This is a genomic window from Rothia sp. HMSC061E04, assembly GCF_001813685.1.
Lineage (GTDB): Bacteria > Actinomycetota > Actinomycetes > Actinomycetales > Micrococcaceae > Rothia > Rothia mucilaginosa.
On the sequence record NZ_KV813706.1, the window covers coordinates 147190 to 204860 of the forward strand.

Genomic DNA, 57671 nt, shown 5'->3' on the forward strand with positions numbered 1-57671 from the left:
GTGGAGCCCCGGATAGTTTCGACTATCCGGGGCTTTCTCTATGGTTTTAAACCACCCCGATATGGTACCAAAAGTGGTACTATGAAGTATGCCGAGTATTGAAGATTTAGTTGCGAAGATGGCCTCCAGCCCTCAAAACGTTACTTTCACTCAACTTCAAAAGGTATGCACCCATTTCTTTGGAGCGCCGCGTATCCGCGGATCTCACCACTACTACAGCACCCCCTGGCATGGTGACCCTATTGTCAACATTCAACAGGGAAACTCCGGTAAAGCAAAGGAATACCAAGTCAAGCAGGTTCTAACTGCCATTCGAAAACTGGAGAATAACGATGACTAGTACTCTCCCCCGCCAAGAGCTCTACACCTACCGCGTCGAGTGGTCTGAAGACGACCAGGAATTTGTCGGAACCGTCGCAGAATTTCCCAGCCTCTCATACTTGGCACCGACCTCGACCGAAGCATTCGCGGGTATTCGAGAAGTCGTCGCCGACACCCTTGAGATTCTTGAAGAAGATGGCCGCGAGGCACCCGAACCGTTCTCTCTGCGTTCCTTCTCAGGACGATTCAACTTGCGTGTTTCACCGCAATTGCATCGTCGTCTGGTTCAGCAGGCAGCGCTTTCTCACCAGAGCCTGAACCAGTACGTGAGCCAACAACTCGAAGCAGTCGCCTAAGTAAGCCAGTACATCTTCATCATCCAACGAAGATTCCAAAATGTTATGACATAACAAAAGAGTGGAGCCCCGGATAGTTTCGACTATCCGGGGCTCCACTCTTTTGCTACGCCCGCTTACTTTTCAGCAGCGGCAGGATTCTGCGGTTTCTAATTCTTCGGCTGCTGTGCCTGCGGCTGGGCCTCCTCCGCTTCGCTCTCAAAGCCCACGTACAGTGCCGCCAGCGACGGAACCGTCGCCTCCAGCACCTGCTGCGCCTCCTCAGCGGTCGGGGTGAGCTTCGCGCCGGTCAACTGCAGGTACTCGCGCACCGTCATGGGCTGTGCCCAGTCGAAGTGCTCACGCACGGCGGTGATATTCGCGCCGGACTGCAACACGTTAATGCCGTGGGCAAGACCAATATCCGTCACCTTCACGATGGCGTCGGTCTCATCGGGGATGTCGTACGGGTCGCGGTTCTGCAGGTCCACGATGAACGGCAGCACGCCGCGGCTCTCAGCACGCAGGGTGAACTTGGTGTGCACCTGGCTCACCTCGTGCACCTCACCCACGCCCACGGCAGGAACCACCATGAAGCCCGCCTGCAGGTCGTTCACCGCGGCCAGGGTGTGTGCCTCCCCGAAACCGGAGTACAGCTGCACCACCGGCACAAGGTAGCACACCTCCGCCTTGAGCGCCTTGCGAGCCTCAATGTCTATGTACTCCCAGGCGCCGCCGGTACCGTCCGTAATGTCGCCCGAGTGGTGCGCGTAAATGGCGCCCTGGCTGTTCTTCACGGTCTGCGACCAGTAGCTAATCTTGTCCATGTAGTTGCCTTCGGCATCGAACATCATCAGCGACAGGTCAATGTCCACGCCCTCGTCCCAGAAACAGAAGAGGCGGATCACGCCGGTGGGCGGCAGGTGCACCGTTGAGGTGTTGTAGCGGCCCATACCGTCCAGGGAGGGGCGGGCGCTGCGGGTGTTCAGCGGCATGATCGTATCGCCCACCTGCTCGGACAGGTAGATACTGGTCTCGGCAAGACGGCCGGACAGGCCAATCTCGACCAGGCGCTCCAGCAGGTCCAGCACCGCCGGGCTGTACTCGCGCGCCGGAATCATGGTGGCGATACCGGTCTTGGACAGGTTCATGCGCTGCGGGGCGGCAGGCTGAGCCTTCTGAGCGGAGGCCGCGGCACGCTGAGTGCTTCGCGGGCTCTCGGGAACAGAGGTGTGCGGGTTAGACAGGCCGGCGTTACGGTCAAAGAACGAGCCCAGCGGGTTCGGGATACCCGCGTTCTGCATGAGGTTCTGAACTCTCGCGACACCCTCCGGGTTGCGGCGCGCATAGTCAGCCATCTCTCGGTCCTCCTGCACCGCCACCGGGTTGGCGGGGCGCTCCTTCGGCGGGTTCGCGAGCGCGTTACGCTGCAGGGTCACCAGGTTGCGGATCTGCACCAGGATGGGCGCGGAAACGCGCGGCGCCACGGCGGCAAACGCGTCAAAGATGATCTGCTGGCCGGGGCTCGGCGCGGTATCAATGCCGTAGCGGGGCGCTTCGAAAGCATCCAGGGCGCGCACCAGCTGGCGCGCGAACACGCCCGGGCGCGTGGAGAGCAGACGTGCCACGTTCTGCGCATCCCGGGTTGCGTAGGCGCGGTCTACCAGCGACTCGAAGCTGTACACCTCGCCGCGGTACAGGTCGTCAGCCCAGCGGCTCAGCGCAATCAGCGACGGGTAGTCGCCGGGGTGAACCGCCTTGACGAGGCGCTTGTACATTTCGGCGGCGAGTGCGCTGTCGTAGCGGGCACCAACCGGGTCAGCTTCCAGTACCCGGTTGAGCAGGTGCGCGATGCGGGTGCGTTCGTTACGGCGCAGCTTCAGGCGCGGCGCGATGCTCAGGCTCAGGTCCCCCACCGTGCCGTTGGAACGCAGACGCGAGTAGGCTGCGGCGAGGGCGAGCGCCTCCTTCATGGTGCGTAGGTGCTCAGCGTCTTCGGGGTGCAGGCAGGCGGCGATGAACACGCGGTTTTCGCGGCTGGTGTTCTCCGGTCGGGCAGCCGGCAGCGCGTCATGCTGGGCGAGGAAACGGCGCAACGCCACAAGGTCGCGCTGGTCAGTCTGGTTGTACGCCTGCTGCTGACCGAGTAGCTGCTGGTAGAGGGCACCCGCCATGATCAGGGCGTTCTGCACGCCGCTGACCATCTGCAGGGGTCGGCGGTTGCGTTCCATGCTGGTGAAGTTGGAGCGGCTCATCGGCTGCTGCCACTCGTAGGGCACGTAGTTCTCGGGCAGGCCGCCAAGGATTCGCTCGGTGCCATCCGGGTTGTAGTACGGGTTGGAGAGGTAGTGCATGATCTGCTCGGTGTAGCGTTGCTCGTCGGTGAGCGTCAGGGCGCGCAGATCAAAGTCGCGGCGGAACACGCGGCCGGGACGGTACCCGTATTCGTAGGACCAGATGGTTGCGAACAAGGCAAATTCGTTGGCGCTGGCGTTCAGCGCCTGGGCGAGGGACTCAGGGCTGAGGGTCAGACCGCAATTGCTCAGGACGGATACTCGCCCCAGGTCGGTGTCGAATGCGCCGGAGTGGTGCAGGTCGTTAATGCTCGAGTAGTTCGAGCGGTAGTAGGGGCCGTACAGGTCGGTGAAGACGTACACGCCGTAGCGGCGCATCAGGATGAGGCGCACGAGGGGGCTGAGGCCCTCGGGCGCTTCGCCGTGAAGGTAGGCGGATTCGTTGAAGTAGGGTGATTCCTGCAGGTAGGGGGATGCATCGTAGGGAGTGGTCACGGGTCGTCCTTTCCGTTGGTCTCACCCGGCTGTCACCGTCGGTGGTGTGTCTATGTTCTTATCGTAGCGGCGTGGGCGCGGGTTGTCGCGGGATTTGGTCATCGGTGACCTGCGGGGCACGTATTCGCGGGGTAACCGACCGTTACATGTCACGGAGCCTGGGCGGCGCTTATCCGTTGCTTATTGATTGGTCGATTGTTTATCTGCTAGCCGCCCATCTGTTAGCCGCGTGGGAACGGGGTTAAAAGAAAAATGGCGGGAAGCGAAGAATCCGATAAATATAGGAAAAGATATTTCAGAAAGTAGGACTCTTCATAATCCGCCATTACTTATAGAGTACTCCCGCCCCGCGACGGTGGTCAAGCCGTTTCGTCACCGAAGCATGCTCGGGGTTTTCCACCCGCCGGTGAGGCTCTAGCTAAGGGGCAAGTAGCCTCACCGGCAGATAGGTTTTTCGGGTTAGGACTCCCCCAGTAGCGCGAGCGCAGCCTCGCGGGCGGCAAGCGCCTCCTCCGTCTTACGGGCAGGCACGGCGGCTAGGGCGCGCAGTGCTTTCGCCAGCACCGTAGACCCCTTCATCTTCGGTTCCAGCTCGGCAGGGATCTCAACAGCCACACCGTACAGTTCGGCAAGCTCCACCGCCAGGCGCACATAGTCGCCGCCCTTCGTCAGCCCACCAACCATCGGCAGTAGCAGACGCAGAACCTGCAGCACACGCCAACCCGCCAGCGGACTAATAGCCGACACCTCACGCAGGGTCGCCACCAGGCGGTTCGGAAGAACCATCCCGTCCTCCAACGCCCACTTTAGGGTCTCTGCGAAGGTGGATGCATCCAGCAGGCCCGCCTCAAAGAGCGCCGCAATGGCCTCTGCCGCCGCCAGACGGTACTCAGGATTCTTCGCGCTCGCCACATAGCCGAGCAGGGTGCAGGTCGGAGCGCCCACCTGCACGGTAGACTCCCTCAGCGCGCGCAGAAGCGGCAATACGGGGGTCGCATTTTTATAGTCGAGTGCGGTCCTCCCCGCGAACAGGAAGTATGCCGAGAGCAGGTCCGGGTTGTTCTGAAGCAGCCAGGACGCCCATTCGGTGAGTGCCGGGAGGAAATCACCCAGCCAGCTGTCGACCCTGTCGAGATTCAGCAAATATACGAAGGGAATGAACGCGGTGTTAAGAGCTTCGTAGGCGATGGCCTCCTCGGAGCTCATGCCAGCGGTTGCACGGCTCAGCGCCTCGAGTGCCTCATCCACGGTATCCGCGATGTCGCCCTTGGCCTGCCACATGGGCTGGTACTCCACGAACTCCTCGGCGTCAAAGTTTTCGAGACCTGCCTCGCGAAGACGACCTTCCTGGCTGGCTTGCCGGTATTCCTCAATTCGATCAAAAACGAGACCGCGGTTGTAGCCACTCCAGGGGATGTCCAGGCTGGAGACCATGCGGTACGTCCATTCCTCCGGGGTGATAGGGCGGGACGGCAGAGGTTCCGTAAGCAGACGCACCGTGCGTCCTTCCGTACGGTATTCTCCCCCGGCAGCGACGGCACGCATCTGCTCGCGGAAGATCTCGTGGAGGTCACGGTAACCCTTCAACGGCTTGTAGTCAGCATTCCAGAGATGGTGTTTATTCTGAATAGTCAGACGTATCATCTCTTCCTTGCTCAGGAGCGCGTTACCCGGGCGAGCTCGTGCAACCATCTCACTACGATTGGAATACTGCAGGAGCGGCGTCAGCTCGGGTAGCTCCCAGGACTTGTACCCGGCGGCCTCGGCGTTAGCTTTCAATACTGCGCGGAGAACAGGCATGTACGCAACGTTGTTGTAGTAATATTCGCTGGCGATCTTGCACAGGGTACGAAGCTGCCGCTGATCCGCCGGCGCCAGCTTGTCGGTCGCGGCAAAGTGGTAAAGACGTGCCAGGTTCTCTCCCCTAGTGCGGGGAGATTCGTCCCCGGTAATTCGACCGGAGTTTGTGTTCGATTCCTCCGTGATGAGGGTGCAGAACTCATCCAGATTCGCGATGGATGCGACGGGTTCCCGGGCTCAACGCCGGGCAACAGCACCGACGGCACCTCTACGGAGGCGCCCGCCGCCTCCGCCTCTTCCGGCTGGGGTAGGCGGTCTTCGGGTAGGCAAGCTTCAGCGGCACCGCGCAGTTCCAGGGGTAGCACCTCGTAGGCTTCGAGGACGCGGTCAGCAACGTAGTTGGCGAGCGCGGCGCGCAGGGGCGGGTTGACGTCTACGTTGGTGACGCCTACGGCGCTGTGGCTGGCGTCGAGCGCGCTGGAGTCAACGTCGAGGCGCGCGTACACTCCGCAAGCAGGCGCTGAAGGATTCGAAGCGTAGGCCTTCGGCAGTGCTGGTGACGACGGGGTCTGCGGCGCGTAGGGCTCCAGCGAGGGAGCTGGGCGGCACGTAGAAGCGGGTGCGGGCGACCCTGGCGACGACCAGTAGTGCGGTGGCGTAGACGTCTGCTCGTTCGAGAAACCCGGAGAAGAAGTACGGGTGGGATGCGGCGCCTTCGGGGGTGCTGCCGCCGCTGGTAGCGAGGCTGAGCGCGCAGGAGTCGGCGCCGTCGATGAGGGCTGACGGGGCGGTGTACGTGTAGTCGAGGGTGTAGGCGCTCATGGCTTCTTTGCCTTTCGTATGTGGTGTATACGTCCTATCATGCCGTAAAGATTAGCGCCTCGCTACCGCTTTCGTCATTGCCGTTTGGTGCATAAAAAATCCCCGGCATTCTCGGTTGAGAAGTGCCGGGGAGAAGCTCTATTGCCTCACCCTCGGTGGGGTGGGCGTGGGCTCTGGTTAGAGGCTGGCTAGACGACAATCTGGCCGTTGAAGCGCATTGCCAGGCCGTACAGTACCACTGCGATAACCCAGATAACAATCACGGTGACGGTCAGGCGGATCAGGTTCTTGGACGCCATACCGGAGGAGTTCAGGGAGTTGGTCATACCGCCGCCGAACATGTCGGAGAGGCCGCCGCCCTGACCGCGGTTAAGCAGCACAAGCATTACTGCGATCACGCTGGTGATGGCGATGATGACCATGAGTACGTTCATGATGACGTCCATGGGGACCTTCCTTCGTTGTCTTCTGGTGGGGTGCCTGGGCTGCGGGGCGCAGACAGACGGGTTTAACTATACGCTACAGCCGCCATTCGGTCACGTTGAGGCGGCTTTTTACGCGGCGCGGTTGCTGCGGCGCTGGTATTCGCTGGGGGTCAGCTGCAGTGCTGCGGGGCGGTCGGTGAGCACACGCTGGGCGGTGAGTTCGTCGCCTTCGGTGTCGTAGGCGCGCACGTATCCGCCGTCGATGAGGTAGTAGGTGAACTGCTGCGCGGCTGCCCAGTAGGCGCCTCCTTCAGCGTAGAAGCCCTGGTCTACCCAGTCGCGCAGGGTGAGGGTGACGGGGATTTCCGGTGAGGAGGTGCGGCTGTAGAGCTGGTCGAGGAATGCTTCTCGGCGGCTCTCGAAGTACTGGTATTCGGGCGAGGGTTCCTGGTATTCTGCGCCGCCTGCGTAGCCGATGTTGCCGCCGTCATTGCCGGGTAGGCGCGGGGCACTCACTTTGCGGTTGCGCAGGTAGCTGTAGAGGATTATGCCGACGAGGGCTGCGATGACCAGGGAAAAACCAAAGCTGAACATGCCGTTAAGTGTACGGGGCGAACTGCGGGGTCGGCGTATTCTGGGTGGGTTTTGCGGTTAGGGGCGAACGCGCCCGGCTCTTACACCCGACTCTTACGCCTGAGTCATGCACCAGCCTCTTACGCCCATCCATTGTCCCCGCCACTAGCTCGGTGGCGGTTAAAATGGTTCAGCGCCCGGTCGGGTGGGTACCCGCCGGGCGCTGTAACGCTATGAGACGCTATGGTGCGTCGGGGTTTTATGCGTCGAAGCGTGCGATTGCTGCGAATTCGTCAGCCTGCAGGGATGCGCCGCCGACGAGCACGCCGTCCACGTCTTCCTTGCCCATGATGGAGGGTGCGGAGGAAGACTTGACGGAGCCGCCGTAGAGAACGCGGACCTTTTCTGCAACGTCTGCGGAGTAGAGCTTAGCGATTTCTGCGCGGATTGCTGCGGACATTTCCTGTGCGTCGTCTGCGGTTGCGACCTTGCCGGTGCCGATTGCCCAGACGGGCTCGTATGCGATGACGAGGGTTTCTGCCTGCTCTGCGGTCAGACCTGCGATGGAGCCGCGCAGCTGTTCGAGGGTGTACTCGACGTGGGTGCCTGCTTCGCGGATTTCGAGGGGCTCACCGACGCAGAGGACGGGGGTCAGGCCGTGCCTGTATGCTGCCTGGACCTTTGCTGCGCACAGCTCGTCGCTTTCGTGGTGGTAGGTGCGGCGCTCGGAGTGGCCGACGAGCACGAAGGTTGCGCCGAGCTTGGAGAGGAACGCGCCGGAGATTTCGCCGGTGTATGCGCCGGAGTCGTGGACGGAGAGGTCCTGGCCGCCGTAGAGGATGTCCAGCTTGTCGCCTTCGACGAGGGTCTGCACGGAGCGGATGTCGGTGAAGGGCGGGAAGACGGCTACTTCGGTTGCGGAGAAGTTGAAGTTTGCGTCGTCGAGGGTCCATGCGAGCTTCTGGACGAGGGTGACTGCCTCTGCGTGGTTGAGGTTCATCTTCCAGTTGCCTGCGATGAGGGGCTTACGCGACATAGTTCGCTCCTTAGCTTTCCCGCGCGGTATGCCGTACGGGGTTGTTGTTCGGAATTTTCCTTTTCTATTTTAGAGGTTTGAGGGCATATTTTCACGGTTTTTGGCGCTTTTTATGCTCTCTGATGAGCATTCTCACCCTACGTTCATCGGTTTCTTTCAACCCTTGCCATTTTGCGGGTTCTGTTGCCATTTAAATGGCTGCGGGGGAAGCCTCATAGTGGTTTCCCCTGCGGATGCACTTCCTCGGTTTTAGAGAAAGCTACAGCTGCCCAAATCCTTGCGGGTAAATCGGCTCGTAGATGTTGCGGTTGCTGTAACCGTCGCGGTCAACCACAATCACCCACTGCCCGCGCAGATGCTTCACAGCCAGCGAGAAACGCCCCAGATACCTCAAATATTTGCGGATATCCTGCTTCTCACCCGTCTCTTTAACGTAAAACGCAAGGTCCTTAGCCTTAGTCGTGTACAGGGTGCTCACCAGGATTTTCCGGCTCGTATTTTTAGCCTTTTCACCCGCGACAAGATCATCAGCGACATTGGCGCTCAGCACATTCTTGTCAGCCGAAATAATCCACCCGCGCTTCTCCCTGTACAGGCGAAGAATTTCGGGGTGCAGCACCTTTTCGGGGTCCGTAACCTTAGAAAGAGGGTCTGTATCACCCGTGTGGTAGAAGTAATTCATCGACGCAAAGAAGTACGCCAAGAACGCGTACAAGCCGGCGCGGTCGTAGTTATCCATTCCGGGCTGCTGAATAGGGTACGGCACGTTTTGTGCCGCCTGCGCCTCGGTAGCAGGAATGAAGCGCCCCTTACGTTCGAATGCCGTATAAACCAGCGGCCCGGAGGAATGCCCCAAGCTGTGGAGCTCATCGTACTTCTCCGTGGGTTCCAGACGCACAAATTCCTGGTCACGCTTCTTATCGGCCTGGGACTCCAAGCCCGTCTCATTGAGCAGTTGAGTACCCCAGCCAAAAGCTATCGCGACGAGGGCGGCACCGGCAAACACGCCAGCTCGTATAAACTTGGCGCGAGAAATCATAGACCTCATGAGCGCTCGTTGCTCGTTATATCCGGGTCCACCAAAGTTATTCGTCATGTTGTTCTCCCCTCCCCTAGCTCAAACTATTTTCTGGGATGAATTGGACGGGCCTCCACTCATTTGTGAATTGTGTGCGTAGAGTCCCGTGTATTGCACCGTCTCGGATCAGGCCGCGCGTATCAAAATCGGTGATGGGGTACACCTGGTTTCTGTCTTTGCGGTACACCTGAACTTCGGGAAGAATATCGAACCGCACGTTCCATTCCACAATTTTTAGCGTCTCGTCGATGAGGCGCGGCTGCCCTTCCAGCAGGTTCATGGTCAGAATCTGGGGGGTTAGGGGTAATGACCCAGCCTTTACCTTCTTCGTAGAGGCCCTGAATGGTGGGGAAGAACATTTCTTCACTGATATTGTCCATCCTCAGAACTGCCGGTTCGGAGGCGAGAATCATGTAGTTTTGGCAGGCGTAGTAGTAGCCCAGGTAGGGGTGCAGGTTTTACACCTTGTAAGCACTCGACATGTACCTCACCCCCGGGGTGAGTGCCGAGTAGGCGGGGTGGTCCCGGTTTGCGGGCGTGTAGGGCCCGATCACGCCATCGGCAACGTACGGGTATGTCCCGGTGTAGTCTTTTTCGTCAAAGAGCATTTGAGCGTCTACGGTCATTCTTTCCCTCCCTGGATTTGATGTTCACTAGTTGCCGTTTTCACGAGCTGCCGAGGTGGTTCTGGGCTGCTCGGGCGGCTGGGTTCAGCACCTGGGCGTCTTCGCCCGCCTGTATTCGCTTGTCTGTATTTGCTTGCCTGTATTGGTTTGCCTGTGGAGGTGCGTGCGCTCCCACTGCACTGCCCCCCCCCCGCGACCATCTTGAGATTGCCGGTCAGGGCCCCTCTATATTTCCACTCTAGTAAAGCCGCCTCTAAGCCTGTCGGGTACAAGCCGCACATCTAGGGAATCCACAGCATATAGTCAGGAAACAGCATTACAACCCGCCCGCAAAGGGTAAGCCGGGCATGAGCGGGCGTGCAGAAACCCCCGCCGGAACGGTACCGAAATACCGCCCCGACGGGGGTTCCCTACACTAAAACCGTGTACTAAATCTGTGCACCCAGATTAGGCGCCCAGTGCCTCCAGGCCGGGCAGGGTCTTACCCTCAATGTACTCGAGGGAAGCGCCACCACCGGTGGAGATGTGGCCGAACTGCTCATCCTTGAAGCCCAGGTTACGGACTGCAGAAGCGGAGTCGCCACCACCAATGATGGAGAATGCGTCAGAGTCGACGATAGCCTGTGCCACCGCGCGGGTACCCTCAGCGAAGGGAGCAATCTCGAACACGCCAACGGGGCCGTTCCAGAAGATGGTCTTTGCAGCCTTAATCTTCTCAGCGAAGATTTCGCGGGTCTTGGGGCCAATGTCCAGGCCTTCAGCCTCTGCACCGAGCTTACCGCCGGTCAGGTCCTCAACGGGGCGGACCTCGGTATTAGCGTCAGCGGAGAATGCGTCAGCCCAAACAACGTCAACTGCGGTGATGATCTCGGTGCCCTTCTCGGGAGCTTCCTTCATGTAACGCAGAACGTTCTCAACCTGGTCCTTCTCCAGCAGGGAGTTGCCGACCTCGTAGCCCTGTGCGTATGCGAAGGTGTAGCCCATGCCGCCACCAATGAGGATGGTGTCAGCCTTGCCGATCAGGTTGTCAATCACGGCGAGCTTATCGGAAACCTTAGCGCCACCCATAACCACAACGAAGGGACGCTCGGGGTCGTTCAGGGTCTTAGCCAGAACGTCAACTTCCTTCTTCACCAGGTCACCCAGGTATGCGGGCAGGCGCTTAGCAACGTCGTAGACGGAAGCGTGCTTGCGGTGAACTGCACCGAATGCGTCGTTCACGTATGCGCCGTTCTCGCCGGTCAGTGCGACCAGCTCGTCAGCGAATTCGCCGCGCTCTGCGTCATCCTTGGAGGTTTCGCGTGTGTCGTAGCGGACGTTCTCAACGACCAGAACTTCGCCGTCAGCCAGGGCTGCCGCCTTAGCCTTTGCGTCCTCGCCTACCAGGTCGGTTGCAACCTTCACGGGCACGGATGCCAGCTCAGCCAGGCGAGCTGCTGCCGGTGCGATGGAGTACTGGGGGTCAACCTGACCCTTGGGGCGGCCCAGGTGTGCGGTCACGATAACGCGTGCGCCAGCCTTGGCGAGCTTCTCAATGACGGGCAGTGATGCGCGGACGCGGCCATCGTCGGTGACAACGCCGTCCTTCAGGGGTACGTTCAGGTCGGAACGGACGAGAACGTGGCGGCCTGCGACGCCTTCTTCGAGCAGTTCGGACAGTGCCTTAGCCATAGGAATTCCTCCTGGATAGGTGGGTTTATATACCGTTTCCATCATACCGAATACTAGGGTGTTTGACAGCCTAGGGAATAAGTTTTTAGATGGTGTTTCTCTGCAGAATATCGCGGATATTCACGCTCTATACAACCTATTTCCTTACGGTATTTGCGACTCAAAAGAGCAGCGAAAATCAGTATGTTTATACGTTTTTGGGGTTTTTATTAGGACCCTTACAAAGAGTCTTGGTACAGCAAACCCCGGCTCCCCCGCTTGATGCGGTGGTGCCGGGGTTCACTATGCGTTAGTTACGCGGGCTGACGCCTACACTCGGTGAGCGTCGTAAGCCTATTAGGCTTAGAGGGATGCCACAACCTTGTTGGTGAACATCACGAGGCGCGAAACGTAGCCGTACTCGTTGTCGTACCAAGCGATAACCTTCACCTGGTCGCCGATGACCTTGGTCAGCGGTGCGTCGAAGACGGTGGAGATGGACTCACCCTCGATGTCCTTGGAAACGATGGGGTCCTCGTTGTACTTGATGATGCCCTTCATGGGGCCCTCAGCTGCTGCCTTGACTGCTGCGTTGACTTCCTCAACAGTGACCTCACGGGAAGCGGTGAAGGTCAGGTCGGTGATGGAGCCGGTGATGGTGGGAACGCGGACTGCGAAGCCGTCCAGCTTACCCTTCAGCTCGGGCAGAACCAGGCCAACAGCTGCTGCTGCACCGGTGGAGGTGGGGACCATGTTCACAGCTGCTGCGCGTGCACGGCGCAGGTCGCGGTGGGGAGCATCCTGCAGACGCTGGTCAGCGGTGTATGCGTGGATGGTGGTCATCAGACCCTGCTTGATGCCGAATGCGTCGTTCAGGACCTTAGCCATCGGAGCGAGGCAGTTGGTGGTGCAGGATGCGTTGGAGACGATGTGGTGGTTAGCTGCATCGTACTGGTCGTCGTTCACGCCCATGACGAAGGTGCCGTCGATGTTCTTACCGGGAGCGGAGAGGATAACCTTCTTAGCGCCAGCCTCGATGTGTGCCTTTGCCTTGGTACCGTCGGTGAAGAAACCGGTGGACTCGAGGACTACGTCAACGCCCAGGTCCTTCCAGGGGAGGTTCTGGGGGTCACGCTCAGCGAGGATCTTGATTTCCTTGCCGTCAACAACCAGCGCGCCTTCCTTGACCTCGACCTCTGCGTTGAAGCGACCCATGATGGAGTCGTACTTGAGCAGGTGTGCCAGGGTCTCAACATCGGTGAGGTCGTTGATTGCGACGATCTCGAAGCCGACGCCCTCGGTCTGAGCTGCGCGGAAGAAGGTGCGGCCGATGCGGCCGAAGCCGTTGATTGCTACGCGTACAGTCACTGGAGTATCTCCTTGTCAGTGCGTTGGTGGCGGTGTACAAATCCGATGCCTTGTGGGCTCTGGTTTAGTCGGATTCGTCCGTGCTCTATGTTGCCCGGTTCGTTCCGCCGTTGTTGGTAACAATCCTACCCTAGTTTGTGTGTGTTTTGGTGTGTTCTATCAATAAATTTTTGTGAGTTACACCATGAAAACCGGTAAAAACCCGTTGTTTTCTGTTGTTTTGCGTTGTGTTCACCCTTAGAAAATGTTGCGATACGGTCATGGCAACATAAACGCACGCGAAACACACATTTACTAAAAACCGCGTCATATCAAGGCAAAATCTGAGGGTAAAAAATACCCTTTCACCTGCGAATGGGTTTCAATGACACCCGATACGCTCGCACACGGTGCAAATTCTCACCCGAAAGCAGACGCCCTCAAAGTAAGACACACCACAGCCTTATAAAGGGCTAAATACGCTCCCAATGTACAAAATTGAGCATATTTCGTGTCGCATTTCGTGTCGCCCACGCGCATCATACGAAAACACCCCACAAGAACACCGCACGAAGGCACCCCGCAGACACGCAACACGGGGTCAGCGTGGGCACACCGGATAGGCGGCTAGTACACGATCCTAATAAACGACCAGCGCCACAGCACCCAAACCGGAATGAGCCGACAGCACCGGCGGTAGCGCGCTCACCAAAAACTCCGGCGCCGAAGAATCGGCAGCATCATGAACGAGGGAGCTATCCCCCAGCATCTGCTGAACCTGCTCGTACAGCTGTACCGCCTGCGCCGCATTACCCACATGATGCACCGCAACCACCTCACCGCGCGGGGATGCGGCAAGTGAAGAACTAGTGGAGTCGGTAGCAGTAGAGCCCACTGAAGCCGAGCTGAGCGCCGCCGCATGCTGATGCTCACGGCAGGTCTGCACGGTCACCTCCACCAGGCGCTCCAGGGCGCGCGCGGCAGTGCGGGGACGCTCTACATACGCCAGTTTGCCCTCGGTAATCGTGCCAATCGGCTTAATCTGGAACATCTGCCCCACCATCGCCAACGCCGGGGAAACACGACCGCCACGACGCAGAGCATCAAGGGTTGGGATATAAAAGTAGAGCGTGGACTGCTCGCAGACGGACTGAATGTAGTCCACCAGCTGCGCGGGGCTCAATTGTTCCGAGCTCGGGTAGTCAGGGCTCGGAACAAAATCAGAGGAAGCAGAGTTCAGCATCTCCAGGGCACGCACCACCGCATGACCGTAGGCACCGGCAACCGTGCGGCTATCCACCACGCTCACACCCTTAGAACCCAGGCGGCTCAGGCGGGCACCGGTGCCTGCCGCCTCCACCGTGCCCGAGAGCTCGCCGGACAGATGCACCGACACCACATGCGTAAAACCTCGCGACGCCAACTCGTCATACACATCAGCAAACACGCCCGGCGCGGGTCCGGAAGTGCTCACCGTCTGACCCATCACGTGCGCGAGCATAATCGCCTCGTCCACCTCGGCAGCGGTCAAGTCCTGCAGCTGACGATCCGGCTCACCGGGCGTGCGAATAGTCACCGGCATCGGAACCATCACGAAATTGCCGCGAGCGCTCAGGTGCTGCACGAGCTCCGGGTCGAGGGCGGCGGCGCTATCGGTTACCACGGCAATGCGGTTCTCTGCTTTGTTCTCTCGCTCCATATTCCGGCCCTTCTTCCAGTTCGTCAGTGCGTGATTCGATGACGAACCCTCTCCTAGCGTTCCCTGAACATTATGGCACTCATCACTAGCGCAGTACAGCAAAGCCCCGCCGCGCCTCCGGGTTCGTTCCGTTGGACGAACCGAAGCCACAGCGGGGCTTGTACTTTTATCTAAGAAGCTTAGATCACGATGTTCACGAGCTTAGGCGCACGCACAATCACCTTGCGGATCTCGGCGTCACCAATCGAACGCTGAATAGCGGCGTCCGCCAGAGCCAGCTCCTGAAGCTCCTGCTCGGAAATATCCTTCGCAACCTCCAGGCGAGCCTTGACCTTACCCTTAATCTGCACGATAGCGGTGACGGTGTCATCCACCAGCAGAGCCGGGTCAACCTCGGGGAAGCCCGCGGTCAGAACCGGGGTGTCGTGGCCGAGAGCGTGCCACATGTCCTCAGCGGTGTAGGGTGCGTACAGAGACAGCAGAATAGCGACAGTCTCAGCAGCCTTACGGACAGCCGGGTCAGCCGCACCAGCACCGGAGTCAATAGCCTTACGGGTAGCGTTCACAAGCTCCATGGTCTTCGCAACAACCACGTTGAACTTGCCGTTCTCCAGCAGGCCCTGAACCTCGTGCACGGTGCGAGCAATCAGCTTCTGCAACTCCAGGTCACCGGTGGTTGCGTCAACGCCGGGTTCGCTGGTGACGTCCTGAGCCACACGCCATGCGCGAGCCAGGAATTTCTGCGAACCGGACGGGGAAACATCCGCCCAGTCCACGTCATCCTCGGGCGGGGACGCGAAAATCATGGTGGTGCGGATAGCATCCACACCGAACTTGTCGAGCTGCTCACCCAGGTTCACACCGTTACCCAGCGACTTGGACATCGCCTTACCGCCGTTGAGCACCTGACCCTGGTTCATGAGCGCCTTGAACGGCTCATCGTGCTTGATCAGACCCAGGTCGCGAACAACCTTGGTGAAGAAGCGTGCGTACAGCAGGTGCAGAATAGCGTGCTCCACACCACCAACGTACATGTCGACGGCACCCCACTCACTCATAGCCTGCGGGTCGAAGGGGCCCTCATCGAAGTTCGGGGAAACGTAACGCAGGAAGTACCAGGAGGAATCCACGAAGGTGTCCATGGTGTCCGAGTCACGGCGAGCCTGCTTGCCACACTCGGGGCAAGGCACGATTGCCCAGTCATCGGCAGCAGCAAGAGGCGACTGACCCTTAGGAGCCAGCTGCTCACCGCGCAGGTTATCGGGCAGCAGCACCGGCAGCTGATCCTCAGGAACCAGAACCTCGCCACAATCCTCACAGTGAATCACGGGGATGGGGGTACCCCAGAAACGCTGGCGGGACAGCAGCCAGTCACGCAGACGGTAAATGACCTTGCCCTCACCGGTGCCGGCAGCCTCAACCAGCTCAATAGCCTTAGCGAGCGCCTCAGCCTTCGGCAGGCCGGTCAGCTCACCGGAATTGATGAGCACGCCGTCACCAGCTGCGGCAACACCGCTGGTAGCCGGGTCCTCAGCACCCTCAACGTCCAGGACCTTCACGATGGGCAGGTCGAACTTCAGGGCGAACTCAAGGTCACGCTGGTCGTGCGCGGGCACAGCCATAATCGCGCCGGTACCGTAATCGGCGAGCACGTAGTCAGAAGCCCAGACGGGCAGCTTCGCGCCGGTCAGCGGGTTAATCGCGTAGCGGCCGGTGAACACGCCGGTCTTCTCGCGGTCGGAGGACTGGCGGTCAATATCGCTCAGTGCCTTAATGTCTTCGCGGTACTGCTCCAGGGCAGCCTTGTGCTCGGGTGCCACAATCTGCTCGGCGAACGCCGCATCCGCAGCAACCACGATGAAGGTTGCGCCGTACAGGGTGTCCGGGCGGGTGGTGAACACGGTGAAGGACTCTGCAGCCTGGTCCTCGGTCGCCTCAATCTCGAAACGCACCTCAGCGCCCTCGGAACGGCCAATCCAGTTGCGCTGCATGAGCAGAACACGGTCGGGCCACTTGCCCTCCAGCTGCTCCATGTCATCCAGCAGCTGCTGTGCGTAATCAGTGATCTTGAAGTACCACTGGTTCAGGGACTTCTTAGTCACGGTAGTACCGCAACGCTCACACGCACCGTTGACAACCTGCTCGTTCGCGAGCACGGTCTGGTCCTTGGGGCACCAGTTGACCATGGAGTCCTTACGGTACGCCAGGCCCTTCTTGTAGAACTGCTCGAACAGCCACTGAGTCCACTTGTAGTACTCGGGGTCCGAAGTGTGCAGGCGGCGGCTCCAGTCAGCGGCAATAGCGTAACGCTTAAAGGACTCAGCCTGAGTCTCAATATTCTTGTACGTCCACTCCTTGGGGTGAGTGTCGTTCTTAATGGCTGCGTTCTCAGCGGGCAGGCCGAAGGAGTCCCAGCCAATCGGGTGTAGAACATCGTAGCCGCACTGCTTGAAGTAGCGGGCGTTCATGTCACCAATAGCGAATGCCTCCGCGTGACCCATGTGAAGGTCACCGGAGGGGTACGGGAACATATCCAGCACATACTTGCGGCCCTTGGGGGCGTCACCGGTGGGCTGGAAAACCTTCGTTTCGTCCCAGTAGGGGCGCCACTTGGCTTCCATAGCGCGGAAGTCGTACGCATTTTCGTTGCGTTCGGTCTCTACCTGAGCAGACACAGCGATTCCTTAAATAAAGACAGGTTGATAAAAACTTAACCCTCCAAGTGTAACGCGAAACCCGCACCGCGCCAGAGTTGAGGCCACCTCGACTACCAAATGGACGGCACCACCCACCCGACCACCCGGCCAACCACCGATGCGCCAGGCGGGTTTCAGAGCCCTTTAAGGCTTCTCCCCTAGAATTAAGAACGGGACTTTGCCGTCCCAGTACCCAACCCGCGAAAGGTACCCATGACCTCCACCGTTACCCCGGACTCCCCCAACACCTCGATTCTTGAGGGTGTGCCCGGCCCGCTCATTCCCGGTACCCGCCACGACGCCCTCATTGGTGACGGCGCGCAGGCAGTCATTACCCGCTACTGGCAGTACGGCAAAGGCATGAACGACGGAACCTTCCCCGAAGGCTCCTACCCCGTGCTGCTCGTGCACGGCTTCCGCGGCGACCACCACGGCCTGGAAATCATCGCGAACTATCTGCTGAAGCTCATCCCGAACGTCAGCATCATCAGCCCCGACCTGCCCGGCTTTGGCCGCTCCGCAGACCTGCCCGAAAACAGTCAGGGCGGAGACAACATCAACGCGTACGTGGCGTGGCTGAACGACTTCGTGGAACACATTAACCCCACCCGCGAGGATACACAGCCCCTACCGCTGCACCTGGTCGGCCACTCCTTCGGCTCCATCGTCACCAGCGCCTTCGCCGCCGCACACCCGAACTCGCTCGCGCTCCTCTCGCTCATCAACCCGATTAGCGAGCCCGCCCTCGAAGGCAGCCAGCGCGTCGCCTCCCGCCTCGCCTCCCTCTACTACCGCGCCGGCGCGGCACTCCCCGAAAAAATCGGCTACCCGCTGCTGCGCTCGCAACTGATTACCCGCGCCTCCAGCGAAGTCATGATGCGCACCAAAGACAAAGCAATGCGCCGCTTCATCAACGGCCAGCACGCCGCCTACTTCGGCTCCTTCGGCTCCCGCCGCGGAGTGCTCAGCGCCTACGAAGCGTCCATTACGCACACCGCCGCCGAATACGCCGCCGCCATCCGAGTACCGGTGCAAATGCTCGTTGCCGAAGACGACGACCTGGGCACCCCCGAAACAGCTCGCGCCATGTACGCGACGCTGACCTCCCGCAGCCTGCCCGCGTCTTCGTCCGGTGCCCGCGAGCGCCTGGACATGATCCCCGAAGTCGGGCACCTCATCCACTACGAAACCCCTCGCCGCGCCGCGGAACTCATCGCCGATTTCGCCGCCGACCACTCAGGGAACGAGAAGTAAGGAACCAACATGAAACTCATGGTTGACGCCCGATACACCCGTATCGGCTTCCACGACGGCATCAGCCGCTACACTGCGTCCCTGCTGGGCGCGCTCAAAACCCTCATCGACACCGGTGACGAAGCCGCCACCGACCTCGACCTGACCATGATCATTAGCGACGAGCGTCAGCTGGACATGCTGCCGGATTTGCCGCACGTGAAGATCTGCTCGCCCACCGGCCCGCTCGAACCGACCGCCTCGCTGCAGCTGAATAAGTACGCGCCGGACGTGGTGTTCTCCCCCATGCAGACTATCGGCTCCACCGGACGCAAATTCAAGCTGATTCTCACCCTGCACGACCTGATCTATTACTCCCACCCGACCCCGCCCGGGTTCCTGCCCGCACCGGTGCGCGTGGGCTGGCGGCTCTTCCACAAGACCTACACTCCGCAGCGCTTCCTGCTCAATCACGGCGACGCGGTCGTGACTGTTTCTGAGTCGACCGCCTCGCTGATTCGTGAGCACGAGCTGACCACCAAGCCGCTGTTCGTGGTGCCCAACGCCCCGCAGCCCGGCAGCGTCGTCTCCCGCCAGACCGCGCTGGAACGCGCCATCACCCGCGAAGAGCAGCCCGTCAAGCACCTGGTGTACATGGGTTCGTTCATGCCGTACAAGAACGTAGAAACCCTGCTGCTGGCGATGCGTTCGCTGCCGGATTACCGCCTGCACCTGCTGTCGAAGATGCCGCCGCAGCGCCTGGTGCAGCTCACCGACGAACGCCTCATCGGTGAGAACGTGGAGGTGCACAACGGCGTGAGCGACGAGGAGTACCAGCAGCTACTCCGCCAGGCGCACGCTCTGGTGACTGCCTCCCGCGAGGAGGGCTACGGCCTGCCCGTGGTCGAGGCGCAGGCTGCCGGTTGCCCCGCGGTGATTAGTGACATCCCGATTTTCCGTGAGATTGCGCCGCACGCCGTGTTCGCGCCGGTTGACGGCGCCCCGGAGGCGAACGTCGCCGACTGGATCAAGACAATCCGTTCCCTGGAGGACACCGCCGTTCGCGAGCGCGTCATCATTGACGGCCTGTCGGATGTGCGCCGCTACTCCTGGCGCGACTCAGCACTCAAGCTGCTGGAGGTCGTGCGCGGGCTCTAGGGCCTGCGTTGGGCAAAGAAATGCCGCCGCACTCCCCCGAAACTCGGGAGGGTGCGGCGGCATTCTCTATCTACATCGGGGTTTATCTCTTACACGGACAAGCAGGTCATAACCCTCCTACACCCTGTCGAAGCGAAAAATAATGCAGACTTAGGATTCACTTATAGGCATTGCACATCAACATAACCACAGTTATGATGAAGGTTTCGTGCATGATGAGAAATATTGGTTATCCGCTCAGAATAAAACGAACGAGAACGCACCCATTGAGTAAAACATCCTCACTCAAATCTAAAATATATGACACATCTAGTCTAGTCTTACACTAAATAATCAAAGTAGATAACAAATAAAGGAACATAAATCCCGCCATACCCGTAAGTGCACCAAACAGCAACGACCAGAGATATATTCTTAGGGCATCAAGTTTTATGCCAGACTTCTTATCCCAATACAGATATTGACTATAACTAAAGACAGAATCATTAACTGGATAGAGCAGGAAAATATAACTCACCACAAATGGCGTGAATAGCACCAAATACCCCAGCCAACGATCTGCAAACTTTAAATCGATCAGCATCATGATTACATAAACTGCAGTCGCAAAAATGACATACAAAATTCTAAAGGTCTTAAAATCACCCACATATCTATTACCAGACTGATGCATACCAACCATTTCGAGGATGTTACTAGAAACTATCTTACACATCAGAGACCCCTCCTTAAAATACGATTTAATTTTATGAGCAATCTTGTAAACAGGAATTGTATGTGAATCACTTTCAGGATTCAAAGATGATATTGAGTTTCCAACAAGATCAGCAGTGAAAGAATGATTTTGCCAGGTAACTCTATCCTTTATATCTACAGCCTGAGATTCAGCTATTTGTTTCCTGGAGTGCAGATAAGTCACACAGAAAATTAGACCGCATAGTACGCCCCAGAAAACATCTGACATTACAGCAGAAAAGTCTCTATTGATAAGGTGGAGTACGGCATACATAGAATAATATACACTTCCAACCAACGAAAGAAGGCCGACAATATTTCCCAAAATAAATCCCGACGTACGGCAACCATCCTGGCCAATATCTCGCAATAGACTTACTGGAGCAAATCCACTTCCAAAAGTAATTAAATGAAGTTTATCTTTATCGATATCTTGCACCTTCTGAATTGCATCAACAGACAAGTATGCTCCCATCGAATGCGCAACGACTGTAGTGGACGCAAAGCGGTACGCGTTCTACACAGGGGCGGCGAGGCTACACCTTCCGGAAGCGCCCTCAGGGTGCCCGAAGCGAAGCGAGGGCGGGTTCCCTGCGTAGGCGCGGAGGAAGTGTGTAGCGAACCGCCACGGAAGCAAACCGGAGCAGGAAGCCTTAGACCGTAGCAAAGCTACCGGTACGAGCTGCTTCCTTCGCAGCCAGTTCATCCGCATGACCATACGCGTAGAAAATCTTCGCGTCATCCAGCTCAGCAAAACGAGCCAGGTAGCGGCACACCGCGCCACGCTGAGCCTTCGTCATCGAGGACAGCAGCACAGGGTTCGGGTGAGTAATGCCGTTGTCGCGGCTCGGTGCCGAATCGCCAAATTCCGGCTCGTAATCATAGGCAATATTGGCAAAGCTCATCGGTGAGTACCTTTCCTTAGGAGCACCCTAAACTACAGCGCTCTGCTCTGCTTTACTCTCCTGCTTTTTCTCCCCTGCGGGGTTATGTTCCTCTGCATCCTCAGCGTCTTCATCCTCACCGTCAAGACCCAGAAGAGCCGTCGCCATCGGCAAAGGATTGAACTCGCTCAGCTGACCCGTGCGGTCCACCTTGCGCATCATGAACGCACGCTGCAAACGCCGCTGAGTCCACGGCGAAAGCACCATCATTAGCAGCGCCTCCACCACAAAAATGCCGACCAGAATCCACAGCAGCAGATCCGAAGAACCCGCCTGCTCACGTAGCTGCTGAGCATCCGCCACCAGACGGTCGAATCCCTCCGAATGCAGGCGCGACGTATCAAGCCCCGTCAACACGGACAGGCTCACCGGCGACGCCACATTCAGCAGCACCGACAGCATCAGCAGAAGCACCGCATACAGCCCATAATGCATGGTGCGAATCCACTTCTTCACGCGCGCAAAACCGTGGTTCAGTTCCGAACCAATATCGGTGAAAGCCGCCGCCTTCTGCGCCTGCTCGCCCTCCGGCATCATGTGCGGCACAAGGCGGTGCGCAAGCATCAACGGCACCGGCGAACACGCATCAAAATACTGCATGTGACTATTCACCGACGGGCCCGGCAGGGTCACAAAAGTAACGTCCACATCGGCGGGCTGAGTAATATTCGACCTGCCAATACTGTCACCACGAGCAGAAATCTCGCACCGGTCAGCCACATCAAGATCCTGCAGCATCGGCGCGTAGGCGCGCACATACAGGTGGCAGGCGCTACGCCCCGACATCATGAGCACCAGAATCAGCGCGCCCCAAAACGCCACGGAAGCGGGCGTTAGCTCAGGGACCGCACCCTCAACACGTAGCTGAGCCAGCAGCAGCATGAACACCGCGTACAGCATGAAAACGCCATGCACGAAAAGCAGCGGAATCAGTCACTTCACGTAGGCGCGCGTGCCGTACGGGTTAACCAGACGGACATCTTCCGGGGTGTTTACCGAGGTAGTTGCGGAGGCGCTTTCCCGGGCACCCTTTCGGCCAATACGCGCCCTGCCCTTGAAGGCACCCGGCACACTCGCAACCAGCGGCACCACGCTCAACGCCAGGAGCACCAGCATCGTATAGTGCAGCAGCGAACGGTACGGACCAAACAGCAGGGACGCCTCCACCAGCCAGGAGAACGCCGCAACCGCACTCACCCACAGCAGCATGGCGCGGTTACGGTAGCCGCCCGAAGCATCCAGGTGCCCCGGAATGTCGTTGCGGTCACTAGCGATAATGCTAATCGGAACCACACCACTACCCAGGCCGTAGAAGAAACGAATCGGCTTCTTGCCCGCCGCCGCACGACGACGCAGAAGCTCATAGCTCAAATAGCCGCCCTGCGAATGGGCAATAATACCCACCGCATCGCTACGGGAACTCAAATCATCCAGCTGACGATCCAGACGCACATAAATACGCTCCAAATCGCGCGACTCCGGGCTGGTCGCCGTCTGAATCAGCTGCGTCGGAATAGCCTTCACCAGCGCCCACAGCTCACGGGCACGACGAGCCAAAATCCAGCCCACAATACCCAGGCCGAGCGCCGCCGCCAGACCCGTAAATGCACCCTGCGGAGTGCCCAGGGACGCCACAAAAGCATCGCGGAACGTCATGAGCGCCATAGCCGCCAGCACCAGCCACAGCGCCACGTTCACAAACCGCGCCGTAGAACGCAGCAGGTGCCCGGCACGCTCACGCCAGGTCGCGCCGGGGCGCTCATAGTAAAAGCAGAACATCAAAAACAGCGGCAAAACCGACGCCAACCAGGGCAAATGTTCCTTCAATGGGCGGTAATGCCTGGGCCGCCAGAAGCCCTCCTGAAAAAGGAGGCTGCGGCGAGTGACCGTGCGAACCGGGCGCGGCTTCGGCTGAGGCAGGCGCGGAAGCTCAAGATTAGGCAGCTCAATATTCGGGAAGTCGATGCTCGGGAGCTCTACCTTGGGAAGCTCAATTTTCGGCAAATCAATTTTCGGCAAATCAATCTTAGGGAGCTCCACTTTAGGCAGTTCCACCTTGGGCAGCTCTACCTTCGGAAGTTCAACTTTCGGCGGACTGATTCTTGTAGATTCTTTGGGCTCGGAGGCTTCGGCGGGTTCTTCCTGCGCGGAGTTCTCTTCAACCTGCGGGCTTTCCTCAACCGGTTCAGCGGGGCCGGCAGGGTACTCCGTGCGCTCAATCGTCAATGAATACGTCAACTCGCTGTGGTGACTCAGCGGGTTCACCTCAGCGGCAGACGGGAAGGTATCACCGTCAGGAATCACCTCAACACGAACTCGCGCAGAAGCCTCCGCGGCGGGGTTCTCTTCGGAGGCGGCGACAGAATCCGTGTTCAGAGCCAGCAGAGTCTGCACACTATGCGCCACCGGCTTGCCAAAATACGCGAGCGTCTCCCCGTGATTCTGGTAGCCGATACCGTGAACCAGCAGCACCGCCGCATCATGATGCTGGCCCTTGCGGTGCAGGGCACTCTTCGGGTGCGCAGAAGCATACTTCGTCAGCCGCTGCTGCTCACCATCAGGCAGCGCACTACCCTTCAGCAGATGAGGCACCTTCGACACGCCTCTCACCTCCTCGCCTCTGCGCACAGCGCGCCCGCAAACCCGCGTGCCAACGCCCAACCCGGGGCAAAAACGCCCCTCACTAGAACACTACAGCACGACTAGAAAATCACAGCACGTCCAAGCCGTCACAACGAATCTGAACCGGCCGCTCCCCCACGTTCTTCTTCAACGCCGCAATCGTTGCACGCGTAGCACGCAACTCACGGGTCACCTGCTGGGCAATGCCATACGAGAAGAACATCAGGGTACGCCAATCGCCCTGAACCGGCGCCTCCTCAGAATCCTCCTCAAGAGACTCCGACCAGGCAAAATACCCCTGATCCAGAGGAACCGGACCCACAATACGCAACTGCTCACGCACCCGCTCCGGCAGCGCAGAAGAGCCCAAGAACTCCTCCATGAAGGCGCGAACATCCGCCTCCGCACCGGTCACCGCAGCCGTACGAACCGCCGGAGGCAGACCCGTCTGAGCGCGCTCCTCCAGCTCCTGACGAGCAAACCACGCCGGATCCCAACGCACCAGCGCCTGCTCCACCGGCGACGGCGAAGCAGTCGTCACCACCGTACCCTCAAGAGCCGCCGGACGAACCAACGCCGCCGCATTCAACCAGCGACGCAACGCCGCCTCCGGAGCACGCAACGAATCAAAACGAAGCATCCTATCGGCATCCAGAAGAAGCGCCGCCGCATAGCCACCAAAAGCCACCGGCTCAGCACCCGGAGTCGCCACCACCAACGCAGGCTCAGGACCAACCGACGCGCGCACATGGTCACCCGCCGAAGAAATCACCGGAACATTCGGGAACGCACGACCCAGCTCCTCAGCAGTACGAGTCGCACCCGCCGCCGAATAACGCCAATGCGTAAAACCACACTCAGAGCAACGCCATTGCTGCGCCAAATGACCGCACCACGAACACGACGGAACCGACGAACCCGAAGCCACCGACAAAGGCCCACTACACTCGCCACAACGCGCCGGCATGCGGCAACGTTCGCACGAAAACGACGGAATATAACCGCTACGCGCCACCTGCACCAACACAGGACCACGCGCCAACGCCCGACGAGCATGTTCAAACGCCAGGTGCGGAATACGCGCCATCGCCGCCAACGGGTCACGCGCCAACTCAAGCTCCGAACCCGTCGAAAAAATACGCGGCGAATAATCACGCACCAACGCACGCGGCGCACGCACATGAGACGCCCAGCGGGTACGCACCAGACGCGCCGCCTCACTACTCATACTGAACCCGGCAAACAGCGCCGCAGTATTCTCAGCAGAAGCACGCAAAAGCAACACATCACGGGTATGACAATACGGGGCGCGCTGCTCCACCAGCGAAGAATCGCCGTCATCCCAGCACACCACCAGGCCCAGGTTCGCCACCGGCGCGTATGCCGCCGCGCGGGTACCAATCACCACCGGCACCTGCCCCAGGCGAGCCTTCACAAAACCGTGATAGCGAGTATGCGGAGTCGAATCAGAACTCAAACGCACAAACGAATCAGCCGGCAGACGCTCGGCGAGCGCCGCCTCCAGAAGATCCAGGTTCTTAGCGGTCGGAACCACCGCAATTGCGCCGCGGCCACTGGCAGCAGCAGCCGCGAGTGCGGTCGCCAAAACATCCGCCCACGTGTGCTCCAGATGGCCGGGAAGAACCGTCATCACGGCGCGGGTCGCGGCACCGGCGGCAACATCCTCAATGAACTCCGCACCGTTCTCGTAATCAGAGAAGACGGAGGCGGCATCCGGCGCGTCCGGGTTCAGCGCCGGCGGGTCCAGCACGAAGGGGGCGGGCGCGCCGGGGGTGGCAAGCCACGCGTACGGGTCGGTAGCGCTGGCAGTAGCGGTACTGGAGGTGGCGGAGGCGGTAGAAGGCCCAGATTCTGCGCTCTCGGAAGCCACAAGCTCAGATGCCGCAGGCTCGGGGGCATCGGAAGTGCTTACCGGAGCAGAATCACCCAAATACGCCGACTCGTAACCCGGTAGAAGGGGCGCGTACTTCTTATCCAGCGCGGCAATGCGCGGCGGCACCGCCAGGCGCAGCACGTTCGCCACCGTGGAGGCGTAACGGTCAGCAAGCGCCTCGGCAAGCGCAAAAATTTCGGGCGCAACAGAGGGCACACGCGACAGCACCGACTTGAGCGGCAGCAACGAGGTGCGCGTCCAATCAGTCGTGGCGGCGCGTTCCTCAATGTAACCGGTCATCTCGTGGCCGTTGAACAGCACGCGCACGCGGGCGCCGGGCACCGCATCCTCACTCAGCTCGGCGGGCACACGGTAATCAAACGTGCGGTCCACCTGCGGCAGGGTGCTATCCACGCGCACGCGCGCCACAGGGTTCGGCACGCCGCTCGCCTCCAACTCGGCGGCAACGTTCACCGGCTCCGGGGCAGCCGGAATCAGGGCATCACGAAGAGCAGGAAATCCCTGCAACAGGTCAAGCTGTTGCAGGGATTCCTGCTGGGCACCCAACGGTGCCGAAGAGTTCGATTCAGAACTGCTCTGAGTCACCCGAATCTGCGTGCTCCTCTACCCTGACAGATATTAGGAGGAGGACACTGCCGAACGCAGTGCATCCACGCGGTTCAGGCGCTCCCAGGTGAATTCCGGCTCGGTACGACCGAAGTGGCCGTGAGCTGCGGTCTTCTTGTAAATCGGGCGGCGCAGATCCAGTTCGTTAATGATTGCCAGCGGGCGCAGGTCGAAGACCTCACGCACAGCCTTCTCAATCTTGATCGGGTCGACCTTCTCGGTGCCGAAGGTTTCAACGTACAGACCGACCGGCGCTGCCTGGCCGATAGCGTACGCAACCTGAACCTCGGCGCGGTCGGCAAGACCGGCACCCACAATGTTCTTCGCAACCCAACGCATTGCGTACGCTGCGGAACGGTCCACCTTCGACGGGTCCTTACCGGAGAACGCGCCACCACCGTGACGAGCCGAACCGCCGTAGGTGTCCACAATAATCTTGCGGCCGGTCAGGCCCGCGTCACCCACCGGGCCACCCTGAACGAAGCGGCCAGCGGGGTTCACAATGAACTTAGCGTTGGAGGAATCCAGCTCGACGCTGCCCAGAACCGGCGCGATAACGTGCTTCTCAATGTCTGCACGCAGGTCAGCCAGGTCGTAGCTTGCGGTGTGCTGGCTCGAAACAACGACGGTGTCCACGGAGACGGGCACGTTGTTCGAATCGTAGCCGAGGGTTACCTGAGTCTTGCCGTCGGGGCGCAGCTCGGTCAGCAGGCCGTCCTTACGGACCTTGGTCAGACGCTCAGAGAGGCGGTGCGCCAGCCAAATCGGGGCGGGCATCAGCACGTTCGTCTCGTTCGAAGCGTAACCGAACATGATGCCCTGGTCGCCCGCACCCTGGCGGTCGTACTCGTCAGCAGCAATGCCCTGACGAACCTCGAGGGACTCGTACACGCCGGCGTTAATGTCCGGGGACTGCTCACCAATGGAGACAGACACGCCGCAGAACTCGCCGTCGAAGCCGCGGGTAGAGGAATCGTAGCCGATACCCAGAATGGTCTCGCGCACGATGGAGGGGATTTCGACGTAGCTGGAGGTGGTCACCTCACCAGCAACATGCACCTGACCGGTGGTCACCATGGTCTCCACAGCAACGTTCGCTGCGGGATCCTGGGCGATGATGCCGTCAAGGATGGCGTCAGAAATCTGGTCACAAATCTTATCGGGGTGGCCTTCAGTCACCGACTCGCTGGTGAATAGGCGCAGATGGTTATTACTCACGGTTTCCACTCTACTGGTTGAGGGCGCGCGAAGATAGCGCGCTCGTAATGATGACGGTTTCCTTCAATTATGACACGTTTGTTAAGCGCCATTACGAGGCGGGGTGCTGCGTTCACACCCCGGGCGGGCCTTCACCCAGCGCCAGCCAGAGGATTAGGTCAGCGCCAGCAGGCGCTTAGGCAAGCGCCGTCAGAATCTTCTGAGCCAACGCCGGACCAATACCCGGCACCGCCGTCAGCTCCTCGGCGCTCGCCTGCTTAATCTGAGCCACCGACCCGAAATGCTTAATCAGCGCGGAACGCTTCACCTCGCCCAGACCGGGCACCTCATCCAGGGCGGAGGCGACCATCGCCTTACCGCGCTTGGAACGGTGGAAGGTGATAGCGAAACGGTGCGCCTCATCGCGGATGCGCTGCACCAGGTACAGCGCCTGCGAGGTGCGCGGCAGCACGACCGGGTAGTCGTCGTCCGGTAGCCACAGTTCCTCCAGGCGCTTAGCGATGCCGGCAACGTACACGTCCGTAATGCCCAGGTCGCTCAGCGCGGCGGAGGCGGCAGCCACCTGAGGCGGGCCGCCGTCCACGAGCACTAGGTTCGGCGGGTAGGCGAACTTCGCCGGCTCGGGCGTGGAGGCGTCAATCTCGCCGGATTGCACGGGCGCAGCTTCGCGTTCAGCCTGCTGCGCCAGGTGCCTCTTGAAGCGGCGCGTGATGACGTCGTACATGCTGGCGGTATCGTCGCGCGCGGCGTCGCCGGTAATGCTGTAGGTGCGGTAGGCGTTCTTCGCGGGCATGCCGTCCTCAAAGACGACCATGGACGCAACCACGTTCGTGCCCTGCACATGCGAAATGTCGTAGCACTCAATGCGCAGCAGCGGATCGGGCAGTTCCAGCGCCTCCTGCAGCTCCACGAGGGAAGCGCTACGGGTGGTCAAATCACCGGCACGGCGGCTCTTGTGCAGGGTCAGCGACTGGCGCGCATTCTCGGCGACCGTCTTCATGAGCTCTGCCTTGTCGCCGCGCTGCGGGACGCTAATCTCCACGGGGCCGCCGCGCACCTCCGCCAGCCAGGACGCCAGCTGCTCCTTATTCTCGGGCTCCACCGGCACGAGCACGGAGCGCGGAATATCGTAGCTGTTCAGGCTCTTCTCGGCATCCTTCGGGGAGGCGAGGCTCGCCGCAATATCGCTGTATACCTGCGCGATCAGCTGTTCGATGAGCTGCGCGTCGGTGCTGTCGTTGACCTTCTCCACGATCCAGCCGCGCTGGCCACGGATCCTGCCACCGCGCACGAAGAACACCTGAACGGACGCCTCCAGGTCGTCCTCAGCGTAGGCGAACAGGTCGGCATCCACGGTCGCGCCGAGCACCACGGCGTTACGCTCAAACGCCTTAGTCAGCGCGGCAATATCGTCACGAAGAATCGCGGCGCGCTCAAAGTCCATATCAGCTGCGGCGGCTTTCATTTCCGCGGTCAACTGGGCGATATGCTTCTCAGCGCCACCACCCATAAACCGGGTCAGCCCGCGCGCCAACTCGCGGTGCTCCTCGGCGCTAATCTTGCCCACGCACGGTGCTGCGCACTTATCGATATAGCCGAGCAGGCAGGGGCGGCCGCTATTCTTCGCGCGGTTAAACACGCCATTCGTGCAAGTGCGCACCGGGAACACACGCAGCAGCGCATCCAGGGTTTCACGAATCGCCCACGCCTGCGAATACGGACCAAAATAGCGCACGCCCTTACGGCGCTCGCCGCGGGTCACCATGGCGCGCGGGTACACGTCATTGACGGTAATCGCCAGGTACGGGTACGACTTATCGTCGCGGAACGCAATGTTGAATCGCGGCGAAAACTCCTTAATCCAGGTGTATTCGAGCTGCAGCGATTCCATTTCACTCGCCACCACGGTCCACTCCACGCTTGCCGCCGTATGCACCATGGCGTAGGTCTTCGGGCTCAGCGTCTGCGGGGACGCAAAATAGCTGTTGAGTCGGTTGCGCAGGTTCTTCGCCTTGCCCACGTAGATGACGCGGCCGTCGGCATCACGGAAACGGTAAACGCCCGGGTCGGTGGGGATTTCGCCGGGGGCGGGGCGGTAGCTGGAAGGCTCTGCCATGGGTACTTTCTCCTCGCTCTACTGGGCTTTCTGCGGGGTTGCCGCTGCTGGGCTACCGAGGTCATCCCAGGCTCGCACATACGACAAACCGCGCATCTTGCACCCATCTCCCCCATAACGCGGGGGTCGGTGCGTGAATGCGCGGTTTAAGTCTACGCGGTATAGGCGGCGAGTGCCCTAGCCTGCGTCACGTGCGGCTGAGGGCGAAACGTTGTACTCATGCTTTCGCGCCTGACCGGACAGCTGAGCAATCTCATCCATGATCGTGTCGGTGGTGACGCGGCGCTGCTTGCCGGTCATCTTCTCACCGGTCTTCTCAAAGTAAAGCGGCTTGCCCACACGAATCGTGAAGCGGCGCGGGTAAATCATGTTCGAGCCGGGCTTCTGCAGGCGGTCGGTGCCAATCAGACCAACCGGAACCACGGGCGCGCCGGTCATGTGCGCCAGCCACGCCACACCAATCTTGCCGCGGTACAGGTAGCCGTCGCGGGAGCGGGTGCCCTCGGGGTAAATGCCGAAGACCTTACCCTCCTGTAGCTTCTCCAGGGCAATGTCGAGCGCCTTGAGCGATTCGGAACGGTCGGAGCGGTTCACGGGAATAATATCCACGGCTTCGAAGAATGCCTTCATCATCTTGCCGCGCGGGCCGGGGGTGTTCACGTACTCAGCCTTGGCGAGGAACGCCACGCGGCGCGGCATCATGGCAGAAATAATGATGGAGTCCAGGAAGGACAGGTGGTTGGAGGCGACAATCACCGGGCCGGTGGCGGGGAAGTTTTCGAGTCCGGTCACGCGGGCGCGGAAGACGGTGCGCAGGATTCCGGTGACTGCTTTCTGGGTGGATTTGTAGAGAAGCACGTGAACTCTCCTGAGGTGCCGATAGATTGCGGGCTGTGGTGGCGGGCTGCCGTGGGTGCGGGGTGAGTGGCCCCTTCTGAGGGTACACCGTGTGGGTGCACAGAATCTGTACTGAAAAAATTTGTACTGTGTTTAGTAGTACCGAGTTTTATTATTCCACACCCGAGTGTAGGAACGTGAGGGGTGCCGCATTCCCCTTCCACATGCTGGGATGCGCCTCCCACCAATAATTCCGGCAAGATTTCCGGTAGAAGCTCAAGTAGAAGCCCGAGTAGGAACCCGAGTAAGAGTCCTGATTGAGGGAGCCTGCATAGCTTCCGCCCTATGTCCCCCCGTTACAGGCGGAAAAGCGGCACGGAAGCTAAGGATTCAACCTCAACGTAACATTCGAACTTTTTTGCCTTGTAACTGTGGCTTTTATGCCTGAATACGCCTGTCATATTGTGACGATACGTCAGCAAAGTTTCGTAAATACGCATTTAATATGCAAAAATGAGAGCAGGGTGGGCTGTCGCACCTCCCTCAAGGACGATTCACCCTGAACATAGTGAGCCGCCCCTCCAGCGGATGTGCGTCGGAACCACTCCACCTACACAATCCACGCACACTGGAGACATACACTATGGCTACAAAACCCGTCTCGCGTGCGCAGGCAGCAAAGATTGCCCGCCGCTCAGACACGGTCGGTGCCTATGCCGGAAAAGGCTGGGTACAGGCTGTTGCGTTTGTGATGCTCCTGGGCTTCACCATCATGGCAGTCCTTGCAATGCGCACCTACGCACTCTCCATGCCGCTCCCCGACAAAATCGTCGGCAACGACGGCAAAACTATCGCAACCCAAGAACAGATCCTGCACGGTCAGGAACTGTTCCAGGGACGCGGCCTGCAGCAGTACGGATCCGTTCTGGGTCACGGTGCCTACCTCGGCCCCGACTACACTGCAGAATACCTGCGCCTGACCACCGACGCCGCAGTCAAGGAATACCGTGAACAGGGCAAGCAGGACCCCCGCGAGCTCGTCAAGAACGAGTGGCGCAAGGAGAACAAGTACGACGAGCAGACTAAGACCATCACCTGGTCCGCTGGTGAGACCAAGGGCTACCAGCTCATGCTCAAGCACTACCGTGAAACCCTCATGAAGGGTGACACCTCGCAGGGCCTGTTCCCCAACGCCATTAAGAACGACGAAGAACTGCACGACATCGTCGCATTCTTCGGCTGGACCGCATGGGCATCGGCGGCAGACCGCCCCGACCAGCCCTACTCCTACACCAACAACTGGCCCTCCGAACCCAACGTGGACAACAAGCCCACCGCGGATCTGATGGTCTGGTCGGCACTCTCCCTGATTGCCCTCATCGGTGGTACCGGTCTGATGTTCGCCATCTACGGCCGCTGGTCCCGCGCTATCGGCTGGCATGCGGAAGAGGCCCCCGTCCTCGACTTCCGTCAGCCCGACGAAGTTCGCCTGACCCCCTCGCAGAAGGCAGCCTGCCTGCTCTTCGCAACGATCCTGGTGCTGTTCCTGCTGCAGGCTCTGGTGGGTGCGCTCACCGAGCACTACCGTGAAGAACTCACCGGATTCTTCGGTATCGACATGGGCCAGTTGCTGCCCTACACGGTATCCCGAACCTGGCACCTTCAGCTCTCCCTCTTCTGGACCGCAGGCGCGTTCCTGGCGGGCGGTATCTTCATCGCCCCGCTGATTACCCGCCGCGAACCCAAGAAGCAGGGCCTGCTCACCTACGTTCTCATCGGCGCTGTGGTCTTCGTGGTCCTCGGCTCGCTGCTGAACGAATGGTTCTCTCAGAAGGGCCTCATCCCCAAGGAATTCACCGGCTTCTTCTCGCAGCAGTGGGAGTTCCTGGACCTGCCGCGATTCTTCCAGATCCTGCTCACCGCGGGTATGTTCATCTGGATCGTCATCGTCTGGCGTACCCTCTCCGCTCGCCTGAAGGGCTCGAAGAAAACCTCCCTGCCGTGGCTGTTCCTCTTCTCCGGCCTCGCCATCCCCATGTTCTACGCGGTCGGCCTGCTCGCAGGTCAGCGTACTCACGTGACCGTCGCCGAATTCTGGCGATTCTGGGTGGTTCACCTCTGGGTGGAGGACTTCCTCGAACTGTTCACCACCGTCATGGTGGCGTACATCTTCGTGCTGCTCGGCGTGGTCCGCGAGCGCATCGCGATCTCCATCATCATGATGGACGCTGTGCTCTACTCCGTCGGTGGTGTGATCGGTACTCTGCACCACACCTACTTCGTCGGTACCCCCTCCGAGCAGATGGCATTCGGTGCGTTCTTCTCGGCTGCTGAGGTTATCCCGCTGACCTTCCTGACCGTTGAGGCGTGGGGCTTCATGCAGCTGGGTGCTCGCCAGTACTCCAACCGCACCAAGCCTTTCCCGCACCGTTGGGCTGTTATGTTCCTGATTGCTGTGGGCTTCTGGAACTTCCTCGGCGCTGGTGTGTTCGGCTTCCTGATTAATCTGCCAATCGTGTCCTACTTCGAGATTGGTACGGCACTGACTGCAAACCACGCACACGCATCCATGATGGGTGTGTACGGTATGCTCGCGATCGCGTTCGCGGTGTTTGGTCTGCGCTACCTGATCCCTGAGGACAAGTGGCCTGAGAAGGGTCTGAAGTTCTCCTTCTGGACCCTGAACATTGGTCTGCTGTGGATGTCCTTCATCTCGCTGCTGCCGCTGGGTATTGCTCAGCTGTACAAGTCCGTGGGTGAAGGCTACTACGAGGCTCGTTCCTTCGCGTTCATTCACGACGGTGCTTCCGCCGTGATGGGTTGGATGCGTATGCCCGGTGACGTGATCTTCCTGGTCGGCATTATCCCGCTGATTAAGCTGGCTCTGCTGGGTATCAAGGAGATCTTCTCCAAGAACGCTAAGGAAACCGTCCTGGAGCTGCCCGAACCGCCGCTGTACGAGGTGGTTGAGGACGCTCGCATCGCAGAGTTCGCCGGCGCTAAGGCTGCCGAGAAGCTGCCCGAGCAGACCAGCCCCTACCGTAGCGATCGTCGAGGCTAACCATGCCTGAGCAGATTGCTGGAGTTTCTTTCCTCGTGTGGCTGGCCTGCGTGTACGCGCTCGGCCTGGTCGCCGTGGGTTGGGGCTTCGATATTCTCGCCAAGCGCACCAGCCAGCGCATGGTGGCGGCGCGAACCTTCGGGTTCACCTACCACGAAGAGAGCGACGCGTGGCTCTGCCCCGAAGACCAGTGGCTGTGGGCGACCGCATTCGACTCGGATAACCGAGTGATGCGTTACCGCGCCAAGCCCAGCGTGTGCAACACCTGCCCGATTAAGGACAGCTGCACTGTCTCGGCGAACGGCCGCGAGCTCACCCGCGAAGTGGACGAATGGCCCTACTCCGAGTCGGGTCGTTTCCACCGCGGGCTGGCGGTTGCTGTCTCGCTGCTGGGCGTGGTCATCCTGATTGGTGCCGCTATCGTCTGGCACTCCCCGCTGGAGCTTCTGGTGGAGGGTGCCGCCGCGGTGGTCTGCCTGTCGCTGACCTACCCGCTGGCTGTGAAGCTCATGCGTTCCCCCGCGAACTTCGAGAACGATCCGAAGCATATTCACGCATCCACCGCTGACGAATCGGTGAACGTGAAGATGGATCGTTTCGCGGCGAAGTGGGGTGGCGTTTCGAATGAGCGTAAGCGCCGTACCGAGCAGACCCGCAAGCAGATGATTGCGGAGGCAACCCTACCGGTTCGTACCTCTGCCCTCGACCCGGACCGCCCCGCATGGAGCGGTACCGGCACCTCGGTTAAGCGACTGCACAAGACCACAAATGAGGTCCTGCAGGAGCAGAACCTGGCTGAGGTTGAGGCTGCTGAAAAGCTGGCAGAGCAGATGGCGAAGAAGTAGCGCTGCACAAGTTTTTCCGTTCCGGCGGCTGACCGGTCGATTGGTCCCGTCTGTTAGCTTCGGCGCCACCCTGCGTGGAATTCTCTTTTATTCCTCTTTTGAGTTTTCCATGCGGGGTGCCGCTAAAGCACCGACCACCGCATGCCGCCGGGACGGAAAATTCCCCTCTCTAAACTCCCCCAAACACAGCCCGGTTACCGGGCATCCCCTACTACCTGCACCGTACGAGGCGCGGGCAGGTGGGCACACATACCGTCCTCCCCCAATACTTGTGAAGGAAAACCATGGATCCCGTCACTCTGGCAACTATCCTCATCCCAGTTGCCGTCATTGTTCTTTTTATTCTGATTCGTATGTTCCGCGTCATCCCCGAATACGAGCGCGGCATCTCTTTCCGCTTCGGTCACCTGCGTTCGGAACTGGAGCCCGGCTTGAACGTCGTCTTCCCCCTCGTTGACTCCCTGCAGCGCGTTGATATGCGTGTTATCACCCTGACCATTCCCCCGCAGGAAGTCATCACCAAGGACAACGTTCCCGCCCGCGTGAACGCCGTGGTCCTCTTCCGCGTGACCAACGCCAAGAACGCGGTGCTTGAGGTTGAGAACTACCCGATTGCCACCAGCCAGATCGCGCAGACCACCCTGCGTTCCCTGCTCGGCCGCGTTGACCTGGACACCCTGCTCGCACACCGCGAGGACCTGAACGAGGACCTGCGCTCCATCATCGGTTCGCGCACCGAGCCGTGGGGTATTCAGGTGGAGCTCGTCGAAATTAAGGACGTTGAGATTCCCGAGGCTATGCAGCGCGCCATGGCTCGCGAGGCTGAGGCTGAGCGTGAGCGCCGCGCAAAGATCATTTCGGCACGCGGTGAGCTGGAGGCCTCCAGCGAGCTGAAGGAAGCATCCGACATTCTGAGCCAGTCCCCCGCATCCCTGCAGCTGCGTTACCTGCAGACCCTGCTGGAGCTGGGTGCCGACCAGAACTCGACCGTGGTCTTCCCGCTACCCATGGACGTGATCGGTCCGCTCATGGGTGCGCTCAAGGGCGAGATCAAGTAGGCGATCCTCCCCTTCCCTGACACACTAGCCTGATGTACTAGCAGCGGCGGCTGATTCGCAACGGTGAGACATATAGAAATATCCCGTGCAGATGAGAGTATCTGCACGGGATATTTCTATGCCGAATATTCTTCGCGAAAGCTAGAAGGAAGGCGTTTGGCCCGCCGCGGGGGTTGGATGAGGTGGTTGCGGCGGACCAAACTGGTCGGTTACACGCCGTAGAGGTGCGGGCGCGGCAGGTACATCAGCCAGTTGGGTGAGGGCCGGAATCCTGCCGCAAACGGTTTTCACCGACGCCTTAAGCATAACCGGAACAACCCCCGAACCGGCGGTAGCTTGAGTGAAGCATCAATCACCCATCTCACGCCATGCCGAGGCGGTATTCAGCCCAACAACCGGCACCTATCAGCTAGCGCAGCGCCCGGCAAACTAACGCAATGCTCGGTGCGCCTGATCAAAGAACTCACGCTCGTACACGCACGCCGACAGGTACGCCCGCGCCGCACGCACACGCTGAGCCGGTGAAGCCGCCTCAAACGCACGCTCCACCTCCGCGAGGCTACGCGCCACCTCCGCGGCGAACTCTTCGCCACCGTACATGCTCAGCCACTCCGCGTACGGGTGGTCCGCGTGATTCTGCGAGGAGAGTACGGCACCGACTTCTTCGTACAGCCAGTAGCAGGGCAGAATCGCCGCGGCACCGACCACGTAGTCATCACCAGCGGCGGAGGCACGCAGGAAATTCGTGTACCCCATCGTAATCGGCGAGGGCCCACCCAGACGCGCACGGTTCGCCAGCCAGCCCTCGTGCAGCTGCGATTCGGCGGCAATCGCCTCGTGCGCACCGGCGGCCCAGTGCACCTGCGCCTCAGCGGTATCAGCACGCGCCGAGAGAGTCGCGAGCGCACGCGAATAATCACGCAGGTAGAGGGCATCCTGGTCCAGGTAGAAGGCGAACAGATCCTCGTCGAGGGTTCCGTCACCGAGGGCACGCACGAAGGGCAGGTCCAGGATCTGGTGCCAGGTTTCGCCACCGGCTGCCCAGAGGGCGGCGGTCCAGGGACCGGCGGGCTTTACGACGGCTTCACCGGCGGGCACGGGGCTGACCGGCAGCAGACGCTCCGGGCTGGTGCCGTCCAGAGTATTGCCCTCAGAGTCGGTGGTGGCGAGCAGGTGATGCCACGGGTACGCGGAGGCGGCAGCCTCCAGACGGCGGGCACGGGCGGCGTGGTCCACCGGGCCGTGGCCCTCACCGGAGCCGACCTGCAGACCGGCACCTGCGGCAATGGCTTCGTGGAGCCAGCGGGTGCTCCACTGCAGGGCGCGGTGGGTGTCTTCGCTAGTCAGAACGCTCTGCTCTGCGGTGTGCCCTGCGGCTTCGGTGTGCTGCAGCAGTTCCACGCCCAGGCGGGTTGCCAGCGAAGAGGACAGGGAGCATCCGGTGCCGTGCGTATTACGGCTGTCCAGGCGCGGGGTGCGCACGTGCGCGCAGGTGCCGTCCGGGAAGACCGCGGTGTTACCGGCGTCCTGACCGCATAGGTGGCCGCCCTTCACAATCACGGTAGTTCCGGTCGCCGCAGCAAGGTTCGCCGCCTGCTCGTGCGCCTCATCGAAAGTCTGAGCGGGCTCCTTCTGGCAGAGCACGGCGAGCTCCGGAATGTTCGGGGTAATCACATTCACGAGCGGCACGAGATCGCGCAGCGCCTGCTCCGCTTCCGCCTGCAGCAGGCGGTCACCGCTGGAAGCAATCATGACCGGGTCGAGCACGACCACGGGCGCGGGATGCTCACTCAGCCAGGTACGAACCGTGCGGATCGTGTCTGCGTCGCCGAGCATGCCGATTTTCACGGCGTCAACCGTGACGTCATCAAAAACGGCGGCAAGCTGCGCGGTCAAAAATTCCAGGGGCGGGGTGAATACTTCACGAACCCCGCACGTGTTTTGGGCGACCAGTGAGGTGGTCACGCACATGCCGTAACCGCCGGATGCGGTAATAGATTTGAGGTCCGCTTGGATGCCCGCACCGCCGGAGGGGTCGGTTCCCGCAATGGAGAGAACCCTCGGCACTCGAGCTGTCTGGGGTGCCCCGGATGCTCCGGAGGCGCTCGCGCCGGGTACAGGGCTGGTGGTGGGTGCGCACGCGGGCGCGATAGGCTGCTCTGCCATCATCGATAATCCCTTCGCTAGTTCGAACTAGAGCAGGTTCAATGGGTGATTCTCTCAGCCTTGAGTGTTCTTACGCCGTTTCGTGCGTCCACTGTGCCGTAGCTCTTCGCTGTGCCGTAGCCCTTCGTTGGGCGGCCAGTTGGGCGGGTTAGCGGGTCGCGGGCGTCTCAAGGCACCCCATATCGCTCTGCCAGGTTATCACAATGATTCTCCGTAGCTAAAAGTTCTGCGGGTAACAAGTGAATCTCTCCGAAATTTTCGTTTGAGTCTTGCGTTACTGCAGGGGCTCCTCACCGCCGATTTCAGCGCACCCTTGTACGGAAACCACCCGTTAAACACGTAGTGCCCGGCACCGCTTCACACGGTACCGGGCACTATCAGCCTGGCTTATCCTCCAGGCTTAGGTCAGGGCGAAAATCTCTGCCGGTGAACCCTCCGCAATGATCCTACCCTCGTGTAGCAGGACCGCACGGTCAGCCAGCGAGGCGATACGCGCATCGTGCGAAATAATCAGCACCGCACGGTTCGCCAGCACGGCGCTCAGGGACTCGGTTGCGTCCGCGAGCTCCAGCTGGGTGGTGGACTCGTCCAGAATCACGGCGTGCGGGTCGGCAAGCACAATACGTGCCAGTGCCAGCTGCTGAATCTGGTCGCGGGTCAGCGGCGAATCCGCGCCGCTGACGACAGTATCTATGCCCTGCGGCAGGTCGCGCCACCAGCGGGCACCGATAGCGTCCAGCGCCTCGCCCATCTGCTCGACGGTTGCATCCGGCACGACCACCGTAAAGTTATCGGCGAGGGTGCCGAAGAAGACGTGCGCTTCCTGGGTGCAGACCAGCAGGCGCGGCCGGCCATCAGCGGCGGCATCGGTCGGGAAGTCGCCGTGACCGACCGGGCGACCCATCACGGTGATGGTGCCTTCCAGGGCGGTCAGCGAACCACCAATCAGACGAGCCAGGGTGGTCTTACCCGAGCCGGAACGACCCACCAGGGCGAGCGCCTCACCGCGGCGAATCTTCAGGTTGATACCTTCAAGCACCAGGGCGTCCGGCGAGTAGCCGTAGGAGACGTCGGTGCAGTCAATGGCGTACTCCGGGTTCTTCACGGCTTCATCAGACACGGCGGCGAACGCTTCGGCACGGTGCTGTGCACGCGCCTCACGTTGCTTCTTCGCCAGGGAGACCACACCGAACACGCGGCCCATGTTCACGAGCATGATGCGCAGGCTGCTGACGTGGTGGTTCAGCATGTCGGCGAGGGTTCGCAGGCTGAAGACCATGACCGAGGCGGTCGCTACGGCACCCCAGGAAGCCCAACCGAGAGCCACGCAGGCGGCGCCCCAGAGCATACACAGAATCGTGGGGATCCAAGCGTTAATAGCGTCCACGGTGAAGTACAGCTGGCGGATGCGCACCATGCCCAGCTGCGCGGCGAACTGGCGCTTGTTCTCACCGGCGAAGGCGTCTTCGCGGGCGGTGTGAACGCCCAGCTCACGGATCGTGGAGGTGCCGCGAATGTTCTCGGTCAGCACACTGTTGAGGTCACTCACGCGCTCCTGGGCGGTCTGGTTGCGTGCCGCCATGAGCGGCAGCATCTTCGACATGATGAGGGCAAGACCGGCAATCATGGGTAGCATGATCAGGCCCATTGCCGGGCTCACAACCGCTAGCGAAATGGTGGAGATAATGAAGTACAGCACCACGTAGATTGCGCCGAGCAGGTCCTCGCTGACGGACTTGGCTGCCGAGGACAGGTCGTCGGTCACGCGGGTGAGCAGGTCACCGCTACCGGCTTCTTCCACGGTGCGTGCGTCCAGGTCGAGGGTGCCGTCGAGGGTGTCCTGGTTGGCGTCACGGGTGACGAGCGCACCCAGTCGCGCCGCACTGTACGAGGAGACCATGAGGGTTATCGCCTGCACGATGAACGCCGCCAGGATAATCAGAATCGGCTGCCACGGGTAGCTGGAGAACTTGCCCGCCACCACGTCGTCCACGGTGGCACCAATCTGCAGGGGCACCACCGCACCCATGAGGGTGCTGACCATGTAGATGACGAAGGTGTAGAGGGCTCGCCCCTTGTGCGCCGCGAGGTAGTTCCACATGCGGCGTGCTACGTAGGCGGGGCTTTCGATGGGGAGCTGCTTTGCCATGCTAGTTCACCTCCTGATTCTGAGTGGTTTCGGTCTGAACAGTTTCAGACTGAGCGGTTTCCGGGTAGCCGTCGCGTTCCATGCGGCGGGTCGTCTCCGCGGTCGTGGAGACAACGTAGACCTGCTCCAAATCCTGTAGCAGGCCGGGGTAGCCGACGGGCAGGCGGTCGCTACCGACCTGGGTTTCCATCGCATCGTAGATGTAACGCTGGCTGGGTTCATCCACGGAGTTCAGCGGCTCGGTCAGGATGAGCACCTGCGCGTCCTGTGCGAGTGCGCGGGCGAGTGCCAGACGCTGACGCTGACCGCCGGAGAGGTTCGCGCCTTCGCTGGTGATGCGGGCGGCGAAGTAGTCTTCGGGGTTGCGTCCGCCCAGTCGGTAGGCGATTTCGCGGGAGTCGGTAATCTTCAGCAGTTCCTCATCCTTTGCCTGTGCCAGCTCCTCATCGGGGTTCGGAACGGTGCCCAGGCGCAGGTGCTCCTGCAGGGTTCCGGCGAAAATCATGGGGTTGGGTTCGCTCAGCAGCACGCGGCGGCCGGTTGCGTCCTTGAGGTCCTCTCCCCCGCGTCGCAGGGTGCGGGCAAGCGCCTCGGCGTAGTCTTGCGCGGTGAGGTTGTAGTCGCGCGGGTTGACGTACACGATGCGCGGGTTGCTTGCACCGGCGGGGGCGACGGGTACGGGCACTTCGAGGGTGCTCGCCTCGACTGCCTGTTCGGCGCGTGCCAGCTGCGCCATTTCTTCGTCGGTGCGCGGGCTCTTCAGCACGCCCTGGCGTACGCCCGCGTGACCTTCGAGGCGGGCGACCTTGGCAAGCGCAATTTTGGCGTATCGCCATGCGGTGAGGAAGTTCTGGGTAATCCAGATGGGGCCGCCCATCATCGCGATAATGGAGGCGACGGTCACCAGGGACGCGGCGGGCGTGTCGGATACCCAGCGGCCGTTTTCGACGTGGCCGGTGAGGGCGAAGCCGATGCCGAGCAGGGTCACGGCGCCGCCGAGCAGCGCGCGGATGAGGTACATCCAGCGGTGCGTCTTTTCGTAGCGCATGTAGCTGTCGAAGACTTCGTCAGTGCCGCGGTGGTAGCGCTCACGCATCTGTTCTTCGGCACCGAGGCCGGCGATGGTGCGCAGACCGGTGGCGATATCGGAGGCGCGTGAGGAGGCTTCGCCGTCCTTTTCGCGGTATTCGCCAATCTTGGATTCGAGGAAGGACGAGTACCAGGCAATCACGCCGACCACGATGAGCGTACCGATGAGGGTGACAATCGCGGTGACGGGGTTGATGAGCCAGAGCTGCACGGCACCGAGGGTCGCGATGATCATGGCGTTGACGAATAGCGGCAACGAGAAGTAGACGTCCGTAATGCGGCGTACGTCTTTATTCATAACGGTGACCGCTTCGCCGGAGTCTACGCCAGCGCGGGTGCGTCCCATGAGTCGGTTGATATAGATGCGCCAGTCGCGGCCGAGTTCTGCGCTGAGGGTCATGGAGGTACCCCAGCCGAAGAACTCGTTGATCACGATGAAGGTGATGGCTGCGACGACCACCCAGAACATGGGCCAGGCGTCGGGGGCTTTGCCAGCGATGTGCTGGTTGATGAATTGACCCACCATGACGGGGATCAGGATTGCGCCGATGCCTGCGGTGGTTTCACCCACGATGGGGATTGCCCAGCGGTGCCAGGGGTATTTATGTCCGGGCGCGGTGACTCGCAGGGCGAGGCGCTTTTTGAGGGCTTCCTCTTCAGCTTTGCGCAGTTCGCTGCCGGTTATTCCCTGTGCAGATTTTTTCTGAGCGGCTTTTTCCTGCGTGGTTTTGTTATGCATGGATTCTTCATGCGTGGCTTCTTCACGCGCAGCGTTTTCTTGTGCCTTGTCAGCGTTGTATTCAGTCATTCAACGTCTCTCCTTTCTCTTACCCTATTCCTTTATCAATGTGGCACGCAACACTATTTATGCAATAGATGGGCGTGTCGTTATTTATGCAACGTATTTTGGGGCGTGCATCAGCCGCTCAATATGCACCGACATCAATCGGCGGATTCTGCATCTACGCGGTAATCCATGCGGCATGGAGGCCTACGTTTTCGACCTTCTGAGCACCAGGTTTTTGCACCACTGCACTTTTAGTGCTTTGTTCTACACTACACGAATTTGGGGAATTCCCGCGTTAGCGCGGCACCGCGCCTCCCGAACACCCTATAAACGCCCCGCGAAGGAACCGCGAACTCCCTGCAAAGATGCAGCGAACACCCCGCAAACACTCCGCGAGTACCCGTTTGTTCCCTCGTAACGATAACGCCCCCGCGCCCGCGCTATTCCCGATAGACTGGAATCCTCATGAGTATTTTGAATTTTCTTTCTCCCGGGCTGGGCGAGAACCCCGGCGACTACAATCGACGCGATTTTAAGAGCAACCCCCTCACCGCCGAAGAAATCTATGAGGCGTTCACCGAGTGGATTTCGACCCGCGGCATGACCCTGTACCCCGCCCAGGACGAAGCCGTTCTGAGCATTGCCGCCGGACATAACGTGGTGCTGGCAACCCCGACCGGTTCCGGTAAGTCCACTGTGGCTGTTGCCGCGCATTTTACGGGCCTGGCGACCGGTCAGCGCTCCTACTACACCGCCCCCATTAAGGCGCTGGTGTCTGAGAAATTCTTTGACCTGATCAATATTTTTGGTGCCGAGAACGTGGGCATGATTACCGGCGACTCCGCCATTAATACGGAGGCGCCCATTATCTGCTGCACCGCGGAAATTCTCGCCAATATTGCCCTGCGCGAGGGTAAGGATGCGGACCTCTGCCAGGTCATCATGGACGAGTTCCACTTCTACTCTGACCCGCAGCGCGGTTGGGCGTGGCAGCTTCCCCTGCTGGAGCTTCCGCAGGCGCAGTTCCTGCTGATGAGCGCGACCCTGGGCGATACGACTCGCTTCCAGGAGGAAATGACGGCGCTGACCGGTCGTGAGAGTGACCTGGTGGCGCATTCTGAGCGTCCCATTCCGCTGCATTTCTACTACTCCACCACCCCGGTTCAGGAGACAGTGCAGGAGCTCGTGCAGACCAAGCAGACTCCGGTCTACATTGTGCACTTCTCGCAGAAGGCGGCGCTGGAGCAGGCGAACGCGCTGCTGTCGGTGGCTATTGCCTCCAAGGAAGATAAGGAACGCATCTCCGAGCTCATCGCGAAATTCCGCTTCGGTCCGGGCTTCGGTAAGGCACTGAATAAGCTGGTGCGTGCCGGTATCGGTATTCACCACGCGGGCATGCTGCCCAAGTACCGCCGCCTCGTGGAGCAGCTGGCTCAGGAAGGTCTGCTCAAGGTCATCTGCGGTACCGACACCCTGGGTGTGGGTATTAACGTGCCGATTCGTACCGTACTGATTACGGCGCTGTCGAAGTTTGATGGTGCCCGTAGCCGCCGTCTGCGTGCCCGCGAGTTCCACCAGATCGCTGGACGCGCCGGCCGCGCCGGTTTTGATACCGCCGGCACCGTGGTGGTTCAGGCACCCGAGCACGATATTGAGAATGCTCGCCTGCTGGCTAAGGCTCAGGCGAAGTTCGGTGACGACACCAAGCGCATTAACCAGTCGCTGTCCTCCAAGCGTAAGAAGGCGCCGGAAGGCTTCGTTGGCTGGTCCGAGAAGACCTTCGAGCAGCTGGTAGAGGCCGCCCCGGAGCCGCTGACCTCCTCCTTCGACATCACCCATTCGATGCTGCTGAACCTGATGCACCGCCCGGAGAACCCGGTCATTGCCGCGTACCGCATCATTCAGGAAAACCATGAGAGCCCGGCGCGCCGCCGCGAGCTGCTGCGCAAGGCAATCGGCATCTACAAGGAGCTGCTGACCGGTGGCGTGATTGAGCGAACCAACACCCCGGACGAGCACGGCTCCTACCTGCGCCTGACCGAGGACCTGCAGGATAACTTTGCCCTCAACCAGCCGCTGTCTGCCTTCGCGGTCGCCGCGCTGGAGCTGCTGGACCCCGAATCCCCCAGCTACGCCCTGGATGCGCTCTCCCTCATCGAGGCGACCCTGGATTCGCCGAACCAGGTGCTGTACGCGCAGGAGCGCAAGGCGAAGAACGAGCTCTCGGCGCAGTTGAAGGCGGACGGTGTGGACTACACCGAACGCATGAACGAGCTGGACAAGGTCACCTACCCGCAGCCCCTGGCTGAGCTCATTGATCAGGCGTACACGACCTACAAGCAGTCTGCCCCGTGGGTTGCACGTTTTGAGCCGCGCCCCAAGTCGATTGTGCGTGACATGTACGAACGCGCGATGGGCTTCAACGACTTCGTGCAGTACTACACGCTGGAACGCGCCGAAGGCGTGCTCCTGCGCTACCTCTCTGACGCATACAAGGCGCTGCGCCACACCATCCCCGATTCTACCGTGACCGACGAGCTCGACGACATCATCGAGTGGCTCGGCGAGCTGGTACGCCAGACCGATTCCTCCCTGGTGGACGAGTGGGAGAAGCTGGCAGCCGGCGAAGACACCGCCACCGTTGCCGCCGAGCACGCCTCCATCGAGGAGGAAGAGCCTCCCGCCGTGACGAAGAACCTGCGCGCCTTCCGCGTGATGGTGCGCAACGCCCTCTTCCGCCGCGTGGAGCTCTTCGCTGACGAGCGTGACCGCGCCCTGGGCGCCCTGGACGAATGGTGCGGCTGGGATGCCGACCGCTGGGCGGACGCCATGGACGACTACTTCGACACCTACGACGACATCTACACGGACGCCGACGCGCGCTCGCCTCGCCTGGTCAGCATGGATGAGGACACCGCCGCGCATCCTGGCGTGTGGAAGGTTCAGCAGAGCTTCGCTGACCCCGAAGATAATTTTGACTTCGGTATTCGTGCCGAGGTTGATTTGGCGGCATCCGATGAGGCGGGGTACCCAGTGCTGAAGATTCTGAGCGTGGGCGAGTTCTAAGACTCCGATTAAGGCTCCGAATGAGACTCCGCCCGAGGCTCTGCCCAGATGTTGCCCGTAGTGGGCTAGAATACAGAGTATCTATCTATTTGAATGAAAGAAGGTTCACCGTTGACCGTTTCTTCGCTTCCCAAGGTTGAGTACCGCAAGGGTTCGGTCGTCAAGCACGACGGCTACGAGATTACCGACCACTGGTTCCAGGTTCCCCTGACCCACGGTCTGATTTTCTCCAAGGGCAAGGATGCCGCTCTCTCCTCCCGTTTCGCAGACCAGACCATCACCGTGTTCGCCCGTGAGGTTGTGAACACCAACGAGACTCTGACCGTTTCGGCTGATAAGCGCCCTTACATTGTGTACCTGCAGGGCGGCCCCGGTTTCGGTTCGCCGAAGACCGGCTCCATTGGCGGCTGGATTGCTGAGCTGGCGAAGACTCACCGCGTGATTCTTCTGGATCAGCGCGGTACCGGCATGTCTTCCCCGCTGTCTGCTCGCAACATCACCGCTGTGGGTGATGCGCAGGTTCAGGCTGAGTACACTGAGCTGTTCCGTGCGGACTCCATCATCGCTGACGCGGAGGCTGTCCGCGAGGTGCTGCTGGCTGACCGTGCCGACAAGCGCTGGTCCACCATTGGTCAGTCCTTCGGTGGCTTCCTGACCCTGTCCTACCTGTCGTTCGCACCGCAGTCGCTGCGTGACTGCCGCATCACCGCGGGCCTGGCGCCGATTCGTACCTCGGTGGACAACGTCTACCAGCACACCTTCGACCGCATGAAGGAACGTGTTGAGGAGTACTACAGCTGGTTCCCTGAGGACGCTGAGCTCGCTACCCGCATTGCTGAGCACCTGCGCACCCACAAGGAGTACCTGCCCACCGGTGAGCGTCTGACCGATCACCGCTTCCAGATGGCCGGCCATTTCCTGGGTGGCCGCTGGCGCGAGCGCGGTCTGCACTACTTCCTGGAGACCGCCTTCGCTGAGGGTAACGACCATCTGTCCGATCAGTTCCTGACCTCTATGGGTGCCGAGGTGACCTTCCAGGCGAACCCGCTGTACGCCCTGATGCACGAGACCATTTACGCTGACGGCCCCGCTGACGGCGTTCTGCCCGGCATCCCCGGCTACGAGCTGTCCCCCTCCCCCGCGCCGACCAACTGGTCTGCTGCTCGCGTGGCGGCTTCCCGCCCCGAGTTCGCACCGGATGCGGACCGTCTGCTCTTCACCGGCGAGCACATCTTCCCCTGGTACTACGAGGAGGATCCCTCGCTGCGTCCGCTGGCTGAGGTTGCAAACCTGCTGGCTGAGAAGAAGGACTGGGGTCGCCTGTACGACCACGCACAGCTGCACAAGAACGAGGTCCCCGTGGTGGCTGCGGCATACAACCCGGACGTGTACGTGGACTTTGAGCACTCCATGGAGACCGCTCGCTGGGTCGGTAACACTCAGGTGTGGACCTCGAAGACCCACCACCACGACGGTTTCGGTTCTGACCCGCTGACCATTCTGGGTCACCTGAAGAACATGCTGGCTGAGGTTCACAACCAGTAATTCTTCTGAAATATCTCTGATATAGCTAAAGCCCCTCACCCCGGTTGATCCGGTGTGAGGGGCTTTAGTGTTAGCGCCAGCCTGGTGAGGCCGCACGCTCAGTAGCTCAAACTACTTCGAGGAGGAAGCGTGCGCATCCTGTGCGGTGCGGGCACGCATCACGAGGGCGTGGTATTCGTCTTCCTTCTCGATCAGCTCTTCACGCAGCTTCTGCGGAATAGTCTTGAGCTTCTCGGTTTCCTGCTGCCAGCGGGCGGTGATGTCCGCACGCTCGGCGGCGGGTGCATCCTCGGGCAGTGCCAGGTACTTCTCGGAGAGCGCCTGAACACGCTGAATGGTCTGCAGTGCGCGGCCCTTGGGGCTGAGCAGCGAGGCAAGCACGGTAATGATCAGGACGCCCACGATGACCATCAGCGACATTTCGGTGCTGATTTCGATGACGTGCACAGGCTCGCCGTGGTTGATGAACGGCAGGTTGTTCTCGTGCATTGCGTGCAGGAGGAGCTTCACACCAATGAACGCGAGGATGGTCGCCAGGCCGTAGGAGAGGTAGACGAGGCGGTCCAGCAGGCCGTCAATGAGGAAGTACAGCTGGCGCAGACCCATAAGAGAGAACGCGGTCGCCGTGAACACAATGTAGACGGACTGGGTGAGGCCGAAGATCGCGGGGATCGAGTCGAGCGCGAAGAGCAGGTCGGAACCGGCGATAGCGACCATGACGAGCATCATGGGGGTCATGACGCGCTTGCCGTTTTCGATGGTGAAGAGCTTGTCACCGTCGAAGTGGTCGCTGGTCTTCAGGTACTTCTTCGCGAGGCGGACCATGATGTTGTCGGCTTCGTCGTCGCCGTCGCCTTCGGTGAGTTCGTCCTTGAGCAGGTTACCTGCGGTCATGAGCAGGACCAGGCCGAAGATGTAAAACACCCAGGCGAAGGAGTTGATGATTGCCGCGCCGGCGAAGATGAAGGTACCGCGCGCCAGGATCGCGAAGACGATACCGAAGAGAAGGACCTTCTGCTGATTCTCACGGGCGACACGGAAGGTGCCCATAATGATCATGAAGACGAAGAGGTTATCGACCGAGAGAGCTTCTTCGGTGATGTAGCCTGCATAGAATTCGGTGGCGGCGGAGGGGCCGTTCGTCACGAAAATATACAGACCAAACAGCATCGCGATGCCGATGTAAATACTCGACCAGATGGCCGCTTCCTTGACGGAGGGTTCGTGCGCCTTACGAACGTGGAACACGAAGTCGAAGGCCAACAGACCCGCGATGATGAGAATAGTAACCAACCATTGCAACCCGGTAACTTCCATGGGGAGCCTTTCTTGTGGTGTGCGTACAGGACCACAAGTCTCTCCCGCCGGCCTGAATGGAGGTCGGCTCGATTCACCGGTTAGGCGCCTTCGGCTAACGTGCTGACGATGAGTCGATTGGTGGGATACTCCCTTGCTCGGTGAACGATTATACAGCAGGTTGAGGTTTTCGCACAGGAGCCCCTCCGGAGGGTTTTCGCGAGCTAGGCACACCAAAACGCCGCATCCGGCAGAGCTGACCTGTCGGATGCGGCGTTCCGCGTGATGAATACGCGCTTGCCAGTTGGTGCTGTCTAGTTGGCGCCGCTATGAGTTGGCTCTGTCTAGTTGGTGCTGTTACTAGTTGGCAACGGTGAAGCGGCGGCCCGCGTGCTTGGGCTCTTCCGCCTCATCAATCAGGGCGACAGCGAAATCCTCGGCGCTAACGAACCCGCCTGCGGGGGTGTCCAGTGCGGTGTTGTACTTGCCGGTGCGCTCACCCGGTGCGATTTCGAACGCCGGGGAGAGCATGGTCCAGTTCAGACCCTCGGATGCGCGGTAGTCGTCGAGAATCTGGGCGAATGCCTTCGCCTCGGGCTTGTAATCTTCCGGGAAGCCTTCGCCATCAACGAAGCGGTTGCCGTTGCCGTCCTCGAGGGAGCCAGCGCCACCAACGACCAGCAGACGACCGGTGGGTGCCGCCGCGATCAGTGCGCGGTGTGCGTCAATGATCGGCTGCGCGGATGTGCCGCGACCACCCGGGACGGCAACAATGGTGATGTCGTGGTTATTGACGATGTTGACCAGTGCCGCGGTGTCTGCAAGGTCGATGCTGTGGGCGGTAGCGCCTTCGGGTGCCTTGCCGGAGCGGGTGTAGGCGTCGACCCGATGGCCGCGGGAGATTGCTTCTGCTGAGGTGCGGGCGCCGACCATACCGGTTGCGCCGATGATTGCGATGTTCATGAGGGCTTCCTTTCGGGTACGTTTTCTGTAGTTTTTCTTGCGGTATTCCGCGTGATGGTCTTATAGTATCTATTAGAAACCGGATACCTCAAGGTAAGTAATGGGGTTGCGTGGAAAATATTTAAAAATATTTTTCGCGCCCCTCACCCCCCATAAAACAGCCCCTCAGCAGATTGAAAAGACAGCAGCTATGACCACCACGCTCACCTCCCCCACCCGCGAAACCGTAGCAACCACCCGCACCCCGCAGGACGACCAGCCCGCCAACATCCTCGCCCACGCCTGCCCCTCCCGCACCGTGATGCGCCACCTCACCGACCGGTGGACCCCGCTCATTGTTGCGGCGCTCTCCGAGCAGCCCGTCGCCCGCTTCGGTGAGCTCAAGGCGATGATTCAGGGTGTCTCCCCCAAGGTCCTCACCCAGACCCTGCGCTCCATGGAACGCGACGGCCTGATAGAACGCCGGGTCACCGCATCCATTCCGCCGCGCGTGGACTACGAACTGACCGCGCTCGGTACGACCCTCATTGAGCCGATGACCGCCCTACGCCACTGGGCGCAGGACAATATGCAGGCGGTACTCGAATCCCGCGAGCGCTATGACGCCGCCGCGCTAGAGAACGGCGATGTGTAGAACGTGGTGTATTGCAGACCAGCACGCGCAGCAAGCCCACATCAAAGTAGCCCTCCCCGTGAACTATTACGGGGAGGGCTACTGCTATATTTCATTCAGTTAAGAGACCGTGTTGAACTTAGGAAACCATGTTGAAGGTCGGCGGGGTGAAAGCAATCGAGTTCACCTGATTGTTCGTATCAAGCGTGCCGTTCTCACGAATCGTCGGGACGGTAATAACCACCTCGAACTGGTACATGCCTTCCATGAGCGTATTGCCACGCAACGCAAAACGCGCGGAGATGCCGGTCGCCTTATCGTTCACACTCGACGCAAACGGAATGACCTGACCCTGAACGGTCTGAGTCTTGCCGTTACGGGTCATGACGGTTGCCACGCCAGTCGGGTCAGTCGTGAAGACCTGACGGTCAATGATTTCACCCTCGGGCGAGAAGAAGTAAATGTCCATGGACGGGTGCAGGTGCGTGGTGCCAGTCGTCGCCTCCAGTGCGGAGACGTTGTAGGTCATCACGAACTCACCGCAGTTCAGGTTGAGGTCGCCCTCGGGGCCGTGAGTCGCCTCGTACACGGACATGAGACGGATCGTCGCGGGGTTCGGTGAGGTTGCACTCTCCATGGACCACCACGCCTGACCGGTCTCCGGCGCAGTCACAGGCTTGTTCTTGGTGCGCGACTGCAGGGCGCCACTGGCGGGGTTGGTAATCATCCAGCCGCCAACCTGAGTAAAGTCCGGGCCGTGTACCGTCTTGCAATCATCAGCCGAAGCAGCGAATGCGGGCACCGTCGTGGAGGCGGCAATAGCGGGCACAACCCAAAGCGCGCCGCGGGTGAGGTTGCGGCGGGTAACGGAACGAGCTCCCGTGGTGTGTGCATCTGAAGAGCTATGAGAAATAGTCACAGATTTTTCTTTATCGTTCGGAAGCATCAAGGTGTTATTTGACATGTAAAAGACTTTGCCAGTGTACGGCCTGTATCTGCACTCAGTAGAACTTCACCAGCAATGAGTTACCTCATGGCGAAAAACCCACGTCGGCCCCTAAACGCCGGGCTCAGAACACCGGGTTTAGGCGTGACCCGCCTCCTTCATCAGACGCAGCTCCTTCTTCAAATCAGCAAGCTCATCACGCAGACGCGCCGCCAACTCAAATTGCAGGTTCTCCGCCGCCACACGCATCTGCTCGTTCATCTGCTCAATCAAATCCAGCAGGTCCTCGGCAGGTGCCGCCGCCAGGCCGTCGGCACGAACGCGCGCCTCCGCACGGGCGAGAAGCTCCTCCGACTCCGGGGTGCTCGTGGCAATCTTCGACGAGGTCGCAGAACCGGTCTTCGCACCCGCACTCACCGTGCGGGCCCCCTTCTTACCGCTCTTACGCTGCTGCAGAAGCTCGCGGGTGTCCTCTTCCTCGCGGGCGAGAACATCCGTAATATCGGCAATCTTCTTACGCAGCGGCTGCGGGTCAATGCCGTGCTCACGGTTGTACGCCTGCTGAATCTCGCGGCGGCGGTTCGTCTCATCAATCGCCACGCGCATAGAATCCGTAATCTTATCGGCGTACATGTGCACCTGACCGGACACGTTACGCGCCGCACGACCAATCGTCTGAATCAGCGAAGTGGTCGAACGCAGGAAGCCTTCCTTATCGGCATCCAGAATCGCAACCAGGGACACCTCGGGCAAGTCCAGGCCCTCACGCAGCAGGTTAATACCAACCAGCACGTCGAAGGTGCCCAGGCGCAGTTCGCGCAGAAGCTCCACACGGCGCAGGGTATCAACGTCAGAGTGCAGGTACTGCACCTTCACGCCGTGCTGCAGCAGGTACTCGGTCAGATCCTCCGCCATGCGCTTAGTGAGGGTCGTGACCAGCACACGCTCATCACGCTCAACGCGCACGCGAATCTCCTCGAGCAAATCATCAATCTGCCCCTTGGTCGGCTTGACCACAATCTCCGGGTCAATCAGGCCGGTCGGGCGAATAATCTGCTCCACATAACCATCAGCCTGCGACAGCTCATACTTACCGGGGGTCGCCGAAAGGTAAATCGTCTGACCGATACGCTCCAGGAACTCCTCCCACTTCAGCGGGCGGTTATCCATCGCCGACGGCAGACGGAAACCGTGCTCCACCAGGGTGCGCTTACGGGACATGTCGCCCTCATACATGGCACCAATCTGCGGGACCGTCACGTGCGACTCATCAATAATCAGCAAGAAATCATCTGGGAAATAATCCAGCAGACAGTTCGGGGCGCTACCGGGGGCACGACCGTCAATATGGCGCGAGTAGTTCTCAATGCCATTGCAGAAGCCCATCTGCTCCATCATTTCCAGGTCGTAAGTGGTGCGCATGCGCAGACGCTGCGCCTCCAGCAGCTTGCCCTGGGATTCGAGGGTCTGCAGGCGCTCGCGCAGCTCATCCTCAATGGAGGTAATAGCCTTCGCCATGCGCTCCGGGCCAGCAACGTAGTGGCTTGCGGGGAAGACATACATTTCTTCTTCCTCGCGAATTACCTCGCCGGTCAGCGGATGCAGGGTGTAAATCGCCTCAATCTCATCACCGAAGAACTCAACGCGGATCGCGTTCTCCTCGTACATGGGGATGATTTCGACGGTATCGCCGCGCACACGGAACGTGCCGCGGTGAAAGTCCATGTCGTTACGCGCGTACTGCATCGCCACGAACTGGCGCAGCAGCTCGTCGCGGTCAATCTCCTCACCGCGACGCAAAGTCACCATCTGCTTAATGTACTCCTCGGGAGTGCCCAGACCGTAAATGCAGGACACGGTCGCAACCACCACCACATCACGGCGAGTCAGCAGGGAGTTCGTCGCCGAGTGGCGCAGACGCTCCACCTCCTCATTAATGGAGGAGTCCTTCTCAATGAACGTATCAGTCTGCGGCACGTACGCCTCAGGCTGGTAGTAGTCGTAGTAGGAGACGAAATACTCCACCGCATTATTCGGCAGCAGCTCGCGCAGCTCATTCGCCAGCTGCGCCGCCAGAGTCTTATTCTGCACGAGCACCAGAGTCGGACGCTGCACCGCCTCAATCAGCCAGGCTGCGGTCGCGGACTTACCGGTACCGGTAGCGCCCATCAGCACAATGTCCTTCTCACCGTTCTGCACACGCTCGGTGAGCTCGGCGATAGCCTTCGGCTGATCACCGGCAGGCTGGAAGGGGCTGACTACCTCAAAGGGGGCGACGATGCGGTTAATTTCGGGTGCGTAACTCATGTATCCATCCTAGGGGAAAGCCGCCCAATGCGCCCCAGAATTGGTCGCCCTTTTCTACTGGCGCAATATAATCACGCGTAATGCACTCGCAATACCCTCTGCCCACCGCTGGCTACGCGCCAGTGGGTACATGCCAGTGGGGCACCTCGCGGGTAAGGATTTAGCGCACCTCCACGGTAGCTCCGGCGAGGCTCATCAGCGCCCGGTTCGTCAGCGGAAGGTACCCGTTCAGGGCGCTCAAAATCAGCTGCATGGTGCGCTCTTCATCCTCCACGCTCAGCCCGCGCGGAATACCCACACCCGGCACGCAGATGCGCTGCTTATACAGGTCAATCACCGCGCACACGGTGCGGTTCGGCACACCCAACACCGGCAGCATGCCGCGGTGATTGACGGTGCGCAGGCCCTTACCGACCACGGTGGCGGTACGAATATCCGGGCGAGCGTTGCCCTCAAACCGGGAGGCGCCCGCGCCGTTCGCAAAAGCGGCTGGGTCGGGAATACTATTCGGCACCGCGCTCTTCTCGTTCAGCACAGACAGCAGCGGCTCCCCCACCGCGGCGGTGACCGCCACGTAGCGTACCTGCCGGTCCATGGCGTTGAGGAAGTCCAGTTCCGCGTACTCCTCCACACGGTAGTTCTCAACCAGACCGGCTTCACCCGACCCGGTTTCTTCCACGGTGCGGGTGATGACTTCTTCATCGTAGAAGCTTGCCACGCACACCTGCGGGGCGCCGCGCTCAATGCGGGCGCGGCATTGGTAGTCGTCGTCAAGCAGCCAGAGGGACAGCTCATACCCGTCGGGCACATCACGCACACCGGTCGCGAGTAGCACTTCGCTGCCGTCCAGGGAGAACGGCTCCCAGCCCGCCGGTTCAAAAGCGTTGAGGGCACCGTCCAGGGCGGGGTTGCAGGACCCGAGGCTCGGCGCCTGATCAGCCGGGGTGAACGCCTCGGTGGAGGGCATGGTGATGGTGAGCCCGCGCATCCTGCCGGCAAGGCAGAGTTCAACCGCCATGAGCAGGTGACCCGCACCTTCACGGCTCAGTGCTGGGCTCTGAACCAGGTGCGCCACGCCGGAGTTGTCCAGGCTGAGGTGTTCGCCAACTCCGCGGGCGGCGTTGGAATAGCGGTTGTGCAAGCGCACCAGCTCGTCAATGGGCAGGGCGCGGCCCACGGCGCCAAACGCCTGGGCGATAGCGTGAACGTGTTCGGGGAAGACGCGGCAGAGCCTGCCGAGCTGACGGGCAAACTCTGCCGGACGCTGCGTGAGCACGCTCAGAAGGGTGCCGAGGTTCTGCTGGCGGTAGGCGTTGAGTAGCTGGGCGACGGTGGCGGGTTCAAGCTGCTCGACAGTGCCCATCTTGGGGAGGCGCGCTCCCTGGCGGTTGAGGGTCGCGGTGCCGCCGCGGCTGCCCGCGGACTGCTCTGATGAGTTTTTGCCTGCTTGTTCGTCTACTTGTTGATAGTAGGTTCCCGACTGCGTCACGTTTTCACGACCTTGAGCTCTTCAGAGCGTTCGTTAGCTGATTCTTCGTAAGGTGACGGGCGGGGCTCAGCGCCTACCGGCAGATGGTTCGTGCACACACTACCGTCTGCCGGATCGTATAGTACCGGCATACAGCTGTGCCTCGTTCCTTGAGCAACTAAGCTATAGCTTCAAGACGTCAGCATCAGGACCTCAGCGCTGAGATAGTACCCAGTTCTCGGCGCTGAGATGTCAGCGTTGAGCCCTGCCCGTCGGTGCGGGCGCACACGTTGCCTCGTGGAGGCGCCGGGCTGGGTTACCGCTGGTGACGAACCCGTTGCCCGTGCCGTGGAGGGGCGTGTGCGTTCCGCAACGCTTTTTAGGCTATCAGCTTTAGCGGGCAATTACTAGGGTTAGAGTAACTATTAACTAAGGTTGGACTATCTTTTGGGTTTTGGGGGCTTTAGGCAGGCGCTCTAGCTCGGAAATATGGGACCAGAAATATGGGACTGGAAATTTAGAACCAGAAATCTAAGACCGGGAATCTAGGGAGCAGCAACCTAGAGGCCGGCAACCTAGACCGGCAAATCCACCCACTGCGTATCCCCCCAGGTCACACTCGCCGCGCCGGAACTCAAGCTCACCACCAGCTCCTCGGCACGCGCCAGCTCCTCCGGGCGGTCAAACACGCCCAGGGAAATCGTGGCACCCTCCGCACCGTACTCGGTACCTAGCACATTCAGACCGGCGGCACGGATCTCGTTCTCCAGGCGGCCAGCATCCGCATGCGAACTGGACACCTGACCCACGCGCAGACGCTCACGCGAATCAAATTGCGCACCATCCAGGGTCTGCACCACCGAATCAGTGTAGGCACGCACCAGACCGCCCGCACCAAGCTTAATGCCACCAAAATAGCGCACGACCACCGCAACCACATCCGACAGGTCGGTGGTACCGTCCTCGCGGGTCTGACGCGCCAGCAACGCCTGCATCATCGGCACACCGGCGGTACCGGCGGGCTCACCATCATCGGAGGAACGCTGAATATCGCGGTCAGCACCAATAATGAATGCCGAACACACGTGGCGGGCGTCGTGGTAGGTCTTGCGCACCGACTCAATGTAGGCGCGCGCCTCCTCAACGGTGCTCACGCGCTTGATGTGACCAATAAATTCGCTACGCTTAATTTCGAGGAGGCTCTCATAGGGCTCATCGCCGCGCGGCACAAGGTAGCGGTTGGCGCGAGTTTCTTCCTGCATGTGTCCTCCTCTAATCAGTACCTATCTATTGTGGCACAGCCCGTCAGGAGCACCGTCCATGTCCCAGCCTTCTTCCCCCGCCTCTAATACCCTGCGCCGTTACGCCCTCACCGGCGGTATCGGCAGCGGCAAGAGCACCATCGCCTCCCTCTTCGTTGAGCAGGGCGCATTCCTGGTGGATGCGGACGCTATCTCCCGCTCCCTCATGGAGCCCGGTGAGGCGGTGCTCGCCCGCACGGTCGCGGAGTTCGGTGAGCATCTGCTCGATGAGGATGGCCGCCTCAACCGCCCGGCCCTGGCGCGTATCGTGTTCAATGATGAGCAGGCACGCCTGCGCCTGAACGCGATTGTGCATCCCGCTATTCGTGAGCGTGCCGCGCAACTGGTGGAGCAGGCGCAGGCCGAACCCGGGTTCAGCAGCGTGGTGCTGGAGGATATTCCCCTGCTCGTGGAGACCGGCGACCCGTCCGCCTTTGAGGGCGTGGTCGTGGTGCGCACTCCCCTGGCGACTCGCCTGCAGCGCCTCGTATCTTCACGCGGCATGACTGAGGAGGATGCGCGCGCCCGCATCGCCGCGCAGGCAACCGACGAGCAGCGTGAGGCGGTCGCAACCTGGATTATCGATAACGGCGGCTCACTGGAGGAAACCGCCGAGCAGGTGCGCGCCGTCTGGGAGCAAATGGTCGCCGCCTAAAATCCTCCCCGGCAACATCGGGCACAGCAACACAGTGCACACGCCCCCCGGCTCCCAATACGCCTAGCTCCAAACCCAAACCCCCAATAACGCAAGGAACCCCTTCACCTCCCAAACGGAGATGAGGGGTTCCTCTGCTCTAGGCACCCCGTATGGGGTTACCTATCGGCTATTACGCCTGATGAGTGCTCATCTGAGCGGCAGATTAGTTGCCGGTCAGCTTCTTGCGGAGCTCAGCCAGTGCCTCATCCGATGCGAGGGTACCTGCGGAAGCGGGCTCCTCGGAGGAGTAAGAGGTCGGTGCGGGCTCAGCTGCTGCGGGAGCTGCTGCTGCAGCCTCTGCGTCAGCCTCGAGAGCCTTAGCAACCTGAACCTTGTGAGCCTCGAAGCGAGCCTGTGCCTCTGCGTACTGTGCTTCCCAAGCCTCGCGCTGTGCATCGAAGCCTTCCAGCCACTCGTTAGCCTCGGGGTCGAAGCCCTCGGGGTACTTGTAGTTGCCAGCCTCGTCGTACTCTGCTGCCATGCCGTACAGAGCGGGGTCAAACTCGGTAGCGTTGGGGTCAACGCCCTCGTTTGCCTGCTTGAGGGACAGGGAGATGCGGCGGCGGTCCATGTCGATGTCGATGATCTTAACGAAGACCTCTTCACCAACGGAGACGACCTGCTCAGCCAGGTCAACGTGGCGGGTTGCCAGCTCGGAGATGTGGACGAGGCCCTCGATGCCGTCCTCAACGCGCACGAATGCACCGAAGGGAACGAGCTTGGTGACCTTGCCGGGAACAATCTGACCCAGAGCGTGGGTGCGAGCAAATGCCTGCCACGGATCTTCCTGGGTTGCCTTGAGGGACAGGGACACGCGCTCGCGGTCCAGGTCCACCTCGAGAACCTCGACGGTAACGGGCTGGCCAACCTCGACAACCTCGGACGGGTGGTCGATGTGCTTCCAGGACAGCTCGGAAACGTGAACCAGACCGTCCACGCCACCCAGGTCCACGAATGCACCGAAGTTGACGATGGAGGAGACAACGCCCTCGCGGACCTGACCCTTCTCCAGCTCGTTGAGGAAGGAGGAGCGGACTGCGGACTGGGTCTCTTCCAGGTATGCACGGCGGGACAGAACAACGTTGTTGCGGTTCTTGTCCAGCTCGATGATCTTAGCTTCGATCTGCTGACCGATGTAAGGTGCGAGGTCGCGGACGCGGCGCATCTCAACGAGGGATGCGGGCAGGAAGCCACGCAGACCGATGTCGAGGATAAGGCCACCCTTGACAACCTCGATAACGGTACCGGTAACGACGCCGTCGTTTTCCTTGACCTTCTCGATGTCGCCCCATGCACGCTCGTACTGTGCGCGCTTCTTGGAGAGGATCAGGCGACCTTCCTTGTCCTCCTTGGTGAGGACGAGTGCCTCAACCTCGGAGCCGAGCTCGACAACCTCAGAGGGGTCGATGTCGTGCTTGATGGACAGCTCGCGGGAGGGGATGACGCCTTCGGTCTTGTAACCGATGTCGAGCAGAACCTCATCGTGGTCGATCTTAACGACCTGGCCGGAGACGAGATCGCCGTCGTTGAAGACCTTAATGGTCTGCTCGACAGCCTCAAGGAATGCCTGCTCGTCGCCGATGTCGTTGATTGCGACCTGAGGGATGTTGGTGCTCATGTAGTGAGGGCTCCAATTGGATTTCTAATAGGTCGACGCTGCCGGTTCGCCGCTCAACACCCCCGGGTGGAGGCGCCGACCGGCTCACTTTTTCACCCCGGCGCGCACGGCATAG

At 60.4% G+C, this 57671-nt stretch carries 41 protein-coding genes and 1 riboswitch; of the genes, 11 read left to right on the forward strand and 30 right to left on the reverse strand.

What is annotated here, in order from left to right; genetic code table 11:
- The first annotated feature begins 88 nt into the window (after positions 1–88).
- A complete protein-coding gene (locus HMPREF2927_RS07505) occupies positions 89–340 on the forward strand; it encodes a toxin HicA (RefSeq protein WP_070686858.1) in 252 nt (83 codons plus the stop codon).
- A complete protein-coding gene (locus tag HMPREF2927_RS07510) occupies positions 333–677 on the forward strand; it encodes a type II toxin-antitoxin system HicB family antitoxin (RefSeq protein WP_070604265.1) in 345 nt (114 codons plus the stop codon). Before HMPREF2927_RS07505 ends, HMPREF2927_RS07510 begins: the two co-directional genes overlap by 8 nt.
- Positions 678–826: 149 nt before the next feature.
- On the opposite strand, the gene HMPREF2927_RS07515 is transcribed toward HMPREF2927_RS07510, so the two are convergent.
- The 12 genes from HMPREF2927_RS07515 to leuS all read right to left on the reverse strand — a co-directional run bounded on the left by HMPREF2927_RS07515 (position 827) and on the right by leuS (position 17182).
- Positions 827–3445, reverse strand: a complete 2619-nt coding sequence (locus HMPREF2927_RS07515) for a hypothetical protein (protein ID WP_070686860.1) — start codon at positions 3443–3445, stop codon at positions 827–829.
- A gap of 459 nt (positions 3446–3904) precedes the next feature.
- Positions 3905–5245 (reverse strand): hypothetical protein, encoded by a 1341-nt coding sequence (locus HMPREF2927_RS07520; protein WP_246827385.1) that lies wholly within the window; start codon positions 5243–5245, stop codon positions 3905–3907.
- A gap of 483 nt (positions 5246–5728) precedes the next feature.
- Positions 5729–6067, reverse strand: coding sequence for a hypothetical protein (locus HMPREF2927_RS09115; protein ID WP_168165229.1), 339 nt, complete (start codon positions 6065–6067; stop codon positions 5729–5731).
- A gap of 188 nt (positions 6068–6255) precedes the next feature.
- Positions 6256–6513, reverse strand: a complete 258-nt coding sequence (gene secG, locus HMPREF2927_RS07530; protein WP_005506130.1) for a preprotein translocase subunit SecG — start codon at positions 6511–6513, stop codon at positions 6256–6258.
- Between the two features lie 108 nt (positions 6514–6621).
- Positions 6622–7086 (reverse strand): hypothetical protein, encoded by a 465-nt coding sequence (locus HMPREF2927_RS07535; RefSeq protein ID WP_070686862.1) that lies wholly within the window; start codon positions 7084–7086, stop codon positions 6622–6624.
- A gap of 238 nt (positions 7087–7324) precedes the next feature.
- Entirely contained in the window at positions 7325–8101 is a 777-nt protein-coding gene (tpiA, locus tag HMPREF2927_RS07540) for a triose-phosphate isomerase (protein ID WP_070686864.1), read from the reverse strand.
- A 259-nt stretch (positions 8102–8360) separates the two neighbouring features.
- Positions 8361–9197 (reverse strand): DUF6318 family protein, encoded by an 837-nt coding sequence (locus HMPREF2927_RS07545; protein ID WP_070686866.1) that lies wholly within the window; start codon positions 9195–9197, stop codon positions 8361–8363.
- A 16-nt stretch (positions 9198–9213) separates the two neighbouring features.
- Complete coding sequence (locus tag HMPREF2927_RS09315) at positions 9214–9459, reverse strand: hypothetical protein (RefSeq protein ID WP_246827386.1); 246 nt, start codon at positions 9457–9459, stop codon at positions 9214–9216.
- Positions 9460–10252: 793 nt separating this feature from the next.
- Positions 10253–11476, reverse strand: a complete 1224-nt coding sequence (gene pgk / locus HMPREF2927_RS07555; protein ID WP_070686868.1) for a phosphoglycerate kinase — start codon at positions 11474–11476, stop codon at positions 10253–10255.
- 342 nt (positions 11477–11818) lie between these two features.
- A complete protein-coding gene (gene gap / locus HMPREF2927_RS07560; protein ID WP_070686871.1) occupies positions 11819–12823 on the reverse strand; it encodes a type I glyceraldehyde-3-phosphate dehydrogenase in 1005 nt (334 codons plus the stop codon).
- A 619-nt stretch (positions 12824–13442) separates the two neighbouring features.
- The gene (locus tag HMPREF2927_RS07565) at positions 13443–14501 is read right to left on the reverse strand and encodes a DegV family protein (RefSeq protein ID WP_070686873.1); all 1059 of its coding nucleotides are present in this window, start codon (positions 14499–14501) and stop codon (positions 13443–13445) included.
- A 179-nt stretch (positions 14502–14680) separates the two neighbouring features.
- The gene (leuS, locus tag HMPREF2927_RS07570) at positions 14681–17182 is read right to left on the reverse strand and encodes a leucine--tRNA ligase (protein WP_371441164.1); all 2502 of its coding nucleotides are present in this window, start codon (positions 17180–17182) and stop codon (positions 14681–14683) included.
- A gap of 228 nt (positions 17183–17410) precedes the next feature.
- On the opposite strand from leuS, the gene HMPREF2927_RS07575 reads away from it, so the two are divergent.
- Both HMPREF2927_RS07575 and HMPREF2927_RS07580 read left to right on the forward strand, forming a co-directional pair.
- On the forward strand, positions 17411–18451 hold the full coding sequence (locus HMPREF2927_RS07575; protein WP_070686877.1) for an alpha/beta fold hydrolase: 1041 nt from the start codon (positions 17411–17413) through the stop codon (positions 18449–18451).
- Positions 18452–18460: 9 nt separating this feature from the next.
- Positions 18461–19588 carry a glycosyltransferase family 4 protein gene (locus tag HMPREF2927_RS07580; RefSeq protein WP_070686879.1) on the forward strand — a complete coding sequence of 376 codons (1128 nt, stop codon included), beginning with the start codon at positions 18461–18463 and terminating at the stop codon, positions 19586–19588.
- A gap of 325 nt (positions 19589–19913) precedes the next feature.
- On the opposite strand, the gene HMPREF2927_RS09070 is transcribed toward HMPREF2927_RS07580, so the two are convergent.
- The 8 genes from HMPREF2927_RS09070 to HMPREF2927_RS07615 all read right to left on the reverse strand — a co-directional run bounded on the left by HMPREF2927_RS09070 (position 19914) and on the right by HMPREF2927_RS07615 (position 30602).
- Entirely contained in the window at positions 19914–20786 is an 873-nt protein-coding gene (locus HMPREF2927_RS09070; protein ID WP_141754889.1) for a hypothetical protein, read from the reverse strand.
- A 190-nt stretch (positions 20787–20976) separates the two neighbouring features.
- Positions 20977–21228, reverse strand: coding sequence for a DNA mismatch repair protein (locus tag HMPREF2927_RS07590; protein WP_070686884.1), 252 nt, complete (start codon positions 21226–21228; stop codon positions 20977–20979).
- 27 nt (positions 21229–21255) lie between these two features.
- Positions 21256–22167: a hypothetical protein gene (locus HMPREF2927_RS09320; RefSeq protein ID WP_246827387.1), complete on the reverse strand. Its 912-nt coding sequence runs from the start codon at positions 22165–22167 to the stop codon at positions 21256–21258.
- 33 nt (positions 22168–22200) lie between these two features.
- On the reverse strand, positions 22201–23868 hold the full coding sequence (locus tag HMPREF2927_RS09325; RefSeq protein ID WP_246827388.1) for a hypothetical protein: 1668 nt from the start codon (positions 23866–23868) through the stop codon (positions 22201–22203).
- 109 nt (positions 23869–23977) lie between these two features.
- Positions 23978–26389 (reverse strand): primosomal protein N' family DNA-binding protein, encoded by a 2412-nt coding sequence (locus HMPREF2927_RS07600; protein ID WP_070686886.1) that lies wholly within the window; start codon positions 26387–26389, stop codon positions 23978–23980.
- A gap of 33 nt (positions 26390–26422) precedes the next feature.
- Positions 26423–27628: a methionine adenosyltransferase gene (gene metK, locus HMPREF2927_RS07605; RefSeq protein ID WP_005506182.1), complete on the reverse strand. Its 1206-nt coding sequence runs from the start codon at positions 27626–27628 to the stop codon at positions 26423–26425.
- A 175-nt stretch (positions 27629–27803) separates the two neighbouring features.
- Positions 27804–29744: an excinuclease ABC subunit UvrC gene (gene uvrC, locus HMPREF2927_RS07610; protein WP_070686888.1), complete on the reverse strand. Its 1941-nt coding sequence runs from the start codon at positions 29742–29744 to the stop codon at positions 27804–27806.
- A gap of 177 nt (positions 29745–29921) precedes the next feature.
- Positions 29922–30602 (reverse strand): lysophospholipid acyltransferase family protein, encoded by a 681-nt coding sequence (locus tag HMPREF2927_RS07615; RefSeq protein ID WP_044150489.1) that lies wholly within the window; start codon positions 30600–30602, stop codon positions 29922–29924.
- Between the two features lie 622 nt (positions 30603–31224).
- Here HMPREF2927_RS07615 and HMPREF2927_RS07620 point away from each other — a divergent pair.
- From HMPREF2927_RS07620 to HMPREF2927_RS07630, 3 genes are all read left to right on the forward strand, one after another.
- Complete coding sequence (locus HMPREF2927_RS07620; protein ID WP_070686890.1) at positions 31225–33642, forward strand: nitric-oxide reductase large subunit; 2418 nt, start codon at positions 31225–31227, stop codon at positions 33640–33642.
- Between the two features lie 2 nt (positions 33643–33644).
- Positions 33645–34487: a transposase gene (locus HMPREF2927_RS07625; RefSeq protein WP_070629640.1), complete on the forward strand. Its 843-nt coding sequence runs from the start codon at positions 33645–33647 to the stop codon at positions 34485–34487.
- A 284-nt stretch (positions 34488–34771) separates the two neighbouring features.
- A complete protein-coding gene (locus HMPREF2927_RS07630; RefSeq protein WP_070686892.1) occupies positions 34772–35545 on the forward strand; it encodes a slipin family protein in 774 nt (257 codons plus the stop codon).
- Positions 35546–35974: 429 nt separating this feature from the next.
- On the opposite strand, the gene HMPREF2927_RS07635 is transcribed toward HMPREF2927_RS07630, so the two are convergent.
- The 3 genes from HMPREF2927_RS07635 to HMPREF2927_RS07645 all read right to left on the reverse strand — a co-directional run bounded on the left by HMPREF2927_RS07635 (position 35975) and on the right by HMPREF2927_RS07645 (position 41757).
- On the reverse strand, positions 35975–37714 hold the full coding sequence (locus HMPREF2927_RS07635) for a bifunctional hydroxymethylpyrimidine kinase/phosphomethylpyrimidine kinase (RefSeq protein WP_083311233.1): 1740 nt from the start codon (positions 37712–37714) through the stop codon (positions 35975–35977).
- Positions 37703–37901: riboswitch (TPP riboswitch) on the reverse strand. Its footprint overlaps the gene before it by 12 nt.
- Positions 37902–38111: 210 nt before the next feature.
- The gene (locus HMPREF2927_RS07640; RefSeq protein WP_070686894.1) at positions 38112–39860 is read right to left on the reverse strand and encodes an ABC transporter ATP-binding protein; all 1749 of its coding nucleotides are present in this window, start codon (positions 39858–39860) and stop codon (positions 38112–38114) included.
- Position 39861: 1 nt separating this feature from the next.
- Positions 39862–41757, reverse strand: coding sequence for an ABC transporter transmembrane domain-containing protein (locus HMPREF2927_RS07645; protein WP_070686896.1), 1896 nt, complete (start codon positions 41755–41757; stop codon positions 39862–39864).
- Positions 41758–42201: 444 nt separating this feature from the next.
- Here HMPREF2927_RS07645 and HMPREF2927_RS07650 point away from each other — a divergent pair, with 444 nt between their 5' ends.
- A complete protein-coding gene (locus tag HMPREF2927_RS07650; RefSeq protein ID WP_070686898.1) occupies positions 42202–44802 on the forward strand; it encodes a DEAD/DEAH box helicase in 2601 nt (866 codons plus the stop codon).
- A gap of 93 nt (positions 44803–44895) precedes the next feature.
- Positions 44896–46347 carry an alpha/beta fold hydrolase gene (locus HMPREF2927_RS07655; protein ID WP_070686901.1) on the forward strand — a complete coding sequence of 484 codons (1452 nt, stop codon included), beginning with the start codon at positions 44896–44898 and terminating at the stop codon, positions 46345–46347.
- Between the two features lie 111 nt (positions 46348–46458).
- On the opposite strand, the gene HMPREF2927_RS07660 is transcribed toward HMPREF2927_RS07655, so the two are convergent.
- Positions 46459–47664 carry a TerC family protein gene (locus HMPREF2927_RS07660; protein WP_070686903.1) on the reverse strand — a complete coding sequence of 402 codons (1206 nt, stop codon included), beginning with the start codon at positions 47662–47664 and terminating at the stop codon, positions 46459–46461.
- A 339-nt stretch (positions 47665–48003) separates the two neighbouring features.
- Positions 48004–48606 (reverse strand): NAD(P)-dependent oxidoreductase, encoded by a 603-nt coding sequence (locus tag HMPREF2927_RS07665; RefSeq protein ID WP_070686905.1) that lies wholly within the window; start codon positions 48604–48606, stop codon positions 48004–48006.
- A 190-nt stretch (positions 48607–48796) separates the two neighbouring features.
- On the opposite strand from HMPREF2927_RS07665, the gene HMPREF2927_RS07670 reads away from it, so the two are divergent.
- Positions 48797–49240 carry a winged helix-turn-helix transcriptional regulator gene (locus tag HMPREF2927_RS07670; RefSeq protein ID WP_070686907.1) on the forward strand — a complete coding sequence of 148 codons (444 nt, stop codon included), beginning with the start codon at positions 48797–48799 and terminating at the stop codon, positions 49238–49240.
- A 118-nt stretch (positions 49241–49358) separates the two neighbouring features.
- Here HMPREF2927_RS07670 and HMPREF2927_RS07675 read toward each other — a convergent pair whose 3' ends face one another.
- The 4 genes from HMPREF2927_RS07675 to HMPREF2927_RS07690 all read right to left on the reverse strand — a co-directional run bounded on the left by HMPREF2927_RS07675 (position 49359) and on the right by HMPREF2927_RS07690 (position 55202).
- Positions 49359–50138: an ornithinee aminotransferase gene (locus HMPREF2927_RS07675; RefSeq protein ID WP_246827390.1), complete on the reverse strand. Its 780-nt coding sequence runs from the start codon at positions 50136–50138 to the stop codon at positions 49359–49361.
- Between the two features lie 165 nt (positions 50139–50303).
- Positions 50304–52472 carry an excinuclease ABC subunit UvrB gene (gene uvrB / locus HMPREF2927_RS07680; RefSeq protein ID WP_070686911.1) on the reverse strand — a complete coding sequence of 723 codons (2169 nt, stop codon included), beginning with the start codon at positions 52470–52472 and terminating at the stop codon, positions 50304–50306.
- A 160-nt stretch (positions 52473–52632) separates the two neighbouring features.
- A complete protein-coding gene (locus HMPREF2927_RS07685) occupies positions 52633–53961 on the reverse strand; it encodes a 2-oxoglutarate dehydrogenase (protein WP_070686913.1) in 1329 nt (442 codons plus the stop codon).
- A gap of 554 nt (positions 53962–54515) precedes the next feature.
- Positions 54516–55202 carry an IMPACT family protein gene (locus HMPREF2927_RS07690; RefSeq protein ID WP_070686914.1) on the reverse strand — a complete coding sequence of 229 codons (687 nt, stop codon included), beginning with the start codon at positions 55200–55202 and terminating at the stop codon, positions 54516–54518.
- Positions 55203–55260: 58 nt separating this feature from the next.
- On the opposite strand from HMPREF2927_RS07690, the gene coaE reads away from it, so the two are divergent.
- A complete protein-coding gene (gene coaE, locus HMPREF2927_RS07695; protein ID WP_070686917.1) occupies positions 55261–55896 on the forward strand; it encodes a dephospho-CoA kinase in 636 nt (211 codons plus the stop codon).
- A 205-nt stretch (positions 55897–56101) separates the two neighbouring features.
- On the opposite strand, the gene rpsA is transcribed toward coaE, so the two are convergent.
- Positions 56102–57556 carry a 30S ribosomal protein S1 gene (gene rpsA / locus HMPREF2927_RS07700; RefSeq protein WP_012903633.1) on the reverse strand — a complete coding sequence of 485 codons (1455 nt, stop codon included), beginning with the start codon at positions 57554–57556 and terminating at the stop codon, positions 56102–56104.
- Positions 57557–57671 lie beyond the last annotated feature (115 nt).

What these genes read in the sequence shown, in the direction of transcription:
- uvrB (WP_070686911.1), bottom strand. Translation starts at nt 52,472, where the DNA reads ATGAGTTACGCACCCGAAATTAACCGCATCGTCGCCCCCTTTGAGGTA.
- secG (WP_005506130.1), bottom strand. Translation starts at nt 6,513, where the DNA reads ATGGACGTCATCATGAACGTACTCATGGTCATCATCGCCATCACCAGC.
- HMPREF2927_RS07645 (WP_070686896.1), bottom strand. Translation starts at nt 41,757, where the DNA reads ATGACTGAATACAACGCTGACAAGGCACAAGAAAACGCTGCGCGTGAA.
- HMPREF2927_RS07650 (WP_070686898.1), top strand. Translation starts at nt 42,202, where the DNA reads ATGAGTATTTTGAATTTTCTTTCTCCCGGGCTGGGCGAGAACCCCGGC.
- HMPREF2927_RS07565 (WP_070686873.1), bottom strand. Translation starts at nt 14,501, where the DNA reads ATGGAGCGAGAGAACAAAGCAGAGAACCGCATTGCCGTGGTAACCGAT.
- HMPREF2927_RS07690 (WP_070686914.1), bottom strand. Translation starts at nt 55,202, where the DNA reads ATGCAGGAAGAAACTCGCGCCAACCGCTACCTTGTGCCGCGCGGCGAT.
- HMPREF2927_RS07640 (WP_070686894.1), bottom strand. Translation starts at nt 39,860, where the DNA reads ATGGCAAAGCAGCTCCCCATCGAAAGCCCCGCCTACGTAGCACGCCGC.
- HMPREF2927_RS07575 (WP_070686877.1), top strand. Translation starts at nt 17,411, where the DNA reads ATGACCTCCACCGTTACCCCGGACTCCCCCAACACCTCGATTCTTGAG.
- HMPREF2927_RS07510 (WP_070604265.1), top strand. Translation starts at nt 333, where the DNA reads ATGACTAGTACTCTCCCCCGCCAAGAGCTCTACACCTACCGCGTCGAG.
- rpsA (WP_012903633.1), bottom strand. Translation starts at nt 57,556, where the DNA reads ATGAGCACCAACATCCCTCAGGTCGCAATCAACGACATCGGCGACGAG.
- HMPREF2927_RS07670 (WP_070686907.1), top strand. Translation starts at nt 48,797, where the DNA reads ATGACCACCACGCTCACCTCCCCCACCCGCGAAACCGTAGCAACCACC.
- pgk (WP_070686868.1), bottom strand. Translation starts at nt 11,476, where the DNA reads ATGGCTAAGGCACTGTCCGAACTGCTCGAAGAAGGCGTCGCAGGCCGC.
- HMPREF2927_RS07590 (WP_070686884.1), bottom strand. Translation starts at nt 21,228, where the DNA reads ATGAGCTTTGCCAATATTGCCTATGATTACGAGCCGGAATTTGGCGAT.
- HMPREF2927_RS07620 (WP_070686890.1), top strand. Translation starts at nt 31,225, where the DNA reads ATGGCTACAAAACCCGTCTCGCGTGCGCAGGCAGCAAAGATTGCCCGC.
- uvrC (WP_070686888.1), bottom strand. Translation starts at nt 29,744, where the DNA reads ATGGCAGAGCCTTCCAGCTACCGCCCCGCCCCCGGCGAAATCCCCACC.
- HMPREF2927_RS07545 (WP_070686866.1), bottom strand. Translation starts at nt 9,197, where the DNA reads ATGACGAATAACTTTGGTGGACCCGGATATAACGAGCAACGAGCGCTC.
- HMPREF2927_RS09115 (WP_168165229.1), bottom strand. Translation starts at nt 6,067, where the DNA reads ATGAGCGCCTACACCCTCGACTACACGTACACCGCCCCGTCAGCCCTC.
- HMPREF2927_RS07535 (WP_070686862.1), bottom strand. Translation starts at nt 7,086, where the DNA reads ATGTTCAGCTTTGGTTTTTCCCTGGTCATCGCAGCCCTCGTCGGCATA.
- HMPREF2927_RS07625 (WP_070629640.1), top strand. Translation starts at nt 33,645, where the DNA reads ATGCCTGAGCAGATTGCTGGAGTTTCTTTCCTCGTGTGGCTGGCCTGC.
- HMPREF2927_RS07630 (WP_070686892.1), top strand. Translation starts at nt 34,772, where the DNA reads ATGGATCCCGTCACTCTGGCAACTATCCTCATCCCAGTTGCCGTCATT.
- HMPREF2927_RS07655 (WP_070686901.1), top strand. Translation starts at nt 44,896, where the DNA reads ATGAAAGAAGGTTCACCGTTGACCGTTTCTTCGCTTCCCAAGGTTGAG.
- HMPREF2927_RS09315 (WP_246827386.1), bottom strand. Translation starts at nt 9,459, where the DNA reads ATGAACCTGCTGGAAGGGCAGCCGCGCCTCATCGACGAGACGCTAAAA.
- HMPREF2927_RS07660 (WP_070686903.1), bottom strand. Translation starts at nt 47,664, where the DNA reads ATGGAAGTTACCGGGTTGCAATGGTTGGTTACTATTCTCATCATCGCG.
- HMPREF2927_RS07505 (WP_070686858.1), top strand. Translation starts at nt 89, where the DNA reads ATGCCGAGTATTGAAGATTTAGTTGCGAAGATGGCCTCCAGCCCTCAA.
- HMPREF2927_RS07520 (WP_246827385.1), bottom strand. Translation starts at nt 5,245, where the DNA reads ATGCCTGTTCTCCGCGCAGTATTGAAAGCTAACGCCGAGGCCGCCGGG.
- HMPREF2927_RS07580 (WP_070686879.1), top strand. Translation starts at nt 18,461, where the DNA reads ATGAAACTCATGGTTGACGCCCGATACACCCGTATCGGCTTCCACGAC.
- coaE (WP_070686917.1), top strand. Translation starts at nt 55,261, where the DNA reads ATGTCCCAGCCTTCTTCCCCCGCCTCTAATACCCTGCGCCGTTACGCC.
- tpiA (WP_070686864.1), bottom strand. Translation starts at nt 8,101, where the DNA reads ATGTCGCGTAAGCCCCTCATCGCAGGCAACTGGAAGATGAACCTCAAC.
- HMPREF2927_RS09320 (WP_246827387.1), bottom strand. Translation starts at nt 22,167, where the DNA reads ATGCTGTACGCGGTGTTCATGCTGCTGCTGGCTCAGCTACGTGTTGAG.
- HMPREF2927_RS07635 (WP_083311233.1), bottom strand. Translation starts at nt 37,714, where the DNA reads ATGATGGCAGAGCAGCCTATCGCGCCCGCGTGCGCACCCACCACCAGC.
- HMPREF2927_RS07665 (WP_070686905.1), bottom strand. Translation starts at nt 48,606, where the DNA reads ATGAACATCGCAATCATCGGCGCAACCGGTATGGTCGGCGCCCGCACC.